The following is a 50,375-nucleotide window of genomic DNA, read 5'->3' on the forward strand; positions in this document are numbered from 1 at the left end:
GATGGCGGTATCCGCGATCATCAAAGCTCTGGACTGTCCTCCGCTCAAGCTGGTAACAGGAGTGGTTAAGTCAAACTTTTCTCCGGCCAGATTGTTGGCGGCCAGAATAATCTGATCGATGACAGTCTGAGGGTCTTCCACCAGACGGCTTACGGCATGCATTTTTAAAAAGTCCTCTACCGTAAGGTCCATAACGAAGTTCATGTTCTGGGAAAGCTGGGCTACCAGCCTGTTGTTGGAAGAGAAACGCCACTTGTTATCCGGCTTTTTGCCGTTGATTAAAATGCTGCGGCCTGTAGGCGTGTCGTTTTGTGCCGCCCATTCAATATCCGCCAGAAGGCGGCTTTTTCCGGAGCCTGTAGGACCTACGATGGAAATGATCTGGGAAGTTTCCACCGTAAGCTCTGAAAAGCCTTCTGAAACACCGGATTTATCGTGTCCGGCCAGTATGGTCAGGGACATGACCTGGTTGTCTTTTTCCAGGCCCAGAAATGCCTTCATCTGTTCAATATAGATGGGAAGATTTGCCAGAAGCTTGTCCTTTTCAATGGCCTGGTCTTCCACTTCTTCAAATGTAAAATGATCTAAATATTCTTCAAAGGTCTTATCCCCGTATCCTTCGATATCCAGCTTGTTCTGCTCAAAATAGGCTGAGGCAAAGGGGTATTCCTTAAGCAGTTGATCTAAAGTTAAATTCATCATGTCTTATCCGCCCCCAAATTAATTTTTTTAACATTTCCCATCTGGAATGCTTCACCGATTCTTGTTTCTCCAAGACAGTAGGAGCAAAGAGCAGAAGGCATTGGGAAGCGAAGCTGCATGCCCTGAACGGATTCGATGTTCTGGTTTTCATCGTAGAGAAGGCTTCCCAGCTCATAGGCACCCTGGCCTGTCAGGCCGTTTACGTGCATGGTGACGGCACGGGGATTGACGGAGCTTACGCAGGAAGCGAAAACCTCACGCTCTGCCTGGGAAACGATATCTCCCTTGGTAATGACGACAAAGTCAGCGGACTTTAACATAGGGCCGATTTTTTTCGGTGTATTGATGCCGGAAAGGTTGTCGATCACGCAGACTCCCTTGATTTCCCTTAAATAAGGAGAACATCGGTTGCAAAGTCCGGCAGATTCTGTGATGAGCAAATCCAGCTTTTCCTCGTTGCCCCAGTTTACCACCTCTTCAATGTTGGAAGCGAAGAAGTGGTCTGGACATAAGGCGCCGGAAAGGCCCTTTTTAACCGGTATTCCGGCTTTTTCATAAGCAATATCATCATCTGTATAAAGACAGTCAAATTTTACTACGCCTACCTTAATATTTCTGGTCCGGAAGGAGGCAATGGTTTTTAAGATGACAGAGGTCTTCCCGGAAGAGGGAGGGCCTGAAAATATAATTAAATTCATAAAGACTCCTTTTCTGCTGCCTTGTAAAACATCTGTTCTGTGGTTTTGATCAGTTCTCCGATATCATGGCTGTGAATATAATCCCAGCCAAGCCACATGAAGTTCTGTTCCGGCTTTAAGTGATTGTCTACCAGCGGATTGGTGGAAGGGAACTTTCCGTTAGAGGCCATGATGTCTCCGATTTCTTTAGAATAAAGGAAATCCACAAAAGGTTTCACCTTATCTTTGTTCCTGGCTTTTGCCAGAAGGAAAATCGGGCTTATGATAGCTCCATCCTTTGGCCATACCGGGCGCATAGGGCTTTTCTCATCTGCCATGCTGGCAAAGAAATAAGGAGAAATGGTAACAGTTGGAACGGTAGTTCCTTCTTTTTTAATATGGGATTTCACCATCTGAGCGGGATGTAAGTTGTGCAAAAGGGCTTTCCCCATTTTTTTAATGCCCTCTTCCCCATAATGACGGTAGATATGCAGTAAAAATGCATTGAACATATCGAGATCCTTCATGGGCATGCTGACACTGTTTTCAAATTCGGGCTTCATTAAATCTTCCCAGCTTTCAGGGAATGGGCGGTCTCCTAAAACATTGGTGTTTACCATAAAGACAGCCGCAACAACGCCGATGATGGAATACTGGTTTTTCGGATCCTTTAAGCAGATGGCGTCATTGTCAAAATCAGGATTGATCTTTTCTACACCGGAGATATCTTCAAATACGCCTTCTTCCCGGTAACGTCCCATCAGGTTTTTATCAAAGAATAAGTCAAAGCCTGCGGATAAATAGAGGTCAGATAAAGCATCCGCATTGCCGTCTGCGGCAATAACCCGCTCTTTTACATCGTCAAGGCCTAAGTTGGCGGATTTTAAATTGTAGTCCACCTTGTAATCCATGGAATCCTTCTGGGATTCCATCCAGGCTTCAAATTTTTCTAAAAGAGGAAGACGGATAGGGCAGGGAAGTACGCCTTCAATGCGGATATCCCCGCCGTCTTCCTTCTTCATAGGGGTGAGGCCGGAGGTAAAGCTTGGAAGATTCTGTTCGATGACTTCTTCCAGCTTCTCTATAAAAATTTCCTGATTCAGCTTTCTCATGGTTAAAGCCATTTCAAGGGTAATGCTCTTTCCAAGGGTGCTGCGCATGGCCGGGTCGTTTAAATTTTCAAAACCGTTTGAAACAAACAGTCCAATGGTCTCAGGGTATTTTTCGGTTATATCATAAATGGTATCGGAAGCTTTAAAATAGTTTGCCATTTTTTTCGTCCTTTCTCTGGTGATAACGTCAAAGTTATATGATATACTCATGATAGCATATGATTTCCTGTTTGTGCGTTGTAAATACAACAAACGGGAAAATTAAAAAAAGACAAAATGATATAATTTATCAGGAGGAAACAGATGACGCTGCAGCAATTAAGATATATCATACAGATCGCACAGACAGGTTCCTTTCACACGGCAGCACAGACCTTCTTCATCACCCAGCCCAGCCTTTCCAAAGCCGTTGCGGAGCTGGAAAAGGAAATGGGGATTTTAATATTTCACCGCACCAACAGAGGGGTGACCTTATCTGAGGAAGGGACAAAATTTTTGCCCTATGCCCGTCAGGTCGTTGAACAGGCAGAGCTTTTGGAACAGCAGTATAAGCAGAATACTCCGGTGCGCCGGGTCTTTGCCATTTCCGCGCAGCACTATGCCTTTGTGGTCAACGCTTTTGTGAGCCTGATACGGGAATACGGACAGGCCCAGTATGAATTTTCTCTGAGAGAGTCGCGGACCTTTGATATTATTGAGGATGTGCGCACAAGGCGCAGTGAGCTGGGAATCCTGTATATGAGCCAGTTTAACTGTGACGTGATAAGGCGCATTCTGCGTGAAAACAGCCTGCGTTTTGTCTCTCTTTTTACCGCACAGCCTCACGTCTTTGTCAGCAGCAAAAACCCTCTGGTGAAAAAGGAATGGGTCACCCTGGACGATCTGGCCGATTACCCCCGCCTTACCTATGAGCAGGGAATCAACAATTCCTTTTACTTTTCAGAGGAGCTGCACAGCGTGGAATTCAGTCCCAAAAGCATTGTGGTTTCCGACCGTGCCACCCTTTTTAATCTGCTGATCGGCATTGACGGATACACCATTTCTTCCGGCATCCTCAGCAGGGATTTAAACGGAACGGATATCGTGTCCATCCCTTTAAAAAGTGAGGAAACCATGGATATCGGCTATGTTTATAACGAAGGAAGCCAGTTAAGCCCTCTTGGAGAGCGTTATATTACGCTGCTGCGGGAGTACGTTGATTCTTATTATAAGGCATAGTTTTAAAGAATTCTGCTTTTTTTCAGTTTAAAATACCGGATAAAACCTGCTCCATCCGCCAATGCCCATCCGATGGGAATGCTCCACCAGATACTGCTGAGGCCAAATCCCAGCCACACGAGGGCATAGGAGAATACCACACGTATCCCCAGGGAAACCAGGGTCAGCACGGTTGATGTATAAAAGTGCCCCAGACCGCGGTAAAAGCCATAGTGCAAAAACAGATATCCAATCAGCACATAAAAAGCCCCTTCAATGCGCAGATACTGTACTCCGGTTTCTATGACAGCCGCATCGTCAGGAACGAACAGGGCGATGAGATCAGGGGCGAAAAAGCACACGGCTGCGGATATGAGTCCGCAGAAAATTGTGGCACAGAGAAGGGCAGAGCGGAAACCTTCTCTTATGCGCTCTGTTTTCTTTGCGCCCTTATTCTGGGCAATATAAGTGGCAAAGGCATTTCCAAAGTCCTGGGCAGGCATATAGGCAAAGGCATCAATTCTCACCCCTGCGGTAAACGATGCCATTGCCACGATTCCAAAGGAGTTGACCAGCCCCTGTACCAGCAGAATGCCGAAATTCATAATTGACTGCTGTAAGGAAGTCAACAGCGAGTACTTGGCGACCCTGATGAAGATTGACTTATGAAAGTGAAAGCCAATGTCCAGAAAATCCAGCTTTTTCAGAGCGAATAAACACAGCGGGACACCTGAAAACAATTGTGCGGCAAAGGTGGACCAGGCCGGCCCTTTTACGCCAAGGGGCGTATAAATCACCAGAATAAAGTCAAAGGCAACGTTAATCACAGATGCCAGAATGAGAAAAATCAAAGGAGTTTTGGAATCACCCGCTGCCCGCAAAACAGCAGAAGCGATATTATACAAAAACATAAAAGGAAGCCCGGCAAAAATAATGCGCAGATAGCTTTTCGAGAGCAAAAGGGCATCCTCCGGCACCTGAAACATGCGGACGAGAGGGTCTAAAAAGATCAAACAGACAGCGGAAATAAATACCGTCACGCTGAAAATAAAAATCACAGTGGTGGAAACAGCATCAGATAATTGCTTATATTTTTTTGCACCGAAAAATTCTGCAAACAGGATGCCGCTGCCCATGCACAAGCCGATCAATATGGCATTAATAAAGACCACCAGGGCAGAAGAGGAGCCTACGGCAGCCAGGGCTTCCTTTCCAAGAAAACGCCCCACCACTAAGGTGTCCGACATGCTGTATATCTGCTGAAACACGTTTCCTAAAAAAATCGGTAAGGAAAAAAGCAGTATTTTCTTTGTTGGATTTCCGGTTGTCATATCAATGTTTTTCAATTCTATCTCTCCCAGCCACTTCATTTTATAAATACATCGAATATTCACCATATCAGCAATGGGCTTATTTGTCAAATCCTTCTGTTTTATTGATTCTATATTTCAGTAAGGAGCCAAAGAGAAAAGTTGTGGTAGAATGATTCTGACTTATTTAGTATAATAAATGAAAGCATATTTTGAAGGTCAAAGACAGGAGGAGCCATGGCGAATGAAGTGAAGCGGTGTGACTGGGCTGCAAAAAATAAATTGGAACAGGAGTACCACGACAATGAATGGGGAATCCCCGTCCATGATGATAAGAAACTGTTTAAAATGCTGATACTGGAAGGACAGCAGGCAGGACTGAGCTGGTCAACGATTCTGGCGAAAATGGACACTCTCTGTGAGGCCTTTGACAATTTTGATCCGGCTGTTCTTGTGACCTATGATGATGCCAAAATAGAGGCTCTTTTGCATCATGACGGAATCATCAAAAACAGGAAGAAGGTAAACGCAGCGGTCCACAACGCAAAGATATATTTTAAAATCTGCGAAGAATACGGTTCTCTGGACAACTACGTATGGTCATTTGTCAATTATCAGCCTGTCATCAATTCATGGTCCCGGAGCGAGGAAATTCCGGCCAACACCCCGGTCTCAGATGCCATGAGCAAGGACTTAAAAAAGAAAGGCTTTAAATTTGTGGGCAGTACCACGGTTTATGCATTTATGCAGTCAGTTGGAATGGTCAATGATCATTTGACTGCCTGCGCCTTTTATAAACGCAGCTAATTATAAACGAGAAAGAGGTAATCATGGAAAGCAAGGAATCAAATCACAAGCGCCGTGTCCGCTATAAAGGAACTCACCCAAAAACATTTCAGGAAAAATATAAGGAACAGCAGCCGGAAAGGTACGGGGATACCATTGAAAAAGTGATTCAGAAGGGAAGCACGCCTGCGGGCATGCACATTTCCATCTGCGTCAATGAAATCCTGGAATTTCTTCAAATCAAACCCGGTCAAAAAGGGCTTGATGCAACCCTTGGCTACGGCGGCCACACCCAGGAAATGTTAAAGTGCCTGGAGTCAGAAGGCCATATGTATGCCCTTGATGTGGACCCCATTGAGATTGTCAAAACGAGGGAACGTTTAGCCCAGGCAGGCTACGGTCCTGAAATTTTAACCATCAGACAGCTTAATTTTGCCAACATCGATCAGGTGGCAGAAGAAGGGGGCCCCTTTGATTTTGTGCTGGCAGACTTAGGCGTTTCTTCCATGCAGATTGACAATCCGGACAGAGGATTTTCTTTTAAAACAGAAGGCCCCCTTGATCTGCGCTTAAATCCGGAAAAGGGGATTTCAGCAGCAGAGCGGATACGAACCATTTCCCAGGAGGAACTGCGGGGCATGCTTCTTGAAAATTCGGATGAGCCTTATGCGGAAGAAATTTCAAAACGGATTGTAAATGAGATAAAAAGGGGAAATGAGATCGATACCACAACGAAACTGCGGGAAGCGATCAGCAAGGCACTGGAAATTGTGCCGGAGAGTGACAGGAAAGAAGCTGTTAAAAAATCGTGTCAGAGAACCTTTCAGGCTTTGAGAATTGATGTAAATAACGAATACGAAGTGCTGTACAGTTTTCTTGAAAAGCTGCCGGGCATTCTCGCCGAAGGAGGCCGTGCGGCTATTTTGACCTTTCATTCCGGAGAGGACAGGCTTGTTAAAAAATCTTTTAAGGACTTAAAAAAGGCGGGAGTTTACAGCGAGATTTCTGAGGAAGTGATCCGTCCGTCAGCAGAAGAGTGCAACAGAAATCCCCGCGCCCGTTCCACTAAAATGAGGTGGGCTATAAAGGCTTAGATGAGATAAAAACAGATAAGGTCCAGTGTGATTTCCCGGACCTTATCTGTTTTATCTGCTTTGTCAGAACTTTTTAAACCTTGCCGGCTGGCAAACCATTTCCCTATTTCATATTTTTAAGCGTTGTTTTTCTATTGAACGGTTAAAACCAGATCCTGCTTTTCCATAGTGACCAACAGCCGGTAAACGTCGTGTTTCCAGGCTGTTTTTAACCGTTCATCTGTAATGGGAATCACTTCTTTTCTTATTTCTGACGCTCCTTCAACGGTAAAGCTTCCCAGATTCCCCACCTGTACGGAATTTCCGTTTAAAACCGGCTCGTCATAAAACATAAGAGATAATACCGGATTGGGAAGTTCCCCTTCATAATGGTCGCGTATCGTGATCTGTTTCCCCTTCTCCAGCACGGCACTGCGCTCATAAGAAAGAATCCTCTCATCAGGATACGCCGTCGCTAAATTCATGGAGATGCTGCAAACAGAGTCCCCAAGCCGGTAGGAGACTTCTTCCGCCCGGTACTCTGCCCCTGCCTCTTCCATAATTTCCGTCTCTCCATCAAAAAATGTGGGAAGGTTATGGTAACGTGACTGCATGGTCCAGATATCGTAGCGGTCAGGAGAAAAGGTCTTTTTTGTATACGTTTCCACGCCAATATCAATGAACATTGGCTTTCCATCCTTATAGATGGTAAAGCTCCCTGTATCATTGTGATTGTGGCTGTCATCGTTGTCCCCGGCCTTCACTGCCAGATAAAGATGCTCATCCCGCGCCATAAAGATTCCCACGCTTTCATACCAGAAATCCTTATGGGAAATTTGCGGATTTTTCTCAAATTCCATCATTTCCCCGTGAGCAAATACGGTTTGAAGCCGGTAAAATAAATTGTGCTCATCCTTTGTCAAAGGGTCTTCGCTGTTCTGGTAATCCGATGCGGCAAAGGCCATCAGCTCCCTGTTATGGGTCCGCCTGCCGAATAAGAATTCTCTGGCGTTGCACCGTCCGGCAACAGGAGAACAGTCGGCAAAATTCACATAATAAATGCCGTCCACATGGACATTTAAAATATAAGAAGCAATATTCTTGACTTTTTCTGTATCATAGACAGGAAGGAACGCATTGCCGGAAATTCCGTTTAAAACCTCCAGGCCGTTAAACAGGCACAGCCCGGCATGGCGGTAATACTGGGCTCCCTCGTCACAGCATCCGTCTTCCCCGTATTCGTTCAGAAAATAATCTATACTTTTGCATGCTTTTTCCACGATCTGCCGCTTTTTAGATTCGTCCAGCTCCCTGGTGAAAGCGGCTAAAAGCACGTTCTGGGTACACCAGACCGTCCAGTTGTTCATTTTGCTTCTTCCATCCCCCATCCACCAGAAATGCTGTTCCAGATAAGGGGTAAAAATCCGCTCTTCCAGATTTTTATTGATCATCCTGGAAAGAAAAGGGCTGACAGTTGAAAGCTCCTGCCTCAGTAAGTATTCCGCAACAGCCAGTACAGACGCTGTTTCCGCTGCAAACAGGTCAATGACAGGCCGGGTCACATCAGGCAGGATGAACTGGGGGGTATCACGGATATAGGCATTATGGGCGGGAAGCTGCCAGGCGTTTTCCTCGCAGATCATATAAAGTCCGTTTATAATATCATCAAGAAAACGTCCCTCATGCTCTGCACATTCAGCCAGAACGAGACCGTTCAGCGCCGTTCTTCTCAAAAACAGCTTGTCCTGAAAACGGCTCCTGTTTCCGGTTCTGGAAAAATCCATATAATCTGTGGCAGTGAGAGAGGGGTAATGAAAGTCCAGAAGTTCTTCTCCGTTTTTTATGAGCTGCTCTCTTAAGTCCGGGGGAAGGCTTTCCCAGGCATTCCGGTCAGAGGCAGGAGGATAAGGGGTAAAGGCAGTTAAGGGGTTTTTCAGGCTGTCTGCAAATTCAGTAATCATGGTGTGTGCTCCTTAATCATTTTTCTGAGGGCTGATGGTATTTTGCTGTATGAACTCCCTGGGGGAAAGTCCGGTGACCTTTTTAAATACTTTGCTGAAGTAAAAAGCGCTTTCAAAGCCAAGCTCGTCCGCTGCCTCATATATTTTCATATCCTCTTCTAAGAGCAGGGATTTCGCCTTGTTGATTTTTGCCTGGGCAATGTATTCGGAAAAGCCCAGACTGCTGTTCTTTTTAAAGAGAATGCTTAAGTAATTGGGGCTTAATCCAAAAACCCCGGCCACCTCGTTTAAGCTTAACTTCTCTGATACGTGATTGTCAATATATTTCTGCACATTGGTGATCACATGGGCCTTGTAGGTCTTTCTTTTCGACTTGAGCACCTGACAGAGCCCGTCCCGGAAAACGGTCATCCATTCCACAATCTGATCCACGCTGGAAAAACGGTAGATGGAGCGGTAGCCGTCACTGTAGGAAGAGAATATCTCCGTCATGTTTTCTTCCCCGTCAGGCAGAAGGGAGAGAGCTAAGTAAAGGAGATTGCAGGCCCCATCTGCTGCCTGGAGATAACGGGCCGGATGGGCCTCAAACAGCCCGATGATTTCCGTCAGGGCGTGAAACAGCACATCGGTGTCAAACTCGTTAAAGGCCTTGGTCATATCGTTTTTAAAAACAGAGATATTAAAGGAGTTGCGGATAGAAGCCGTATCACTATCGGTGAAAAACGCCACAGACTGCCCGTTTTCTGCCAGACTTTTGGCCTGGCGGGCTTCCTGATACGATTCGCTGATTTTTAACGGCTGGCTCACCGGCGTTCCCACTCCTGTAAAGACGGTCACATTAAAGTAATTGTGAACCATCTGGGCGGCATTGTGAAGTGCCTGTAAAACGGCTTCTTTACGATAATCTTCCTGGGAAGAAAGGTGGAAGATCACTGCAAAATGCTTCATATCGAGGGAAATCACATAGGCAGGAACATGCTTGCAGATGATTTCCCTTGCCATCTGCAAGGTGCTGTTATATAAATTCATGAGCTTTGTATAATCCATATCCTTGCGGTCTTCTTCCCTGATCTCACAAAGTGCGGTAAAATAGCATTGATCCGTAAAATCCAGTTTTAAATCCCTGGCTTGCAGTTCAAACTGTTCCTCGCTGTCAAAGAGATTATGCAAGAGCCGCATGAAAAATTTCTCATAATAGCTCTGTAAAAGAGGGCGTCCTGAATTTTTATACTCCATGGAAACCTGGAGGGTTTCCAGACGGGAAAGGGCTTTTTTAATGGTTTCTGACAGAGCTTCGGCGTTTAATTCCAGCTTGATCAAATAGTCCACCGCCTCATAGGACATGGCCTCCTTAATGAGCTGGAATTCCTCATAGCTGGTGAGAAATATGAAAACAGGGATGTTCCCATACGTTTCCCGGCAGGCCTTTGCCAGCTCCAGCCCGTTCATAATGGGCATCCGGATGTCCGTAATGACGATCTCAGGAGAATACTCTGCGATCATTTCCAGGGCATTTTTCCCGTTCATGGCGGCACCGCAGATTTCGATCCCGTAATCCGGCCAGTTTAACATGGATTTTATTCCGATCTGAACCAAAGGCTCATCATCTGCGATCAATAGTTTTATCATAAGTCCTCCTTTCCTGATGATGTATTTTCCAAATGAATCACATACGGTCTTAAAATGGTCATGGCGGTAAAATCCCCCGGCCGGCTTGTAATGGTGATACCGTACTCAGGGCCAAAATCGTGCTGAATCCGTTTGTTCACGTTATTGATTCCAACGTGGCGGAAAAATTCGGTCTTGTTCTGGGCATCCCCATCCTCAAGAAGAATCCTGTCTATGGTATCCTGGGACATGCCCACGCCGTTGTCCCTTACGGTTATTTTTAAGGCTTTTTGAGAAGAAACCGCGGCGGTTTCGGCTGTCACTGCAATGGTTCCGGCCATTCCCTTTGGCTCGATTCCGTGGAACAGGGCGTTTTCTATAATGGGCTGCAAGGTGAAGCGGTGAATTTCACAGTCATATAAATCCTCGGATTCAATGGAATATTCGATGGCAACGCCGCCCCCGTACCGGTACTGCTGGATCAGGAAATAATCCTTTACGAGAGCCAGCTCTTCCTTTAAGGATATCATGGAAGAAGTTCCTTTTGATATATTTTTTAAAAGTCTTGCAAGGGCGGTGATCATGTCTGCGATTCCGCCTGCATTCTGGATCGTTGCCATCCATTTGATGGAGTTTAAGGTATTATAGAGAAAATGGGGGTTGATCTGGCTTTGGAGAATCTGGTACTCCAAGTCCTTTTTCTGCTTTTCGTCATCCACCCGTTTTTCCATCAGGGTGACAATGTTTTCAGACATGTTGTTGATTCCACGGCCAACCTGTCCCAGCTCATGATCCCATTCCATAGACCGGTCCATGGAGAAATCCCCGGCAGAGATATCGTCGATTTTCCTGCTGAGCTTGCGGATGGGCTCCATAATAATCCTGTTTAAGAGAAAGACCAGCAAAACGCCGAGAGAGACGATGGCAAAGCAGATTCCCATGATCAGGAGCGTGTATAAATACTTCTGCTGGCTGAACTGCTGTTCCGAAAGGACTTGTGATAAGCTCCAGCCCTCCATCCCTTCCACCGGGCGTTCCACCAAAATCCGTTTCTCCCCGCCGTTCATGGTTATGGAAAGAACCTGGGTTCCTTTTGATAAAGCGTTGTTTTCAGCCAGCTTCTCCTCATTTGTATAGGGCTTTTGGACTTCCTGCCAGCCGCCTTTATGAAATTCATAAGTCTTTTCCCCCAGAGTGATGAAAAGCATGCTGTCCGAAGGAAGGGGATAGGCGGATAAGTAGTCCGTAAAAAGCCGGGAGGAGATTTCCACATACGTCCAGCCGATGATTTCTGAATCAAATTTATTGTAGGCCGGGCGCACAATTGGGATGTATGGTTCCCTGCTGGTTTTTGGAAGGGAATCTTTCACCAGGCCGATCCAGAGAAAATCATTGGCTTCATAAAGCCGGTTAAAAAAGCTTTCCTGGCTGATGGCTTTGGCTGAATAGGAGGGGGAATCGTTAGCTGCTGCGGAGACCTGGAGAAAATTATTTATATTATTGGAGGAAATGATGACCCTTGACATGTATTCATTGGATCGGTAGTATTCTTCTTTCAAACGGCTGTGAGTGGAAAGGGCCACAGGGCGTAAGCTGTCCCTGTCTTTGGAAATGGTGGGGAGCTTATCCTGGTTTTTAAAGGTTTCTAAATAATCCAGTATGGTGTCATTGGAAAAGCACCATTTACTGAAATAGATGATATCCTTCATATCCGCAGCAATGTTGTTGCTCACCACCTGGAGGCTGAATTCCGTGGACTGAATCTGGTTTTTTCTCAAAAAAGACTGGAATACCGAGAAGCAGACCGTTGTGGTCAAAACAGTGATGAGCAGGGTGATAGCCGCCGTAAGAAGCATGATTTTGCCCCGTATGGTCTTTGGGCTGAATGGTTTCCACATGGTTAAGTTCCCTTCTTAAAAGTAGTGTTTAAGGGGTGAATCAATACAAAGTTAGCGTATTTCCTGTCAAATGTCAATAAAAAAACAGCCGATTTTTCATTGAAATCATGTCAATTTGTATACAAAAGAGAAATTTGACCGCTTATCATAAAAAAATACATGTTTTCAAAAGGCAGGAAAAAATATGAACAATAAATGAACATTTTATCGAGATATATTCCATTCTTTACAATCCGGGTTTCCGCTATAATTCAGTTATGGTAAATGCCTGGGAAAACAAGACCGGTTTACTGGAAAACAAATTCAAATCAGGAGGGAATACAATGAAAAAAAGAACACTCAGCATTGCTCTGGCATGTGCACTGGCAGCAGCCAGCCTGGCCGGATGCGGCGGCGGTTCTGCGGAAACAACAGCAGCGAGCGCAGAAAGTTCAAAAGCGGAGACAACAGCAGAAACTACAGCAGCAACAGGGGGACAGACGACCTTAAGATGGTCTGTATGGGATATCAGCGCGACCACCTATTACCAGCCTCTGATCGATGCCTTTGAAGCGGCTAATCCCGATGTAAAAATAGAGATGGTGGATTTAGGCTCTACCGATTATCAGACGGTTCTGGCAACAGAGCTGACAGGAAGCGGGTCTGACTTTGATGTTGTCACCGTAAAAGACGTTCCCGGTTATATGACTCTCGTCAATAAGGGCGTGTTAGAGCCTCTGGACAGCTACATACAGTCCGCAGGAGTTGATTTAACCCAGTACAAGGGTCTTACAGACCAGATCACAGTTGACGGGAAATTATATGAGCTTCCCTTCCGCAATGACTTCTGGGTTATGTTCTACAACAAAGATATATTTGATGCAGCAGGCGTTGCATATCCGACCAATGACATGACCTTTGAGCAGTATGATGCCATGGCAAGAAGTCTGGCCGTTGACACTCCCGGACAGGAAGTTTTCGGTTCCCATTATCACACATGGAGATCAGCCGTACAGCTTTTCGGCGTTTTAGACGGCAAGCACACCATTTTAGACGGAACGTATGACTTCTTAAAACCTTACTATGAAATGGTTCTCAACCAGCAGGAGGATGGGGTGGCTCAGGATTATGCTACCTTAAAGACAAGCGGACTCCATTACTCCGCCGCATTTGCACAGGGTAACGTTGCCACCATGAACATGGGGACATGGTTTATCTCCACCTTAATGGAAAAAATCCGCACCGGAGAATACACCGATGTCAGCAACTGGGGAATTGCAAAATATCCTCACGCAGAAGGCGTTGAACCGGGCTCCACCCTTGCAACCATCACCGCTCTGGCAATTCCGTCCAACGCACCCAATAAGGACCTGGCATGGGAATTCATCAACTTTGTCAGCGGAAAAGACGGAGCAGAAATCCTTGCAAAAACAGGCACGATTCCGGCTGTTATGAACAGCACAGTAGCTGATCTCGTATCAAGCGCAGACGGATTCCCCAAGGAAGACGGAACCAGTGTGGAAGCTCTCAATACTTCCAATCTGTACTTAGAAATGCCGGTTAACGCAAAGAGCTCTGAAATCGAAATCATTTTAAATGAAGCACACGATGCAATTATGACAGGCGGCATGTCCGTAGACGACGGAATTGCTGAAATGAACGAAAAAGTGAGCGCCATTTTAGGCCAGTAAGCAGTAAAACGTATACAGAACAGAGGCGGGCAGCAAAAGGCCCGCCTCATTTAAAGAGAATTTGTAAAGGAAAGGGAGGATGACACATGGCGAAGACAATAACAGAAGCGCAAAAGCAGGAAAAGATCGCGGCATTAAGCAAAAAACGGGAAGCCCTGAGCCTTTTATTAAAAGGCGCCCAGAAAACCGGAAAGCGTGAAAGCCTCATTGCGAAAATCGAGACAATAGATGAAAAAATTAAAAAAATCCGGACAGGAGAGCGGTTCACCCGTCAGGAAAAGAGGGATATGATTGCATACTCCTTCATTATCCCTAACTTTTTAGGGTTTGCGCTCTTTACTCTTGGCCCCATTATTTTTGCCTTTGTCCTGGGACTGATGAAGTGGGATGGAAACAGCCCCATGGAATTTACCGGGCTTAAGAACTTTCTGGATATGCTTGGAAACTCCAGATTCCGTTCTTCTTTTGTAAATACCGTTGTCTACTGTATTGCAACAGTGCCATCTACCTTAGTCAGCGCACTGGGGTTGGCCGTAGTTTTAAACCAGAAAATAAAAGGGAGAAATTTCTTCCGTACCGTGAGCTTTTTCCCTTATGTGGCTTCTCTGGTGGCGGTGGCAGCCGTGTGGAACATGCTGTTCAGCCCTCAAAAAAGCGGTCCCGTTAACATGATCCTCTACCAACTGGGCGTCAATGCAAAAAGCCTGCCAAAGTGGGCGGCAGACCCCCATTGGGTCATGTTCACCATTGTGCTGTTCAGCGTATGGAAAAATATGGGCTATTACATGGTCATTTATCTGGCAGGGCTTCAGGGAATCAACGGGGAATTATACGAGGCCGCAAGCCTTGACGGCTGCAATTCCTGGCAGAAATTCCGCTATATCACATGGCCCCAGCTTCAGCCCACCACCTTCTTTGTGACCATTATACTGACCATCAACTGCTTTAAAGTTTACGATATCGTATACATGCTGGCAGGCGGCTCCAACGGCATTGTGAGCTCTCAGGCAATGGTTTTGGTCTACCATATTTACGAAGAGGCATTCCGCAACTGGAACTTAGGCTATGCCAGCGCGGTTGCCATGGTATTGTTCTTAATGGTGCTTCTCATCACCCTGGTTCAGTTTAACGGTGAGAAGAAGTATGCCAATTAAAAGAAGGAGGATAAGATTATGAAGATAAAAAGTACAAATTATAAAATCAACAAATGCCTCCTCTACGCGGTCCTGTTCCTCTTGACGGCCATGATGCTGGTGCCCTTTGCATGGATGGTGTCCGCCTCTTTAAAATTGGATAAAGACGTATTCGTGTTTCCCATTCAGTGGATACCGGAAAATCCCAGATGGCGGAATTATCTGGATATCTGGGTGAAAATCCCCCTGATGAAATTTGTGACCAATACGGTGAAGATCACTTTTATCGTCACATTTTTACAGCTTTTGACCAGCAGCTTTGCCGCCTATGCTTTTGCAAAGCTGAAATTCAAATATAGAAACACCTTATTTATGGCCTATATCGCAACCATTGCGGTTCCGTGGCAGGTATACATGGTTCCCCAGTTCATGATGATGAGAAATTTCGGGTTAAACGACTCCCATCTGGCTATTATTTTCCTTCAGGCATTTTCCGCATTCGGCGTTTTTATGATGCGCCAGTTCTACCAGGGCATTCCCGATGAGCTTTGCGAGGCAGCCAGAATCGACGGCATGACGGAGTACCAGATTTACTCCAGGATCATGCTTCCCTTGTCAAAACCGGCACTGTCCACCTTGATGATTTTCACCTTTGTAAACACCTGGAACGATTTTTTAGGCCCCTTGATTTATTTAAAGACAGAGGCAAAGAAAACCCTCCAGCTTGGACTGAAAATGTTCATCAGCCAGTACAGCTCGGAATACGGCCTGATCATGGCAGCCTCAGTCCTTTCCTTAATTCCGGTCCTCATCGTATTTTTATCCCTGCAAAAGTATTTTGTAGAGGGAGTGGCGGCAACAGGAGTAAAAGGATAAGAGAGGAGAGAAAGTTATGAATGAAAAAATAGAAGCACTTTTAAAGGGAAAACCGGAGCTTACCAAAGAGAGATGCCGGGAGGCCATGGATTTTGCCGTAAAGCAGGTAAAAGAAAACTTAAAGGAATTCACTGATGATTTTAAAAAGGCATACAGTGAAGACGGATTTTATAAGCCTACGCCTAATGTGAACTGGACAACCGGCTTCTGGACCGGGCAGATATGGCTGGCTTATGAATGGAGCGGCGATGAGCAGTTAAAAAAAGCAGGGCTGGTTCAGGCAAAAAGCTTTTTAGACCGGATTGAAAAGAAGGTGGAGGTTGACCATCACGATATGGGATTTCTCTATTCCCCTTCCTGCGTGGCAGCCTGTAAGCTGGTGGGGGATGAGACAGGAAGAGAAGCGGCCATTAAGGCGGCAGACCAGTTGATCACCCGTTTCCAGCCGTTAGGAGAATTTATTCAGGCATGGGGACCGATGAACCAGCCTGAAAATTACCGTTTTATCATTGACTGCCTTTTAAACCTCCCTTTATTATACTGGGCTGCTGAGGAAACAGGGGACAGGAAATACAGGGATATAGCGGAAAAACACATTCATACGGCGATTTCCAACGTCATAAGGGAAGATCACTCCACCTGGCACACTTTTTTCATGAACATGGAAACAGGCGCGCCGGATCATGGAGCAACCTGTCAGGGATACCGGGATGGTTCCGCCTGGTCCAGAGGTCAGGCATGGGGTATCTATGGATGTGCCATGGCATACCGATATACTAAGAGGCCGGAATATATTGAAGATTTTAAGAATGTGACCGGATATTTCCTGGAGCATCTTCCCTCAGACCTGGTTCCTTACTGGGATCTGGAATTTGGAGAAGGCTCTGCTGAACCGCGGGATTCCTCCTCCGCCTCCATTGCAGTCTGCGGGATGCTGGAAATGGCTAAATATTTAGACGAAGAAGATGCTGCCTGTTATACCTCCATAGCCGGAAAAATCATGGAATCCGTGGTGGAAAACTACTCGGTAAAGGACTTAAAGGGGTCCAACGGGCTGGTGCTTCACAGCACTTATTCCAAGAAATCCCCTTACAATACCTGTACTCCGGAAGGGGTGGATGAATGCAACATCTGGGGAGATTACTTTTATATGGAGGCATTGACAAGGTTTTCGGCAGACTGGAATCCGTACTGGTGATGATCGGAACAATTGGACTGGAAGAATTCAATCGAAATAATTCGAAAAGAGGCGAATACAGATGAAACTTGAAACAAAGCAGGACTTCCGGAAATGGATGTTCCAGGTATTAGAGCCTTTAAAGCCGTTGTACAGCCCAGGGTGTGCCAGGCTCCATCTGGGAGACAGCGGAGTCACCTATCCGGAGGTCAGCATTGAGATGGAAGCCTTTTCCCGCCCCCTATGGGCGTTAGTCCCTTTGTGGCTTGGCGGGGGAAAGGGCTTTGAAGAGATTTACTTAAAAGGTCTTGAAAATGGCACCGACCCGGCTCACCCGGAATACTGGGGCGGCTTTGGAGATTATGACCAAAGGTTTGTGGAAATGGCGGCCATTGCCAGCGGCCTGATTTTTACCCCGGAAAAGCTGTGGGAGCCGCTTTGTGAGGAAGGGAAAAAGAATCTGGCAAAATGGCTTTATGGCATTAACGAACACATCATTCCGGACTGCAACTGGCAGTTTTTTATGATTCTGGTGAACGTCGCTCTCAAAAAACTGGACTGCCGCTACAGCCAGGAGCGGTTATCCTCCGGTCTTGAGAAAATAGAAAGCTATTACATCGGAGAAGGCTGGTACAGGGATGGCGGCTCCAGCCAGAAAGATTATTACATTTCCTTTGCCCTTCATTACTACGGACTGCTGTATGCCGCTGCCATGGAGGATGAAGACCCGGAGCGGTGTCTGAATTTTAAGGAGAGGGCAAAGGTCTTTGCCAGGGACTTCATTTACTGGTTCGACGAAAACGGTTCCGCCCTTCCCTATGGAAGAAGCCTTTCCTACCGGTTTGGAGAAGCGGCGTTCTGGTCAGCCTACGTGTTTGCAGGGCTTGATGAGATTCCGGCAGGCGTTGTAAAGGGCATATTGTCCCGCCATTTAAACTGGTGGCTGGAGCAGAAGATATTTGACCGGGATGGTGTCCTGACCATCGGATACGCATACCCTAATCTGATCATGGCAGAGCGTTACAATGCCCCAGGCTCCCCTTACTGGGGGATGAAAACCCTTCTATGCCTGGGTCTTCCCGATGACCACCCGTTCTGGCAGGCAGAGGCAGAAGAGCTGCCAGGGCTGGAAACCGTGAAGATGTTAAAGCAGGCGGATATGATCATGCACCGCCATGGAAAAGATGTGATCGCTTATCCGGCGGGAGTGTGCGAACGGTACGGGCACGGTCATGTTCCGGAAAAATATTCAAAGTTCGCCTATTCCACCCGGTTTGGATTTTCCGTTGCCAAAAGCCAGATCGTGCTTCATGAAAATGCCCCTGATTCCGCTCTGGCCTTTGTCATTGACGGAGACGATTACGTGTTTGTGCGAAAATACAGTGATTCCTACGAAGTTCTTCCTGACAGAGTGGTCAGCAGATGGCATCCGTTTCCCGGAATTACGGTTACCTCTACAGTCATTCCCAGGGAGTACGGTCATTTGAGAATCCATGAGATTTACAGCCAGTATGACTGCACAGCATATGACTGCGGATTTTCCGTGAAGAAATTTACAGAGGGCTATGAACAGAAGGCGGAAGAAAATACCGCTTTTGTGTCCCATAAAGGTCAGACATGCAGGGTATCAGGGGAAGGTCCGGAGGCGGCGGGGCTGGTGATCGAAGCTGACCCCAACACCAATGTGCTTTATCCCAATGGCTCTATCCCGGCGGTTTCTTACCGGATTAAAAAAGGAGAAACAGTGAGGCTGGAGACAAAGGTGGAGAGTTTCATTTTCTGAGAAATGTTTCTAAAGGGCGGCTCGTTGATTTTAAAACTTTTTCGCTGTATAATAGGTTCATGAACCGGTGAGGAGGGCGAGAGAAGATGTGGATGAGTAAAAAGCAGAATTTAAAGGCTTCTTATTATAACAGCTTCTTCGCCCTCATTGTCATCCCCATTCTTTTGATTATTCTGCTGTCTATTTTCATCATCCGGACCATGATGGTGGATTCTGCAGTTTCCAATATCCGGCGCGCCCAGGATAACATCGCTTCTGCCCTTGGGGGAGAGGTAAAGGATGTGTCCCTGCGTTTATCCCATTTCGTATACGTCAATGACAATGAAGTCGTAAAAAATGCAGCCAAAACCAACACAAAGGATTTGGCTGAAAAATACCATTATACCAGAATTCTGACTGAGTCCTTTCACTATGCCATGGTTCCGGTCCAGGACATCCTTTCTGCCGTATTTTACATGAAGGACGGGGATCATACTTACATAAAAGACGACATCACCCTTGGAGAGGACCAGTTGAAATCTTCCTCCTGGTATCAGGCGGCTCTGGCAGAGCCGAATACGGTAAAAACCGGCTTTTATGACCGCAGTGTGACCAATTCCAGAAAAAATGCCTATACCCTGACCATTGCCGCGGGCCTGTCTCCCGGCATTGATGTGGACAGGGATGGGGTCATAGAGATGGCAGCTCTGTTCACCTCTTCCCAGACCGGACGCCTGATCAAGGATTATAATAAAGAACGGGTGCTGGGTACCACCATGATCGCTGACCAGTCAGGAAACGTGATTTTCGACCCGGAAAGCACAGTGTCCCTTTTACCCCGGAACATTTCCCTGGAACAGACAGAATTCCGGTATCAGGCAAACGGCAGACAGTACATGGGAGTGGTGACCAGGGAACCGGTGACCGGCTTAAAAATCATCAGTGTGGTGGCCTATGAAACCCTTACAAGGAGCTTTAACAGGACAGCGGCCGTCATCGTTGTGGTCACCCTCATCCTGTTTGCGCTGTTTTACCGGTTTTCCAGCTATTTCTTGACGAGCATCATCGACCCCATTCACCATACGGTAGAGGGCATGAAACGGGTAGAGGAAGGGGACCTTCTGGTCCATGTGGAGCCAAAAGGCCAGTCAGAACTGCGCCTGATGATTCATTCCTTTAACCGGATGACGAGACGGCTGAAACAACTGATACAGGAAAACGAAGTGCAGCAGCAGAAGAAGCACGAAGCGGAGATCAGGGCGCTCCAGTCCCAGATCAATCCTCATTTTCTGGTGAATTCCTTAAATTCCATCCGGTTCATTGCGCAGATGTCGAAGTATGAGTCCATCGCCCGCATGGCGGAGGCCCTGATTAAAATACTGTCCTGTTCTTTCCGAAGCAGCGGAGGGTTTTACTCTTTAAAAGAGGAGCTGGAGATTTTAGACGGCTATATCTATCTGATGAAAATCCGCTATTCCGATGGATTTGAAATAAAGTATGACATCGAAGAGGCATGTCTTTCCTGCCTTGTTCCCCGGCTTATCTTACAGCCGGTGGTGGAAAATTCCATTGTCCACGGTTTCAGCGGCCTTATGGATGAAATGGGAACCATCTGGCTGACGGCCCGCAAAGAGGGCGATTTTCTTTCTGTTGAAATCCGGGATAACGGAAAAGGCATGCCGGAAGAAGACATCCGCCGGATCATGAGCGGAGAAGAAAAAGAGGAAGGACAAAAGGATTATGTGAGCATTGGCATTACCAACGTGAAAACCAGGCTGGCCCTCAATTATGGAAAAGACTGCGGATTTGAGATGGAAAGCGGGGAGGGCCGGTTTACAAGAACCTCTATCCGCATTCCCGTAAGAAAGGAGCCGGAAAACCTATGAGAAATGTCCTGATTGTGGATGACGACACCATTGTCCGGATCACCCTCCGTTCTCTGATCAACTGGGAAGAAATGGGGTATCACATTGCTGCTGACGCTATCCACGGACAGCAGGCCCTGGAATACATAAGAAGCCATCCGGTGGACCTGGTCATCACCGATATGAAAATGCCGGTTATGGATGGAATCGGACTTTTGGAAGAATTAAACTGCCTGAAACGTATGCCTGCAGTTCTGGTTTTAAGCGGCTATGACGATTTCAAGCTGGTCCGGGATGCGTTCCGGCTGGGAGCCTGTGACTACATATTAAAGGCCGGATTAACGGAAGAGACCCTTATATCCATGTTAAAACGCGTGGATGAAGAGGTCTTTCAAAACCGCAGGCAGGAAACAAAAGAAGAGGAGAGGTCTGTCATAAAAATCCCCGCCTCCGTTATTCTTGCAGACATGGCCGTTGGAAAGCGGCCTCTTGAGGAGTCCTTTTTTCAGCAGGAATATCTGGTGATCCAGTTTGAAATAGAGGATTTCCATAAGGTTTCGGCCCGCTTTGGAGAGGATTTTGAAGAAGAACTGATAAAACCCATGCTGGAGCTGGCAGGACAGATTCCCAGAGTGGCTTCCCGCTGTATCCTTGGGGCAGCAGCGCCCTCCCGTTATGTGATGCTGTACCGCATCACCGATCCTCAGCAGTATAAGGAAAATTCGGTTTCCGCCTGCGGGCAGCTATGCAATGTGTGGAAGCATTTCATGAACCTGTCCGTTTCGGCGGGAATCAGCAGTCCCGGAAAGGGGGCTGGGGATTTCCTGAGCCGGTTTGAAGAGGCCGGGGAGAGGCTGCGGCTTAAATGCTTAAAAGGAAAGGGAAAGATCTGTGATCCCTGGGAAAAGGATGTGGTTTCCTTTGAACAGGTACGACAGGCCGGGCAGGAGTATGAAAGGCTTATAAAGGGGCTGATGGTGGGCGATGAACTGGCTGCGGGGCTGGAGAAAAAGCAGCTTTTTTCAGAGCTTTACCAAATGGAGCTAAAGGAGGCTAAAAAGGTCTGCCTCTGTATCGTTTGCAGCATAGCCTGGCAGCTTTCGGACAACCATGACGATATCAGCGCCCTGTTTGTGGAGGAAGTCAATTATTATGAGAAAATAAGCCGGCTGGAGGAAATGAGAAGTCTGGAGCTGTGGCTGAACAATTTCTTTCGCTGGATCATGGATTACAATGCCCATCAGACTGACCGGAGACAGGCGGATATGATGATCCGGGCAAAACGGTTCATTATGGACAATTACGCCAACCCGGAGCTGACCTTAAAAAGCGTGGCAGACTTTGTGGGCCTCAATGAAAAATATTTTACCACCAGATTTACAAAGGAAGAGGGGATGACCTTCAGCAACTATCTGACAGAAGTGCGCATCCGCAAAGCGAGGGAGCTGATGGAAACAACGGATTTAAAAATTTATGAAATCAGCCAGAGCGTTGGCTACAACAGCGTGGAGCATTTCACCAGAGTGTTTAAAAAGCAGTGCGGAATCAGCCCTGGCGGGTACAGGAAGTAAAGACCTGACAATACATCAAGTTTTCAAACCATATCTCATGGAGAAGACTGTTTTGAAATGATAAGATAATATCATCAAAACAAGGGAGGTATTACAAAGATGAGAAAACGAATGTTGGCTTTGGGACTTTGTGCGGCAATGGCAGTGGGGACATTGGCCGGCTGTTCTTCTTCGCAGGGGACATCAGCAACAACTGCAAAGGGTCAGGAAGAGGCGCCCTCAGAGACAGGAAAAACAGAGGCAAAAGAAGACCTGGAAGGCAGTCTCGTATTTGCCATCTGGGACAACAATCTGATGGATTATATTGATGAAAATGATATGGTTGGGAAATTCCAGGAGAAGTATCCCAATGCGGATATCGAAGTGGAAAAGATCAAGGACGACTCCGAATACTGGAACGCCATGAAGATGAGAACTTCCGCAAACCAGCTTCCTGACGTCATGTTCAACAAACCCTTTACCTTATCCAGATTTAAGGATTATCTTCTGGATTTATCCGGTCTGGAAGCTGCAAAAAACAATGAACTGGCCTCCGGATACGCCATGGATGGCAAGGTCCTGGGCGTTCCCATGACAGCCGGATACGAATACGTTTATTACTGGAAAGATATGTTTAAGGAAGCGGGCGTAGAGGTTCCCACCACCTGGGAAGAACTCGAAACAACAGCCCAGACCCTTCAGGATCACTACGGCAAAAATGATCCGGACTTTATGGCAATTGCCCTCGGCGCAAAAGATGAATGGCCGGATTATCCCTATATGGAATTTATGCCTGCACTTCAGGGCGGCAACGGCCAGAACTGGAACGACATGGCAAAGGCGGACGCTCCCTTTGCAGAGGGAACGGACATTAACAAAGCGTACAACAAGGTATATAACTTATTCAGCAAGGCTGTGTTCGGCAAAGACCCTCTGGGCATGGGAAATGATCAGGTAACGTCCTTATTTGCACAGAAAAAAGCTGCCATCATCGCGCTGGGAGACTGGGGCCTTCAGAATATCCAAAACGGCACCGACGATGTATCAGAGCTGGGCACCTTCTACCTTCCTGTAAGAGATTCCAAGGACGATCCATTCCGCGTCATCGTTCAGGGCGATTCCTTTATGGGAGTGACCACTCACAGCAAGAATCCGGAGCTGGCAAAGGCATTTGTGGAGTGGTTCTACAGTGAAGACTGGTATCCGGGATACATCAGCTACGTGACCAGCGCCTCCTCCATGAAGAACTTCCCCAAGGAAAAAGACCCGATTCTGGCCCAGGCAGATGAGCAGCAGCCGGATAAGGAACTGGTCATGTATGACGGCGGCGGAGACGACTTCCAGGCGATTCAGAATGAAATCGCATTTGATTACAAGAAGCTGGGCTCCCAGATGTTTACCGATGGATTCGATCTTAAGGCAGAACTGGATGGGCTCAATACAAAATGGGCAGAAGCCAGAACAAAGCTGGGAATTAAATAAACAGAGCAGGAAAGGGGACAGGGTGATGGAAACCCTGTCCCCTTTTCACCCAAGAACTTGAATCAGGAGGTATCTATGAATTCACTGGAAAAACAGAAAAAAAGGTTTATTATATGTTCCCTTGTCGTTCCCATGGCCCTGCTCATCGGGTTTGTGGTGCTTCCGGCCTTTGACTTAATCCGCATGAGCTTTACAAACTGGGATGGGTATTCCCAAGGCTACGATGCCATTGGCTTTGGCAATTATGCGGCCATGCTCCGCAATAAGGACTTATGGCTGTCTCTGCGCAACAATGCGGTGTACTTTTTCGGGCATCTGATCTTCATTCCCGTGGAGCTGCTGTTTGCTGTTTTGCTGACTTCAAGGCTTAAAGCGGCAAAATTCTACAAGACCATGGTTTTTATGCCCTATATCATCAACGGAGTGGCTATTTCCTATGCCTTTTCCTATTTCTTTTCTCCCATTAACGGGGCTTTTGATGAGATATTGACCCTGTTTCATTTGGAGGGACTTATCAGGAACTGGCTGTCAGACCCTAAGCTGGTCAACTTCGTTCTGACCTTCGTTTCCCTGTGGAGGTTTTCCGGGTATCATGTCATTCTCTTTATGGCAGCCCTTCAATCCCTTCCTGAGGATGTGCAGGAGGCAGCCAGAGTGGACGGCGCAGGGGCGTGGCAGATGTTCCGCTACATTCAGATTCCCTCTATTATGCTCATGGTGGACTTCGTCCTTTTTGATAACATCCGGGGGGCGCTTCAGGTATTTGATATCCCTTACGTCATGACCAGCGGAGGTCCGGGATACGCTTCTTCCACCTTTACCCTCTATACCATTGATACGGCTTTTAAATACAGCAACTTTGGCCTCGCTTCCACCATGGCGGTGGCGATTATGGTCATGATCGTTGTCATTTATCTGATACAAAACAAGATCATCCATGGAATCATTTTGAAGGGAGGGGGAAAATAAGATGAAACGGCGTACAATGGAACAGGGCATCAAACAGCTTCTCTGCATAGGTATGGTTCTGGTGGTTCTGGCCCCCATTCTTCTGACTCTGTTTGCGGGCCTTAAGACAAAGGCGGATATGGTGAACACCTCCCCCCTGCTTTTGCCGCCTATGGCGAGGGTCACCTTTCAGAACTTTGAAAAGGTGCTGGGAGATAAGTATTTGATAATCGGTTTTAAAAATACGGGAATCATACTGGCAGTCAGCATTCTGTTTAACGTATTGTTTGGGACCATAACCGCATTTATTCTGGAGCGTTTTGAATTTAAGCTTAAAAAGCTGATCATGGGGCTTTTCTTCCTGGGAATGCTGATTCCCAGCTTTGTGACGGAAATTGCCAGATTTAAGATCATCAACAGCATGGGGCTTTACAATACTTTGGGAGCGCCCATCGTGATTTATGTAGCGTCAGATTTAATGCAGCTTTATATTTACCGGCAGTTCATTTCGACTCTTCCGGTGTCTCTTGATGAGAGCGCTCTTTTGGACGGCTGTTCCTATTTCGGCCTGTTTACCAGGATTATTTTCCCTCTGCTGGCGCCTGCCACGGCTACGGTGGTGATCATCAAGGCCATCACCATTATCAATGACATGTACATCCCTTACCTGTATATGCCAAAGAACAGGCTGCGGACCCTGACCACCTTTTTGATGAATTACGCCAATGCCCAGCAGGGGTCCTGGCAGAAGCTGGCGGCAGGAATCATCATCATCATGCTGCCCACCATTTTGATCTATCTCTTCTTCCAGAAATACATTCTGGCGGGAATCGCAGCAGGAGCCGTAAAAGAATAAAAGATACAGGAAATCGTAAAAAATGTGATGGATTCTCTCACCGTGGTCACTTATAATGGATTCATGGTATTAATAGAAGGAGGTTTCTTTCAATGGAACAGAAAACCGCAAAACTGGAATGGCTGGAAGATCCTAAAGTCTTTGCAGTGAACCGCCTGCCAGCTCATTCCGATCACTGCTATTATGAAACAGAAGCAGAAGCTTTAAAGGGAATTATGGGACTGCGTCAATCCTTAAACGGAACCTGGAGATTTTCCTATGCAGAAAATCCTGGGGAGCGGAAGGAATATTTCTATGAAAAGGATTTTAACCCGGACGGCTTTGGCACCATAGAAGTCCCCGGACATATAGAACTTCAGGGATATGGCCAATGCCAGTACATCAATACCATGTATCCATGGGATGGCCTGTCTGATATCAGGCCCCCTCACATCGACTGGCAGAATAATCCGGTGGGAAGCTATATCAGGGAATTTGAAGCGGAGGAACCGCTGAAAGGAAAGCGGATATTCCTGTCCTTTCAGGGAGTGGAAACGGCTTTTTACGTCTGGCTTAACGGCCATTTCATAGGATATTCTGAGGATTCTTTTACACCCTCTGAATTTGAGATTACAGATGCTGTTTTGCCTGGGACCAACCGCCTTGCGGTGGAGGTTTATAAAAGAAGCAGTGCGAGCTGGATCGAGGATCAGGACTTTTTCCGGTTTTCCGGGATTTTCCGTGAGGTGTATTTATATGCAATTCCGGAGTGTCATGTGGAAGATATGTTCATCCACGGAGATGTGTCTGAGGATTACCGGGATGGCCTGTTTCGGGCTGTTTTGACCCTTTCCGAGGGAACAAAGGGGAGTATTTGCGCTGTCTTAAAGGATGGAACCGGAGAGATTTCCGCTTCCTGGGCTCCTGTTCCTGCAAATGGGGAAGTGGAATTTTCCTGCCGTATTTCCGATGCCCGTTTATGGAGCGGGGAAGACCCTTACCGGTATGAATTTACTGCCACTTTATATGATGAACAGGGAAATGTAAAAGAAGTCATTCCCCAGAAAATAGGCTTTCGCCGTTTTGAACGGAAAGACGGCCTGATGTGCTTAAATGGAAAGAGAGTGGTGTTCCGGGGAATCAACCGCCATGAATTCAATGTGAGAAGGGGCCGTTCCATTACGAAAGAGGATATGATTTGGGACATCCAATTCATGAAACGCCACAACATCAATGCGGTCAGAACCTGTCACTATCCCGATCAGAGCTTATGGTATGAACTCTGCGATGAATATGGAATTTACCTCATAGATGAGGCGAATTTAGAGAGCCACGGTTCCTGGCAGAAGATGGGAGCCAGTGAGCCTTCCTGGAATGTGCCTGGAAGCCTGCCTCAGTGGAAGGACTGCGTGGTGGACCGGGCGAAGTCCATGGCGGAACGTGATAAGAACCATCCCAGCATCCTGATCTGGTCCTGCGGAAATGAGTCGTATGCGGGAGAGAATATTCTGGCGATGTCGGAATATTTTAAGGAGAGGGACCCTTCCAGGCTGGTTCATTATGAAGGCGTGTTCTGGAACCGGGAATTTGACCGGATCAGCGACATGGAAAGCCGGATGTATGCCAAGCCTGCCGATGTGGAGGAATATTTAAAAAATAATCCTGAAAAGCCTTTTATCCTCTGTGAATACATGCATGCCATGGGAAATTCTCTTGGCGGCATGAAAAAGTACACAGACCTGGAAGACCGGTATCCGATGTATCAGGGCGGATTTATCTGGGATTATATCGACCAGTCTTTGATGAAAAAGGATGCTTACGGTGAAGAACGTATGACCTATGGCGGAGATTTCGGTGACAGGCCTACGGATTACAGCTTTTGTGGGAACGGGATTGTCTATGCAGACAGGACCATTTCTCCCAAGGCTCAGGAGGTCAAATATCTGTATCAGGATATCCGCCTGACTCCTGATTTCAGGGGAGTATCCATAGAAAACAGAAGATTATTTACCGATACTTCAGATTTGGAGTTTGTCTATTCGGTTTTAAAGGATGGGGAGCCGGTTTATCAAAAGAAATTTCATGCCTTGGTCAAGCCTCTGGAAACAGGGTATGAGGCCCTTTCCATTCCGGATTTTACAGAGCCGGGAGAGTATGCCCTCCAGGTTTCAGCTCTCTTGAAAAATGATACCCTGTGGGCTGAGGCCGGTTATGAGGCAGCCTTTGGCGAGGCGGTTAAGTCAGTGGAAGGGCGAACGGAAGAATGCATTGAAACGCCTCTAAAGATTGTTTACGGTGACGTGAACATTGGCGTCATGGGAGAGAGCTTTCAGGTGCTGTTTTCCAGACAGGAGGGCAGCATGGTTTCCCTCGTCTATGACGGAAAAGAGTGGCTGGGAAGGCCCCTTATGCCGGTGTACTGGAGGGCTGCGACGGATAATGACAAAGGAAATAAATTTTCAGTGAAAAGCGCCCTGTGGTTTGGGGCAGGCAGGTTCCCTTATTACAGCAATGAAAATTGTAAAGTGGAAGAGAAAGAGGGACGGGTAAAGGTGACCTATACCTATGAGCTTTCCACGATTCCCAAAGCAGTGACAGAGGTTTCCTATGAAGTGAGTGGAAATGGTTCCATTCAGGTGAAGGCCCTGTTTAAAGGGCAGAAAGGTCTGCCGGAGCTTCCGGCTTTTGGTATGAGGCTTATCACGCTGGAAGCGGCTAAAAAGTTCATCTGGTATGGACGGGGACCGGAGGAAAATTACTGTGACAGGAATGAGGGAGCCAGGCTGGGGATTTATGAGGATACGCCTGATAACAACTTATCCCGCTACCTGGTGCCTCAGGAGTGCGGAAACAGGACAGGTGTCCGCTGGCTTAAGGTATCGGATATGAAAGGCCATTCCATTGGTTTTCGGGCTTCCGGGCAGCCTTTTGATGCCTCTGTTCTTCCCTATACGGCGGAGGAATTGGAGTCAGCCACACACCGGGAAGAGCTTCCTGCCCCCAGGTATACGGTGGTGAATATTTTAGGTGCCATGCGAGGCGTAGGCGGGGATGACAGTTGGGGAGCACCGGTTTATCCGGAGTACTGTATAAGCGGAGAAAAAGAGATGGTAACGGAATTTATAATTGAAAGAATAGGATAAAGCCAGACAAAAGCCGGTAATATTTGACTTGACGCAGCCTTCATAAAATTTTAGAATAAATGTATGAGGACTTCTTAGCGCCCATTCCTTGTGGGTGGGGTGTTTGAGGAGGATATATTTATACTTTGGAGGTTTGCTATGAAAACGAATGAGATTGAAGTGCGGGCTGGCTTGGAACATATGGATTTTGAAAGAGTAAGGGAAATGCTGTCCTGCGCAGAGTGGAGCAAAGGGATAGGAATGGATGAAGTTAAGCAGGGAGCTTCCAATGCGGCTCTGGTTGTAGGGGCTTTTCATGAAAATGTTCAGGTTGGATATGCCAGGGCAATATCTGATAAGACCAGATTCGCCTATATTTCAGATGTGTATGTGGATGACCGTTTCCGGCACATGGGAATAGCCAGGAAGATGGTGGCTCATTTATTATCCCATGACTCTTTGAAGGATGTATATCAATGGGTGTTAAAGACCGAGGTGGAAGGAGTATATGAATCCATGGGATTTGTTCCTGTTTCAAAACCGGAAAAGTGGATGGAGATAAGGAAAGAACGGCCTGAACGCTGATGTTTGTGAACCAGAAATCCGATAATAGTTACAATTATGTCAGATTATGGAGATAAAGCTGGAATATATTGTAAAAAAACAGACTTTGTGCTATACTTGGCTTGTAATTAATCTGGGGTCAGAAAGAAAATAGGAGGTATTCACATGAAGTTTTTAAAATGTAATCGATGCGGAAATATTGTAGCAGTAGTGGAAGAAAAAGGCGGCACTATTACTTGCTGCGGTGAGACAATGGGTGAATTGGCAGCCAACACAACCGATGGAGCAACCGAAAAGCACGTTCCTGTTATTGAAATTGACGGACAGAATGTAAAGGTTACTGTAGGTTCTGTAGAGCACCCAATGCTTCCTGAGCACTATATCGCCTGGATTGCTTTAGAGACAAAGCAGGGCAATCAGAGAAAGGTACTGGAGCCGGGAAATAAGCCGGTTGCTGAATTCGTTCTTTGCGAAGACGATGAGGTAATTGCTGCATATGAATACTGCAATCTTCACGGATTATGGAAGGCAGAGAATTAAAGAAAAGAAGAGTGGGAAAACTCACAGGCCGTAAGGTCAATGTTATGAATTTAAGAGATCTGATAATCTTTTACGATTATCAGATCTTTTTTTATATTATATTAATCGGAAAATTATGATTATAGTTTTTTTGCATGGCAATATGCACAATATAGCTATTTTACTTTTCGTATGGAAGTAGTTATATTTTACATATTAAGCATAGGAGGTTCAAACAAGATGAAAGAAAGAACATTTAATGAAGCCGAGTTAGTAGAACTGGGCCGCAGGTTATTTGCGGCCGGTGGATTGGATGAAGAGAGTGCACGTGTAATTGCTGAAGATCTGGTAGCGGCTGATATGAGAGGGCTGTACAGTCATGGGGTATCCCGAATTCCAATGTATTTAAAACGAATTGATTCCAAATGTATTAACAAAAATCCCGATATAAAGGTAGAAAAGGTGGCAGCAGCGGCACTGCGTATTGACGGTGATGATGCGATGGGATTTTTAGTGGCTCATAAGGCGGTGGAAGAAGGTATAAAACTGGCAGCCGAAACTGGCATTGCTATAGTTGGCTGTCACCGGAGCACGCACTTTGGGATGTCGGCTTTATATGTAAAACAGGCTGTTGAAGCAGGGTATTGCTGTATGGTGTATACCAACTCCAGCCCGGCCCTTCCTGTATTCGGTGGCAAAACTACATTCCTGGGGGCAGCCCCGTTTGCTGCCGGTATGGTTGGAGGATATGAGAGTCCGGACTATATTCTGGATATGGCCATGACGAAGACTGCCAGGGGAAAAATCAGGGTAGCCATGATTAACAATGAACCAATACCAGAGGGGCTTGCATTAGACAGTGACGGCAATCCAACCACTGATGCGAAGAAAGCTTTTGAAGGTGTGTGTCTGCCGTTTGGTGATGCAAAAGGAGCAGGACTTGCAATGCTGATGGATATGATGGCCGGAATGTATACCGGCTCCAATTATGCGGGAGATGTAAGCAGTTTATATTACCGCTTCGATGAGCCCCAGAATCTTGGTCATATGATTTTTATCATGAAAGCCGATTTATTCATGCCAATGGAAGAATATAAAAAGAAAATGGATATTTATTATAAGAGACTTAAGGCTCTGCCCAGAGCAGCGGGGTGTGATGAAATTCTTATGCCTGGTGAGCCGGAAGATAGAAAAACGGAGAAATCCCGTAAAGAAGGAATACTGCTTTCAAAGAATATTCAGCAGAGTCTGTACGTTGAATGTATGCAGCGAAATGTGGAATGCTCCGATATTTTAGATACCGCGGATATCGATATCAGCAGCAATGCCGGGGCAGTCGTATTCGAGATGAAAGAATAAAACAGAAGTTGATCCAGCGGAGTATGGATTAACAAAATTGTAAAGGAGAAGGATATGGAAAGTTCAGGTAAAAAAGGGTTCTTGCATTATGAAATAAACGGAATACCGCTGTATTTGTACATATGTATGTCAATACCTGTAATCTTGGGGATGATAACCGGATCACTGGGAACGGACATGCTTTCAACGATGGCTATGCTTTTTGTGATAGGAATGTTTTTTACACAGGTAGGAAAGCGGCTTCCAATCTGGAATAAATGGATTGGCGGAGGCAGTATGATGGCTATTATGGCACCGTCTTTCATGGTTTATATGAAATGGCTTCCGGAAAAATATGTGGAATCAGCAACGGTTTTCTATGATGGTGTCAGTTTTCTGGAACTATATTTGGGATTGCTGATGGTAGGCGGACTGCTGGCAGTAGATCGTGATACGCTGCTTAAAACATTAAAGCGGTGCGGCCCAGTGTTCTTTGGAACAATAGTATTAGGCGGTGCGTTTGGTCTGTTGGGAGGGATTCTTGCTGGAATGGCTCCCGCCGATATTCTGTCTTATTATGTCCTGCCAAACCTGGGTGGAGGAAATGGCGCAGGCGCTGTTCCCATGAGTGAGATCTTTGAGAAGGTGACAGGAAATTCCAAGTCGGAATACTATGCTACTGCATTGGCGATTCTGACCATCGGAAGCACCATTGCTTTGATTATGGGAGTGTTTTTAAACCGTCTGGGGGATATTGTACCTTCCCTGACAGGGGATAAAACCCAGTTGCTTCGCAAAACATCGGCGGATGATAAAGTGGAACAGAAAGAAACAAAGAAAGTGGAGGTAACCAAAACAGATATTGCAGCGGGATTTGTGGTAGCCGGTTCCTTTTATGCATTGGCCTGCTTCTTCGGTGAATATTTGCTTCCTTCAATAGGAAAGATCATCATACATCCTTATGCATATTTAATCATATTTCTGACTTTGGCAAATATTTTTAAACTGATACCGGAGAATCTCGCTCAAGGCACTAAGGCATTATCAAAATTTGTGACTGGAAATATGGGGCCAATGTGTTTTGCAGGTATGGGAATCGCCATTACAGACTTCGGGGAATTTGTCGGAGCGATAACATTGGAAAATTTATTTGTTACCTTCATGATTATTGTAGGAATTACTGTTGGAGCAGCAGTATTGGGGTGGATGGTAGGATTTTACCCGATTGATTCAGCTATTATTGTTGGACTTTGCTGTGCAAACAGGGGAGGAAGTGCAGATGTGGTTCTCTTGGGTGCAACAGACAGAATGGAACTGATGCCATATGCACAGGTATTATCCAGATTGGGCGGAGCCATTGTTCTGGCCTTGTCAAGTACCATATTTGCCATTATGTTTTAAGATTTAATCAAAAAGAAACGTTAAACCGGTTCATTCACGGTTTAACGTTCTTTTACTAAGAAAATGATTGAAGGGCAAATGATATAAAATTAGCTACAAGAGGATAATGAAGAACTTTTTCATCATATGCCAGCCAGGATTTTCGGGTGAACTTTGAGTCGTCTTTAAATGTCAGAGGCAGAGTATATAAACCATCCATGGGATCAAAGTATTTGGCGTCGGAAAAAATACCATAACCTAATTTATGTTTTATCATTTGCAGACAAGCTTCCCCGCTGTTTACTTTGAGTTTGATGTTAGGTGGTACAGAAAAGTGTTCATCCCACCATTTGGAAGTGGCTTCAATAATTGTTTCCTCTTTTGCATACTCAATTCGGGCAAGGTTTGGCAGGTTCTCCAGGATGATCGGTTCATGAGAAATGATGACAATTTGATCCTCAGATAATAAATGCTTTTTCAACGGAGTACTTATGTTGCCGCGGGCAAAGCAGACATGCAGTTCTTGTTCTTCCAATGACTTTATGAGTTGACTGCTCAAATCGGTATAGAGTTCCAGCTTGACCTGAGGATAGGCTTCTGAGAATTTTTGTAATAGTGAAGGGACCACAAAATGCATAAAGGAGTTTGGTACACCGATCCTGAGCGTTCCCTGGGTGCCCTGGTCAGAATTTTCGATGTGGTTTTTGATTTCATCCAGGGTCTGAAGGATTTCACTGGCTTTTTGGGCCACATATTCTCCGTTAGGGGTAAAGACAACACCTTTGGTACTGCGAACCGTTAAAGCTGTATTCAGTTCCAGTTCTATTTGCTGAAGACGTCTGGTCAGTGATGGCTGGGTAATAAACATCAGGTTTGCGGTACGGGTTATATTTCTTGTTTTGTATAAAGTGGTGAGTATTTTCCAATCAAAATCTCTCATAATCCCTCCGGTGAATTTTGTAGAATTTATTGGTTTCGTGTTACTAGCATATAACTATTTTGACTTTCCGTCAATTAGAGAATAACAGATAATAAAAAGAGAGGTATCCTATGAAACTGTCTTATCCTGTTGCCGTACCTGATGCCGGCGTGAAGGTGATGGCATGGTGTGATGAATTTGAAACTGTTTTTTATCAATTAAAGAAAATGGGTTATGAAGGAATTGAACTTCTGGTCAGAGATCCGCAGACAGTGGATATCAGTCTGCTGGACAGGCTGTTAGAGGATAATGGGCTCGTTTTGTCAGCTATTGGAACGACTCCAATGCAAACGAAAGATGGGCTGTTTCTAATGCATCAGGAGGAGGCTGTCCGCCAAGAGGCGTTAAAACGGCTGTATCAACTGATTGAACTGGCGGCTCATTACCAAACCTCGGTTTTAGTTGGGAAATATCGCGGGATGACGGGAGAAGAATATTATGTCAGTCTGCCTTATTTAAAGGAAGTATTAGAAGGAGCCTGTAACACTGCATTGTCTTATGGTGTAGATTTATACTTAGAGCCGCAAAGTTCAGGCAATATTAATAATTTAAATACAGTGGCGCAGACACTTGAATGGACCCGGCTTTGTGGATGCAGTAACTTAAAAATATTGGCTGATGTTTACCATATGTCAATAACGGAGCCGGATACAGGCCATTCAATTAAATCCATGGGCAATGCTTTGGGTATGGTGCATATGTCGGACAGCGACCGTCTGATTCCGGGTTGTGGGCAGCTTGAACTTGATAAAGTTATGAAAGAGTTAAGAGATATTAATTTTCGGGGATTTGTATCAATGGAGATCAAGCAACAGCCAGACAGCAAAACGGCAGCGCAGAAATCTGCAGAATATTTACTTAAATGTATTGGAGAAAAAAGATGAAGAGAATTGCTTTAATCAGTATTACCATAAATTCAGTTAAACCAATGACCGATTATTTATTATCAAAACCGGATATTGCAGTTATTAATTATCTGGATGGTTATCTGAGTGAAAAAATAGAAAAAGAGGGCGGCATTACCGATGAAACAATGGGGCGAATGCTGCATCTGCTGGCAGCAGCATGCCGGGATGGAGCGGATGGCGTCATATTGACCTGTACCGTATTCTCTCCTTATGCCGACATGTTTCAAAAATTATTTTCCGTTCCTGTAATTGGAGCGGATACGGCAATGTTTGATCAAGTGGGGAAAATTGGGGGAAGTACAGCGCTGTTGTGTACGTTTGAGTCTACTTTAACACCATCCAAAAGACAATTATCTGAACAGTACTTAAAATATAACAAGAAAGAACAGATTGAAATTGTCTGGTTAAAGGAAGCTTACGAAGCAATACAGCAGCAGAATTTAAAGAAACATAATGACCTGATTATAAAGCAGGTTCAACAGATGGATGGCAGCTATGATAATATTGTGCTGGCTCAGATTTCTATGGCTGGAGCAGCTAATGGGCTGATGCTTAATAAATCCAGGCTGTTTACCAGTCCTCAGGCGGCTTATGAACAGTTGCTGGAACTGATGAAATAGGAGGAGAGAAACATGAACAATACCGTAAAATTAGGATGCATTGCTGATGATTTTACCGGTGCAAGTGATGCCGCCTCTTTTTTGGTGAAGGGCGGCATACGGGTGTTGTTAGTGAGTGAAATCCCGGATATTGATATTGACCTCGATGGATTTGATGCAGTTGTAATTGCATTGAAAACCAGGACAATGGAAAGATCACGAGCAGTTAAAGATACACTTGCTGCGGTTTCCTGGCTGAAAGGAAAGGGGGTGCAGCAGTTATATTTTAAATATTGCTCTACTTTTGACTCCACCCCAAAAGGAAACATTGGCCCTGCAGCGGATGCGATATTAGAATACTGTGATACACCGTATACCATTTTATGTCCAGCATTGCCGGTCAATAAAAGGACAGTCCTGGATGGCAGGCTGTATGTTAATGGTGTTTTACTTCATGAAAGTCCAATGAAAAATCATCCGCTGACACCAATGTGGGCGGCAGATATTGCTGAGCTTATGGAACCCCAGAGCCAATACCCCTGTATGAAACTTTCTATTGATATGTTACATAAACCGGTGGCAGAAATTCATAAGGTGATCAGTGATTTTGGAGAAGGGAAAGAGCATTTTTATGTAATTCCCGATTTTGTATGTTCAGAGGATGCTGTAAGAATCGTGGAAGTATTTGGGGGATTGCCATTTTTAACCGGAGGCTCTGGCATTATGGAAGCGTTAGGACAAATGTATGCTGGAATGGGGAAATTTGATGATTTCACAGAGGCTGGAACAGATGGGAAGGGATTGATTTTGTCTGGCAGTTGTTCGACAGCGACACTTTCGCAAGTCCGTTACTTCATTAATAATGGTGGGAAAGCCATAAAAATGGAGCCAATGAAATTGTTGGAGAAGCGTCAGAGTGTTGATGATTTGTGGCATGAAGTTGAGGCGGCAGAAGATGAGGCAATATTGATTTATAGTTCAGATGAAGCTGATGAAGTGAAAAGTGTCCAAAAAGCGGGGCGTGAGCAGATAGCAGAATTACTGGAACAGACAACCGCTGAGTTGGCTTATAGGGCTATACAGGCGGGGTATACCAGAATTGTCGTAGCAGGAGGTGAAACCTCTGGTGCAGTTACCAAGAGGCTGGGCTTTTCTGCTTATCAAATATCTGAGAGCGTAGCACCGGGTGTACCGGTTATGATACCGTTAGATAATCCGGAAATCAGACTGGTTCTTAAGTCCGGTAATTTTGGTCAGGAAGATTTTTTTGAACGAGCCATTAAAATGACAGGAAGGTGAATGGAATGGATCAAAATTTAGATACTAAAATAGCTGAAGCAATCTGGATAGGTAAGAGTTTGTTTGACAGGGGGAAAACATCCGGATCATCAGCTAATTTGAGTTTTCGGCATGATAATTATATTTATATAACTGGCAGCAATACCTGTTTTGGCAATCTGGATTCAACAAGTTTTGGCATTGTGGATATGGAAGGTAACTACGTAAGTGGCATTGCTCCCAGCAAGGAACTTCCCCTGCACTTCATGTTATATAAAAGAAGTGATAAAGTTCAGGCAGTAATCCATACACACAGCTTTTACAGTATCCTGTGGTCCTGCTTAGAACATGAGTGCGAGGAGGATTGTATTCCAGCTTATACCCCTTATCTGAAAATGAAATTGGGCACAGTAGGTCTGATTCCCTATGCCAAGCCGGGGAGCGAGGAATTATTTGACTCTTTTGCAGCGCGCATGGATAAAAGCAATGGATATTTGCTGAGAAATCATGGACCGGTAGTGGCGGATAAGGATTTAATGTCAGCATTTTATTGTTTGGAAGAACTGGAGGAAAGTGCTCGTGTGGCATGGGAATTGACTGGTAAGGCAGATGTTACGAGAATAATAAAGGGATAAGCCAAGAAGTATTTCCCGGCATTATTGAGTTAAAAAGCAAATCTAAGAAGCAAAGCTATTGTCTTTCCCTGTTCTTGACTTCTGCCGGAATTTGTTCTAGTATTAAACAGAAATGCAACCTTAAGACAGGAGAATATCGTGAGATGAACAAAAAAGAAGCCAATGAAATAAAGAAACTTTTTACTCCGGCTGGCTGTGCCATCACCCGGATCTGCGGCTGTTATGTGGATGCGGAAAAGAATAAAAGAACAGAGCTGAAAGAAGCGTTTTTATCTCTTCCGGAGGAAGAGGCATTTAAATATTTTACCATTTTCAGAAACGGGCTGTCAGGAACCATCGGAAAGAACCTGATCAATATGGAATTCCCTTTACATACAGAGGCAGAAGGAGGGACCCAGGAGTTTCTTTTAAAGCTTCGGGACAGCCAGTTAAAGGACGACGCCCTGATTGAAGAATTTTACGACAAGGTGATCGCAGGCTATGATTACGGTGAAAATTATTATATTATCCTGAACCATTGTGCATACGACATTCCTGCCAAATCCACTGACGGCATAGAGATGTTTGACGCCTCTGATTTTGTCTATGAATTCATCCAGTGCACCATTTGTCCTGTCAAGCTGTCAAAGGCCGGTCTTTGCTACAATTCAGAGACGAATGCCATTGAAAACCGCAGCAGGGACTGGCTGGTGGAAGCCCCGGACACCGGATTTTTATTCCCGGCCTTTACGGACCGGAACACAGACATCCACAGCCTTTTGTTCTATTCTAAGAATCCGGAGCAGATGCCGGAGAGCCTGATTGATGAACTGTTAGGCTGCGTTATCCCCATGTCTGCCAAAAGCCAGAAGGAGATATTTCAGGCCATTGTGGAAGAGACTTTGGGAGAAAACTGCGACTTTGAAACAGTCAAGAATCTTCATGAGAATTTGAATGAGATATTGGAAGAGACAAAAGATGAACCGGCTCCCTTTACTCTGGATCAGTATCAGATGAAAAAGCTTCTGGAGAATAACGGAGCCAGCCAGGAAAAGCTGGAGGAATTTGACCAGCGCTTTGGAGATGGGGAAGATGGACAAAAGCCTGCTTTTATCGCTGCCAATGTGGTCAATACCAAAAGCTTTGAGATTAAAACCCCTGATGTGAGCATAAAGGTGTCACCGGATAAGACTCATCTGGTGGAAAACCGGATGATTGACGGGCGTCCATGTATTGTAATCGGCATCAGTGAACATGTGGAAATCAACGGCATCACTGTAAGGCCTATTGGAGCAGAAAAAATGATGGAGCCGGAAGAGTAAAAAACTGCGGATTTTAAAGTGTAAACTGGAAACAAGATGCAGGCTGGAACAAAGATGCAGACCAGAACAAAGATACAGGCTCGAACAGAAAGGAAATGACAGTGGCAGACAGAACATTTGGCTGGATACAGGAGGCCTATACTCTGGGAAATTTAAAAAATGTGGTATCCGTATTCGTACCGGATTCAGAAATCAACCGGACCCTGCGCCTGGATAAAATCCCCAGGCTCATATCGGAGAAGGATGGGCGAGAGGAATTCATACGGGAATTGAGCGGAACGGAAATTGTCATTCCATATATCCATTTAAAGGGAAAGGGGAGGCCTGCAGGCCATACCAGAAGCAGCGCTCCCTGTTCCGGGATCATCCAGGCCGTTCTGCCGGGGCAGAGGAAGGAATACCAGAGCGACTGGCCTGCTGATTCTTTCTTAAGGTGGGCGGTCAGCATCGGTTTTCTGGATTATGACCGGGATAAGGATGTCTGTTTTCTGTCTCCCTTAGGCTTTCAGTACGCCCAGGCTCTGCCGGAAAGCGAAGAGGAGAAGGAAGTATTAAAAACTGCCCTTCTTTCCTATCCTCCGGTGTGCCGGGTGCTGTCTCTTTTGGGCGAAGAAGGCCATCTGACCAAGTTTGAGATGGGAGCCAGGCTGGGATTCATCGGAGAGGCCGGCTTCACCTCCATTCCCCAGCCCATGATCCTTCAGGGGTTAGAGGAAGCAAAAACCAGGGAGGATAAGGCAAAACTTCTCCAGGATACGGAAGGAACCAGCGACAAATACGTCCGTACCATATGCAGTTGGCTCATACAGATGGGCTGGGTCAATAAGGTAGAGAAAGAAGTGACAGCCCGCATTGGAAGCAGGAATTATACCGGAATTATCCCTCAGTCCTATCAGCTGACTTTAAAAGGCAGGACCATTTTAAAGCATGTCAGAGGAATTTCCCGGTTTCCCCGGCTTCCCAAACGGGTCATGTGGGATATGCTGGCGACCAAGGCAGGAGACCGGGACTATCTGCGCAGCCGGAGAGCCCGCATCCTAAAATATCTGGAGGGAACCTGCCGTTCTGCGGAGAAGGTGAAGGAGTACTTAAAAGAGGCGGGCATGGAGGAAGAGGCAGAAACCATTCTCGATGACATCCGAAGCTTTGAACACATCGGCCTCAACGTGAAAAAGAGCGGGGATACCTACGGAATTATGGATGAAATAACAGGACTTGAGCTGCCTTGCGCAGACAAGGGAACAATTCCTGTAAAATCAGAGGTATCCATATGCAAGGATTACTTAAGAACTCATCTCACCCATGTAGACCATAAGTATCTGGTGCTTCTGGACTTAGGCTATGACGGCAATTCAGACCGGGACTACGAAATACAGACAGCCCAGCTTTTAACGGCAGAACTGGATTTTCAGGGAGCCAGGCTGGGGGATACGAGAAAGCCGGATGTCTGCGTCTATTATGGAAAGGACGGGCTGATTATTGACAATAAAGCTTATGGAAAGGGGTATTCCCTTCCCATCAAGCAGGCCGATGAGATGTACCGCTACATAGAAGAAAACAAAGAGCGCAATGAAATGCTCAATCCAAACAAGTGGTGGGAGATATTTGACGTATCAGTGACCCGTTATCACTTTGCCTTTATCTCCGGGGCATTTACAGGAGGATTTAAGGACAGGCTGAACAATATTTCCATGCGTTCCGGAATCTGCGGATCAGTCATCAACTCCATGAACCTTCTCTTAATGGCAGAGGAACTGAAATCCGGGCGTCTGGGCTATGAGGAATGCTTTGCCCTGTTTGACTGCAATGATGAGATCACATTCCGCAACTCTGCTCCGATTCCATGGTAATCCGGCAAAACAGCCGTAAAATAAATGATTCGTGAATTCAATTTTTGAGCTTATTCAAAACTCCGGCAATGGTTGTTTTGAATGAGCTCTTTTTTTAATCTCCATCTTAATGCAATCTTCATGTTGTGGATTTTATCCAAACACCCCCTTAATTCCAAAGGATATATACTTAGACCAACAACTCCTCATCCTGTTCTGCTTTACAAAAGGCAGCCCGGTCCCCTCAGAGTGAAGGAGTTGCAAGAGGATACCTGATGGTAGGAGACTGTATTAAAGGAGAGAATGGATAACAGCGATGGATACCAACTTACATGAAATACAAAACATACAAAAGCTCGGCATTTCTGAGGTCTACAGTGCATTGGAAACAGGAGCCGGGGGTTTATCAGCAGCCGAAGCTGAGACACGGCTGAAACAATTCGGAAAAAACATTTTGAAAGAAAAAAAAGGAAGGCCCTTTATTTGGAAATTTCTTTCTAATTTCACCCATCTGATGGCAGTCCTTTTGTGGGGTGCAGGACTTGTGGCATTGATGGCAAAGATTCCTGAGCTGGCGATTGCCATCTGGATGGTCAATGTCATCAACGGAACGTTCAGCTTCTGGCAGGAATTCCGCGCCGGAAAAGCAACAGAAGCATTAAAAAAACTGCTGCCCGATTATGTCCGCGTGCTGCGGGATGGGCAGGAACAGCGGCTTCTTGCAGAAGAACTGATTCCCGGCGATGTGATGCTGCTGTCTGAAGGTGACCGGATTTCAGCAGATGCCCGTCTTGTGGAAGACAATGACTTACGGGTCAATCAATCCACCCTGACGGGAGAATCAAATCCCATTTATAAAAGCAGCGATGAGGTGCTTCGTGATGACCTCTCCCGGTCTGAACAGCCCAATATGGTGTTTGCGGGAACCACTGTTTCATCAGGAACGGGCCGGGCAGTGGTTTATGCCACAGGAATGGAAACAGAGTTCGGAAAGATCGCCAGTCTGACTCAAAGCCTTAAGGATGAGCCCAGCCCCTTGCAAAGGGAGATGGGGAAGCTGACCAAAAGAGTTTCTGTCATTTCTGTCAGCATTGGAGTGATTTTCTTTGTTCTGGCTATTTTCCTGGCGAAAACAGAGCCGGTAGCTGCCTTTATTTTTGCCCTGGGAATGATTGTTGCATTTATTCCGGAAGGGCTTTTGCCCACAGTTACCCTGTCACTGGCTATGGGCGTTCAGCGTATGGCTAAGAGAAATGCGCTGATCAAACGATTATCTGCCGTAGAAACACTGGGCTGTACCACGGTCATCTGTACCGACAAGACCGGTACACTGACCCAGAATGAAATGACGGTCAGCAGCCTCTGGATGGACGGAAGGCATATGGAAGTCACAGGCGTAGGGTATGATGCTTCAAAAGGAAAAATCCTGGAAAATGGTCAGCCGGTGCCTCAAAGCAATAAAGAACTTTCAGAACTGCTCACTGGCGCAGGCTTGTGCTGCAATGCACGTCTGCTGGACCCCAACGAGGAGTCCCCCCGTTTTACGGTCCTTGGAGACCCGACAGAGGCAGCCCTGCTTGTGCTGGCCCAGAAAAACGGGCTGAATTTAGATGAAATAAGCGCCCGGATTCCACGGCTTCGCGAGCTGCCTTTTGACTCAGAGCGAAAGCGTATGAGCACCATCCACCAGACCTCAGGAAGAAACCGCCTTGTCTATGTGAAAGGTGCGCCTAAAGAGGTGCTGGAGCTCTGTACACGCAGAAACCATGGAGGAGAAATCCTTCCCATGAGTGAACAGGTACGGGAAGAGATCATGTCTGTCAATGACGGATACGCAAGAAACGGCCTGCGGGTTCTGGCTGTGGCAATGCGAACTCTGACCCCAGAAACAGCCCTTTCTGCCAGCCTTGGCGCATGGACACCGGAACTGATTGAACAGGATTTAACCTTTTTAGGCCTTATCGCCATGGTTGACCCGCCCCGTCCCGAAGTATCAGAGGCGGTGAAGAAATGCCACCATGCCGGAATCAGAATCATCATGATAACCGGTGACTACGGCCTGACGGCAGAAAGCATCGCGCGCCGGATCGGCATTGTAACAGGAGATCATCCCCGTATTATTACAGGAATCGAACTGGAAAAAATGAGCCAGGAGGACTTGGAAAAGTCTCTGGAAGATGAAGTTCTTTTTGCCCGTGTAGCTCCCCATCAAAAGCTCCAGGTGGTCAGCGCTCTTCAGGATATGGAGGAGATCGTGGCTGTTACGGGAGATGGGGTCAATGATTCCCCTGCATTAAAAAAGGCGGATATCGGTGTTGCCATGGGTATTTCAGGTACAGATGTGGCAAAGGAAGCTGCCGACATGATCCTGACAGATGATAATTTTGCCTCTATTGTCAATGCGATTGAGGAAGGAAGAGCCGTTTATAACAATATCCGGAAGTTCGTATTATATATTTTCAACAGCAATATGGCAGCAGCAGTGCCTATGGTGCTGTACCTGTTTTCAAGGGGAGCCATTCCTCTGCCTCTCACCATTATGCAGGTTCTGGCTATTGACCTTGGAACAGACATGGTTCCTGCCATGGGACTGGGAGCAGAGGTTCCCGAAGCCGGCATTATGAATGTGCCGCCCCGCTCCAGGAAGGAATCCCTGTTAAACCGTTCTTTGATTCTGCGGGCATTCTGCTGGTATGGGCTCATTGAGGCAGGATTTGGAACAGCGGCTTACTTTTTCCTAAACTACTTACATGGCTGGCCCCAGGTGTCACTCGCTTCAACGGGAACCGTGTATCAGATGGCCACTGCCATGACCTTTGCAGCCATCGTGCTCGCCCAGGTCGGAGCAGTCTTCGCCTGCCGTACAGACCGGATTTCAGTCTTTAAGATCGGACTGCTGAGCAACAAGCTGATCCTGGTGGGAATCGGAGTTGAATTCGCTCTTTTGGCCCTGCTGGTTTACCTGCCTATTCCATTTTTACACGATTTGTTCAATACCGCTCCCTTAAGATGGAGGGAATGGGCGTTCTTAATAGGAATTCCTCCGGTGATGCTGCTTTTGGATGAACTGCGCAAAGGGTTCTTAAGAAGCAGGGACCGGCAAAAAACAGGCATAAAACATGAATTAAAAGGAGATGGTGTGTGATGAAAATAATTATTGTCGGATGCGGGCGAAATGGCTCCGGTCTCGCCCAGGCGCTGAGTAAAAGCGGTCATTCAATAACAGTCATTGATTCGGATGCAGATGCGTTCCAGCACTTAGGGACTGATTTTAAAGGAACCGTCATAGAGGGTGTGGGCTTTGACCGGGAGGTGCTGTTGAAAGCGGAAATTGAGCGGACCGATGCTCTGGCCGCTTTTACCTCCAGCGATGAATCCAATGCGGTCATAGCCCGGATCGCACGGGAAATCTACCATGTGCCCAATGTTGTGGCAAGGCTTTATGACCGGAAAAAGGCAGAAATTTACAAGAGGCTGGGGGTGCAGACCTTATCCTCAACCACATGGGGCATCAAGAGGGCGGCAGATATTCTCTGCTATTCCCCTCTCAATGCGGTTTTCAGCTTTGGAAACGGAGATGCAGAGCTGGTGAAGATAGAAATCCCGTCCCTGATGGCCGGGCGCAAGGTCGATGATCTGACGGTGCTGGGAGATATTCACGTAGTTGCCATTGAACGGGGCAATAAGACAATTCTCCCCACAGCAGGAACCATTTTTAAACGCAAAGATATGCTCTATATTGCCGCAATGACGGAATCCAGCGGACAACTGAAAAAAATGCTGGGCTTAAGCGGCGGAAGGGGGATGTGAACATGAAAGTGATTATTGCAGGAGGAGGCCAGGTCGGTTCATATCTGGCGTCACTTCTTATAGAGCGGGGCCATGAGGTACAGGTGATAGAAGCCAGGGAAGGGCGAATTGATGTGTTAAAAAGAAGCCTTCCCGAAGATACTATTATATATGGAGACGGAACATCCCCTGAAGTGCTGGAATCGGCGGGAATTCATCATACGGATGTTGTGGCCGCGGTTACAGGCTCTGATGAGACCAACCTTGTGATTGGGACCCTGGCCCGTTTGGAATATGGCGTCCGCCGTGTCATAGGGCGCGTGAACAATCCTAAAAATGCATGGCTCTTTACCCCTATGATGGGCGTGGATGCTGCCCTGAACCAGGCTGATTTAATGGCGCGGCTGGTAGCGGAAGAGATGTCCATGGGGGATATGATGACCCTGCTCAAGCTCCACGGAGGCAAGTATTCTCTGGTGGAGCACATGGTGGAACAGGGCTCCTCAGTGGCGGGAAAAGCGCTGCGTGACATCAAGCTGCCTTTGGAATGTGTGCTGGTTGCGGTAATCCGCGATTCCCAGCTTTTAATTCCGCGGGGAGATTCGGTTTTGATGGCAGGAGATAAGGTCATCGCCATCACCCATATGAGCCAGCTTCAAAACCTGGAGGATATTCTGGGGGCAGGAGTATAGCATAAGCGGGCGGCTGGCCGGAAACGGGAAATCGGATAATCCTTGACTTTTGTATTGTTTCGTGCTTAATTTAATCTTAAAATGCAGTTTTATCCAGGAGGTGCTTTTATGGCTGTCCGAGAAACGGATTCCGACCGGCTGTTAAAACAGCTTTCCCCTGTTCCCGAAGAAAAGAGTCAGGGAAAGCTCAGAATTTATTTTGGCTATGCAGCCGGTGTGGGGAAAACCTACGCAATGCTCAGTGATGCCCATGAGGCACAAAATGACGGAGTTGATGTAGCAGTGGGGTATATTGAACCCCACATCCGCCCGGAAACAGCAGCGCTTTTAGATGGAATGGAATTATTAGCTCCTCTGGAAACAGAGCATAACGGAGCTGTTTTATATGAATTTGATCTGGACCGGGCTATCAGGAGAAAGCCCCAGCTTATTTTGGTTGATGAGCTGGCACACACCAATGTTCCGGGCCGCCGCCATAAAAAGCGGTATCAGGAGGTAGAAGAACTCCTGCGTGCCGGAATCGATGTTTATACAACCGTTAATGTCCAGCATATTGAAAGCTTAAATGATGTGGTTGCCTCCATCACGGGAATTTCTGTTCAGGAGCGGATTCCTGACAGTGTGTTTGATGGGGCCGACCAGATCGAGCTGGTGGATATTGAGCCCGACGATCTGATGGAGCGACTCCATAAGGGCAAGATTTACAGCGAGGAACAGAATCAAAGGGCGCTTATGGATTTCTTTACAAAAGAAAAACTGGATGCCCTTCGGGAAATCACGCTGCGCCGGACAGCAGATCAGGTCAACAGGGTGGCAGTGCAAAATCAGGAGTCCTCCCAGGGCGGCGGCAATTATGTCAATGAGCACATTTTGGTCTGCCTGTCCTCGGCCCCCTCCAATGGGAGAGTCATCCGCGCGGCAGCGAGAATGGCCGATGCCTTTCATGGAACATTTACAGGCCTTTTTGTGGAAACGCCGGAGACAAAGGAGTTAACCGGTAAAAATATGGATATGCTGCGGGAAAACATCAGGCTGGCTGAACAACTGGGTGCACAGATTGCGACGGTGTACGGGGAGGATATTCCGGGCCAGATTGCAGGGTATGCCACTGCAAGCCGGGTTTCAAAAATCGTCATGGGGCGTTCAAACCATGGAAAAAGGCTGTTTTATAAGACTAATTTCGTGGACTTACTCACCACTCTGGCGCCCAACCTTGACATCTATATCATTCCTGATACCCAGCCGTCGGCCCGCACCGCTGTGCCTAAATTTATAAAGCCGCCGGAGCTGTCACTGGCTGATGCGGTGAAATCCGTGGGCATATTGTTTCTCGTCACCTTAATCGGCTTATGGTTTGATTCCCTGGGCTTTAGTGAATCGAATATTATTACCGTATATATTTTGGGCGTACTGTTAAATGCCATGGTCACAAGGGGGAAATTATGCAGTGCGTTGTCCTCCTTAATTGGCGTGCTGGTGTTTAATTACTTCTTTACAGAACCGCATTTTTCCCTGAAAGCTTATAATTCAGGCTATCCTGTCACTTTTTTGATCATGCTGTCAGCTTCCTTCATCACCAGCACGCTGACAAAGCAGGTGAAAGAACAGGCTTACCGGTCTGCTGAAAAGGCTTACCGTACAGAAGTTTTGCTGGAAACCAGCCGGAAGCTGCAGCAGGCAGAAAACCAAAGGGAGATTTTAAATGAGACGGCCCATCAGATGATCAAGCTGCTGGACAGAACGGTCATATTTTACTCCACAGATGAGAACACCCTGTCTCAGCCCCTCATTTTCCCAAAGGAAGGAGCGGGTGATGACCTGAAAAAATATGCTGGTCCAGAGGAGAGGGAAGCAGCCCGGTGGGTCTATAAAAACAACAAACGTGCCGGAGCCGGAACCAATACGTTTTCGGAGGCAAAGTGCATGTACCTTGCGGTGCGGGGAACCGGTACTGTGCTCGCTGTTGCGGGAATTGTGATGGAAGGGGAGCCGGCCCTGGAGACATTTGAAAAGAGCCTGATGATCGCCATGCTGGGAGACTGCGCCCTGGCGCTTGAGAAAGAACAGCTCAGTGAGAAACAGAAGCAGATTTCCATGCAGATGCATCAGGAACAGCTTCGGGCCAATCTGCTTCGGGCCATTTCCCATGATCTGCGGACTCCCCTTACCAGCATTTCCGGAAATGCCGGAATCCTTATGGGAAATTCGGCAGTGCTCAGTGAAAAGCAGAAAAGAGAGCTTTATACGGATATTTATGACGATTCCATGTGGCTGATCAATCTGGTGGAAAATCTCCTGTCCATTACCCGGATTGAAGATGGGAAAATAAACCTGAATCTGCAGTCGGAACTGCTGGAAGAGGTCATTGCAGAAGCGTTGCTTCACGTCAGCAGGGAAAGCGAAAAACACCGTATCGAAACCGTATTAAAGGATGATCTCCTCATGGCAAAAATGGATTTGAGGCTCATCATCCAGGTGATCATTAACATTGTGGATAATGCCATCAAATATACTCCTCCAGGTTCAAGCATTACGATCTTGGCAAAGCGTGATAAACAATCCGTTTTGGTGGAGATCGCAGATGACGGTCCGGGAATAGGAGAGGAAGCCAAGGCGAGGCTGTTTGACATGTTTTATACGGCAGACAACGTCCGGGGAGACGGGCGCCGCGGTCTGGGGCTGGGACTTTTTTTATGCAAATCGATTATCCACGCCCATGGGGGAACCATATATGTAAAAGATAATATTCCGAAGGGGACAGTATTTTGCTTTACCCTGCAGGCAGAGGAGGTGAATGTTGGTGAATAAACCACTGATTTTAGTCGTAGAGGACGATAAGGCAGTCCGGAAATTAATTACCACCACCCTGGAAACACAGGGATTCCAATATCATACGGCACAAACCGGAGAAGCGTCGATTCTGGAGGCAGTCTCTAACCAGCCGGATATTATCATTCTGGATTTGGGGCTGCCGGATATGGATGGCATCGACATCATCAAAAAAGTGCGCACATGGTCTAATGTTCCCATTATTGTGGTCAGTGCCCGCAGTGAGGACCGGGATAAAATTGACGCTCTTGATGCCGGTGCGGATGATTATCTGACAAAACCTTTCAGCGTTGAGGAGCTTCTGGCAAGGCTTCGTGTGAGCCTGCGCCGAATCCGCTATGACAGCGACAAGCTGCTTAAGGACTCCACTGTTTTTACAAACGGCAGCCTTAAAATTGACTATGCCGCAGGCTGTACCTGGCTCAATGGGGAAGAGGTTCACTTAACTCCCATTGAGTATAAGCTGCTGTGCCTCCTGGCCAAGAATGTGGGAAAGGTTCTCACTCATAATTATATTCTGCATGAGATTTGGGGCAGCTACACCAACGATATTCCTGCGCTGCGGGTCTTCATGGCAACGCTGCGCAAAAAAATTGAGGAAGATTCCTCCCAGCCTAAATATATCCAGACCCATATCGGCGTTGGGTACCGCATGCTGCGGGTTCCAGAGGACGGGAAATCCATTTAACCGTGTTTACACGGAAAAAAGCAGTTGAAACGGAGCGTTTATGCGCCTTTTCAACTGCTTTTCTTTTTAAGGTGCAGTGACCAGATCATCTAAAGATTTAAACTGATATCCCATTTCCTCCCATTTAGTCAGGAGCTCATCAAGGACCTGGGCATTGGTGCGGGAGGTGCTGTGAAGAAGTACAATAGCGCCGGGGTGGATTCTTCCGATCAGCTTTTTAAAGGCATCTTCCTTGGAAGGCTGTTTATCCACGTACCAGTCCACATAAGCCAGGCTCCAGAAAAATGTTTTATATCCCATATCCTTTGCCATCTGCAAATTGGTCTCACTGTATTTTCCCTGAGGAGGGCGGTAGTATTTCTTCATAGGCTTTCCGGTTGTCTGTTCGAACAGCGTCTCTAAATCCTTCAGTTCCTTTTCAAAGGCCTCCTTTGAAGAAATCTTGGACATATCGGGATGGTGGAAGGTGTGATTGCCTACGGTATGGCCTTCGTCAACCATTCGCTTGACCAGTTCCGGGGATGTTTCTATGTAATTTCCTACCACGAAAAAGGCTGCGGTTGCGTTGTGCTTTTTCAGTGCGTCCAGAATGGGTGCAGTGTTTCCGTTTTCATATCCTGCATCAAAGGTCAGATAGAGGATTTTTTCGGGAGTTTTTGCAGCATAGAAGGCGTCAAACTGCCGTAAATAGTCCATGGTCGCATTGGCTACCGGCGGCTGTCCTTCCTGCTGGAAGCTCAATCCCCAGCTTCCTTCTGAGGCCGTTTCCACGGTCTTGTAATGCCCGGTTATCATCGCAGTGAGATGCCCGGCCAGAAAGGCGCAGAGAAAAAGAAGAAATACTTTAATTGCGTATTTTCCTCCATCAGGGGAGACAGAAAAGTTTCTGATTTTTTCTGCAAACTTGAATTTTTGCAAAAATTTCATGTTTTTGACTCCGTTATATCGTTTGTTTCAAGATATGAGTCCTGTGTCTGTCCCTATTCAAAAAGGTTATGATTCCCTGATAGTAGTTCCTGCCTGCCCTTCCAGACTGGCTTTCGCCTGCTCTAAAGATGTAATAATAGCCTTCCGGTTTCTGCCGTAGAGGAGAAAATCGGCAGCAGCTTCGATTTTCGGAAGCATGGAAGCGAACTCAAACTGTCCGGTTTCTATATAAGCCCTGGCTTCCTCTAAATTCATGGAACTGATGGGCTGTTCCTCCGGTGTGCCAAAGTTTAAGGTGACACTGTCAACGCTGGTGAGGATCATCAGGACATCAGCGTCAATTTCCTTCGCCAAAAGCCCGGCAGCCCGGTCCTTTTCAATGATTGCGCTGGCTCCTTTTAAGTTATATCCCTGTTCCATAACGGGAATACCGCCCCCGCCGCAGGCAATGACGATCTGGTCTGCATCCATAACAGCCTTTATAACGTCAATTTCCACAATAGCCACCGGCTTTGGAGAAGCCACCACCCGCTGAAACCCTTTCCCAGGAATTTCCTCTACATAATTACCCTTTTCTTCCTCTTCCCTGGCATCTTCCTCTGACATAAGGCGGCCCACCGGCTTCATGGGAGTGTAGAAAGCCTCATCGTAAGGATTTACCATCATCTGCGTCAAAATCGTAGCCACCGGCTTATAAATTCCGCGCTTCATAAGCTCGGCCCGGATGCCGTTTTGAAGATCATAACCGATATAGCCCTGGCTCATGGCAGAGCAGACAGACATGGGAGCAGAAGTATAACCGTCGTGAAGTTTTCCAAACTCATTCATAGCCGTATGAATCATACCCACCTGAGGAGCATTACTGTGGGTAACGGCCACCTGCCAGCCGGATTCAATAAAATCGGCGATCACCTTAGCCGTTTCAGCCACCCTTTTTTTCTGTTCCGGAAGATTAGTCCCCAAAGCCCGATGCCCCAACGCCAAAACAATCCGCTTTTTCGCCATATCAGTCACCTCTCATTTTCGTAGATTTGTGAGTAAAAGTATAAGAATATTATATAATTGGGAGGTAAAAATAGCAATAGAATTTGAAACAGGGAAAGAATAAGAAAAAATTTAGAAAAATTTAGATGGATTTAAGGAAATTTAAGTAGATATATGAGAGGGGGGAGGGTATAATGTTCATACAAGCAATGAGCAGTGCGAACCGGAAAGTGGAAGCTTTTTTTTTCGTTGTGCTCGCACATAAGAAAAAAAAAGCTTCCACTTTCCGGTTCATAGGGCGAATGCCCGTGAGCCCGCAAATCCGTAGGATTTGCGGGCTGCACTGCGGACTAACGGATCACCCCCCCAAAAAAAAAACAAAAAGAAAGAAG

The 50,375-nt window shown here is 46.5% G+C and carries 40 protein-coding genes; 30 read left to right on the forward strand and 10 right to left on the reverse strand.

Annotated elements, in window-relative coordinates:
* The 3 genes from QM657_RS18145 to QM657_RS18155 form a co-directional block, all read right to left on the reverse strand.
* The coding region (locus QM657_RS18145; protein WP_415068110.1) for an ATP-binding cassette domain-containing protein at positions 1-702 on the reverse strand (702 nt) is incomplete at its 3' end.
* Positions 699-1,400 carry a GTP-binding protein gene (locus tag QM657_RS18150; protein ID WP_415068111.1) on the reverse strand — a complete coding sequence of 234 codons (702 nt, stop codon included), beginning with the start codon at positions 1,398-1,400 and terminating at the stop codon, positions 699-701. The genes QM657_RS18145 and QM657_RS18150, both read right to left, overlap by 4 nt.
* Positions 1,397-2,650, reverse strand: coding sequence for an ABC transporter substrate-binding protein (locus tag QM657_RS18155; RefSeq protein ID WP_415068112.1), 1,254 nt, complete (start codon positions 2,648-2,650; stop codon positions 1,397-1,399). The genes QM657_RS18150 and QM657_RS18155 overlap by 4 nt, the downstream gene beginning before the upstream one ends.
* 144 nt (positions 2,651-2,794) lie before the next feature.
* Here QM657_RS18155 and QM657_RS18160 point away from each other — a divergent pair, with 144 nt between their 5' ends.
* Positions 2,795-3,709: a LysR family transcriptional regulator gene (locus QM657_RS18160; RefSeq protein ID WP_415068113.1), complete on the forward strand. Its 915-nt coding sequence runs from the start codon at positions 2,795-2,797 to the stop codon at positions 3,707-3,709.
* A 2-nt stretch (positions 3,710-3,711) separates the two neighbouring features.
* Here QM657_RS18160 and QM657_RS18165 read toward each other — a convergent pair whose 3' ends face one another.
* Complete coding sequence (locus QM657_RS18165) at positions 3,712-5,034, reverse strand: MATE family efflux transporter (protein WP_415068114.1); 1,323 nt, start codon at positions 5,032-5,034, stop codon at positions 3,712-3,714.
* A 201-nt stretch (positions 5,035-5,235) separates the two neighbouring features.
* Between QM657_RS18165 and QM657_RS18170 the strand changes: the two genes are divergently transcribed.
* Positions 5,236-5,805, forward strand: a complete 570-nt coding sequence (locus QM657_RS18170; protein WP_415068115.1) for a DNA-3-methyladenine glycosylase I — start codon at positions 5,236-5,238, stop codon at positions 5,803-5,805.
* A 23-nt stretch (positions 5,806-5,828) separates the two neighbouring features.
* Entirely contained in the window at positions 5,829-6,878 is a 1,050-nt protein-coding gene (gene rsmH / locus QM657_RS18175; RefSeq protein WP_415068116.1) for a 16S rRNA (cytosine(1402)-N(4))-methyltransferase RsmH, read from the forward strand.
* 131 nt (positions 6,879-7,009) lie between these two features.
* On the opposite strand, the gene QM657_RS18180 is transcribed toward rsmH, so the two are convergent.
* From QM657_RS18180 to QM657_RS18190, 3 genes are read right to left on the reverse strand one after another with little or no spacing between them, the layout of a single operon-like run.
* Entirely contained in the window at positions 7,010-8,818 is a 1,809-nt protein-coding gene (locus tag QM657_RS18180; RefSeq protein WP_415068117.1) for a heparinase II/III family protein, read from the reverse strand.
* A 12-nt stretch (positions 8,819-8,830) separates the two neighbouring features.
* Positions 8,831-10,447: a response regulator gene (locus QM657_RS18185; RefSeq protein WP_415068118.1), complete on the reverse strand. Its 1,617-nt coding sequence runs from the start codon at positions 10,445-10,447 to the stop codon at positions 8,831-8,833.
* A complete protein-coding gene (locus QM657_RS18190) occupies positions 10,444-12,324 on the reverse strand; it encodes a sensor histidine kinase (RefSeq protein ID WP_415068119.1) in 1,881 nt (626 codons plus the stop codon). Before QM657_RS18190 ends, QM657_RS18185 begins: the two co-directional genes overlap by 4 nt.
* A 323-nt stretch (positions 12,325-12,647) precedes the next feature.
* Between QM657_RS18190 and QM657_RS18195 the strand changes: the two genes are divergently transcribed.
* The 15 genes from QM657_RS18195 to QM657_RS18265 all read left to right on the forward strand — a co-directional run bounded on the left by QM657_RS18195 (position 12,648) and on the right by QM657_RS18265 (position 32,566).
* Positions 12,648-13,994: an ABC transporter substrate-binding protein gene (locus QM657_RS18195; protein WP_415068120.1), complete on the forward strand. Its 1,347-nt coding sequence runs from the start codon at positions 12,648-12,650 to the stop codon at positions 13,992-13,994.
* Positions 13,995-14,080: 86 nt separating this feature from the next.
* Positions 14,081-15,148 carry a carbohydrate ABC transporter permease gene (locus QM657_RS18200; RefSeq protein ID WP_415068121.1) on the forward strand — a complete coding sequence of 356 codons (1,068 nt, stop codon included), beginning with the start codon at positions 14,081-14,083 and terminating at the stop codon, positions 15,146-15,148.
* A gap of 18 nt (positions 15,149-15,166) precedes the next feature.
* On the forward strand, positions 15,167-16,003 hold the full coding sequence (locus QM657_RS18205) for a carbohydrate ABC transporter permease (RefSeq protein ID WP_415068122.1): 837 nt from the start codon (positions 15,167-15,169) through the stop codon (positions 16,001-16,003).
* Between the two features lie 16 nt (positions 16,004-16,019).
* The gene (locus QM657_RS18210) at positions 16,020-17,201 is read left to right on the forward strand and encodes a glycoside hydrolase family 88 protein (protein ID WP_415068123.1); all 1,182 of its coding nucleotides are present in this window, start codon (positions 16,020-16,022) and stop codon (positions 17,199-17,201) included.
* Positions 17,202-17,262: 61 nt separating this feature from the next.
* A complete protein-coding gene (locus QM657_RS18215; protein WP_415068124.1) occupies positions 17,263-18,963 on the forward strand; it encodes a DUF2264 domain-containing protein in 1,701 nt (566 codons plus the stop codon).
* A gap of 86 nt (positions 18,964-19,049) precedes the next feature.
* Positions 19,050-20,828, forward strand: coding sequence for a sensor histidine kinase (locus tag QM657_RS18220; protein ID WP_415068125.1), 1,779 nt, complete (start codon positions 19,050-19,052; stop codon positions 20,826-20,828).
* Positions 20,825-22,378, forward strand: a complete 1,554-nt coding sequence (locus QM657_RS18225) for a response regulator transcription factor (protein ID WP_415068126.1) — start codon at positions 20,825-20,827, stop codon at positions 22,376-22,378. The genes QM657_RS18220 and QM657_RS18225 overlap by 4 nt, the downstream gene beginning before the upstream one ends.
* A 99-nt stretch (positions 22,379-22,477) precedes the next feature.
* Positions 22,478-23,839: an ABC transporter substrate-binding protein gene (locus QM657_RS18230; RefSeq protein WP_415068127.1), complete on the forward strand. Its 1,362-nt coding sequence runs from the start codon at positions 22,478-22,480 to the stop codon at positions 23,837-23,839.
* Positions 23,840-23,914: 75 nt separating this feature from the next.
* On the forward strand, positions 23,915-24,808 hold the full coding sequence (locus tag QM657_RS18235; protein WP_415068128.1) for a carbohydrate ABC transporter permease: 894 nt from the start codon (positions 23,915-23,917) through the stop codon (positions 24,806-24,808).
* Position 24,809: 1 nt separating this feature from the next.
* Positions 24,810-25,643: a carbohydrate ABC transporter permease gene (locus QM657_RS18240; RefSeq protein WP_415068129.1), complete on the forward strand. Its 834-nt coding sequence runs from the start codon at positions 24,810-24,812 to the stop codon at positions 25,641-25,643.
* Positions 25,644-25,735: 92 nt separating this feature from the next.
* A complete protein-coding gene (locus tag QM657_RS18245) occupies positions 25,736-28,765 on the forward strand; it encodes a glycoside hydrolase family 2 TIM barrel-domain containing protein (protein ID WP_415068130.1) in 3,030 nt (1,009 codons plus the stop codon).
* Positions 28,766-28,903: 138 nt separating this feature from the next.
* Positions 28,904-29,329, forward strand: a complete 426-nt coding sequence (locus tag QM657_RS18250; RefSeq protein WP_415068131.1) for a GNAT family N-acetyltransferase — start codon at positions 28,904-28,906, stop codon at positions 29,327-29,329.
* A 144-nt stretch (positions 29,330-29,473) separates the two neighbouring features.
* Positions 29,474-29,848, forward strand: coding sequence for a desulfoferrodoxin family protein (locus QM657_RS18255; protein ID WP_415068132.1), 375 nt, complete (start codon positions 29,474-29,476; stop codon positions 29,846-29,848).
* A gap of 219 nt (positions 29,849-30,067) precedes the next feature.
* Positions 30,068-31,186, forward strand: coding sequence for an Ldh family oxidoreductase (locus QM657_RS18260; protein ID WP_415068133.1), 1,119 nt, complete (start codon positions 30,068-30,070; stop codon positions 31,184-31,186).
* Between the two features lie 54 nt (positions 31,187-31,240).
* On the forward strand, positions 31,241-32,566 hold the full coding sequence (locus QM657_RS18265; RefSeq protein ID WP_415068134.1) for a 2-hydroxycarboxylate transporter family protein: 1,326 nt from the start codon (positions 31,241-31,243) through the stop codon (positions 32,564-32,566).
* 55 nt (positions 32,567-32,621) lie between these two features.
* On the opposite strand, the gene QM657_RS18270 is transcribed toward QM657_RS18265, so the two are convergent.
* A complete protein-coding gene (locus tag QM657_RS18270) occupies positions 32,622-33,485 on the reverse strand; it encodes a LysR family transcriptional regulator (protein WP_415068136.1) in 864 nt (287 codons plus the stop codon).
* A 110-nt stretch (positions 33,486-33,595) separates the two neighbouring features.
* Here QM657_RS18270 and QM657_RS18275 point away from each other — a divergent pair, with 110 nt between their 5' ends.
* From QM657_RS18275 to QM657_RS18325, 11 genes are all read left to right on the forward strand, one after another.
* Positions 33,596-34,408, forward strand: coding sequence for a sugar phosphate isomerase/epimerase family protein (locus tag QM657_RS18275; protein WP_415068137.1), 813 nt, complete (start codon positions 33,596-33,598; stop codon positions 34,406-34,408).
* Positions 34,405-35,052, forward strand: a complete 648-nt coding sequence (locus QM657_RS18280; RefSeq protein WP_415068138.1) for an aspartate/glutamate racemase family protein — start codon at positions 34,405-34,407, stop codon at positions 35,050-35,052. The genes QM657_RS18275 and QM657_RS18280 overlap by 4 nt, the downstream gene beginning before the upstream one ends.
* 12 nt (positions 35,053-35,064) lie before the next feature.
* Positions 35,065-36,330, forward strand: coding sequence for a 3-oxo-tetronate kinase (gene otnK / locus QM657_RS18285; RefSeq protein ID WP_415068139.1), 1,266 nt, complete (start codon positions 35,065-35,067; stop codon positions 36,328-36,330).
* 5 nt (positions 36,331-36,335) lie between these two features.
* Complete coding sequence (locus QM657_RS18290; protein ID WP_415068140.1) at positions 36,336-36,944, forward strand: class II aldolase/adducin family protein; 609 nt, start codon at positions 36,336-36,338, stop codon at positions 36,942-36,944.
* A 143-nt stretch (positions 36,945-37,087) separates the two neighbouring features.
* Positions 37,088-38,245: a DUF4317 domain-containing protein gene (locus QM657_RS18295; RefSeq protein WP_415068141.1), complete on the forward strand. Its 1,158-nt coding sequence runs from the start codon at positions 37,088-37,090 to the stop codon at positions 38,243-38,245.
* A gap of 101 nt (positions 38,246-38,346) precedes the next feature.
* Entirely contained in the window at positions 38,347-40,095 is a 1,749-nt protein-coding gene (locus QM657_RS18300) for a restriction endonuclease FokI C-terminal domain-containing protein (RefSeq protein WP_415068142.1), read from the forward strand.
* A gap of 295 nt (positions 40,096-40,390) precedes the next feature.
* On the forward strand, positions 40,391-43,219 hold the full coding sequence (locus QM657_RS18305; protein ID WP_415068143.1) for a cation-translocating P-type ATPase: 2,829 nt from the start codon (positions 40,391-40,393) through the stop codon (positions 43,217-43,219).
* On the forward strand, positions 43,219-43,884 hold the full coding sequence (locus QM657_RS18310) for a potassium channel family protein (protein WP_415068144.1): 666 nt from the start codon (positions 43,219-43,221) through the stop codon (positions 43,882-43,884). Before QM657_RS18305 ends, QM657_RS18310 begins: the two co-directional genes overlap by 1 nt.
* Before the next feature lie 2 nt (positions 43,885-43,886).
* Positions 43,887-44,555 (forward strand): potassium channel family protein, encoded by a 669-nt coding sequence (locus QM657_RS18315; RefSeq protein WP_415068145.1) that lies wholly within the window; start codon positions 43,887-43,889, stop codon positions 44,553-44,555.
* 108 nt (positions 44,556-44,663) lie between these two features.
* A complete protein-coding gene (locus QM657_RS18320; RefSeq protein WP_415068146.1) occupies positions 44,664-47,363 on the forward strand; it encodes a DUF4118 domain-containing protein in 2,700 nt (899 codons plus the stop codon).
* Positions 47,356-48,072, forward strand: a complete 717-nt coding sequence (locus tag QM657_RS18325) for a response regulator (RefSeq protein WP_415068147.1) — start codon at positions 47,356-47,358, stop codon at positions 48,070-48,072. Before QM657_RS18320 ends, QM657_RS18325 begins: the two co-directional genes overlap by 8 nt.
* 66 nt (positions 48,073-48,138) lie before the next feature.
* On the opposite strand, the gene pdaA is transcribed toward QM657_RS18325, so the two are convergent.
* Together pdaA and arcC are read right to left on the reverse strand one after the other, a co-directional pair.
* The gene (gene pdaA, locus QM657_RS18330) at positions 48,139-48,999 is read right to left on the reverse strand and encodes a delta-lactam-biosynthetic de-N-acetylase (RefSeq protein WP_415068148.1); all 861 of its coding nucleotides are present in this window, start codon (positions 48,997-48,999) and stop codon (positions 48,139-48,141) included.
* 66 nt (positions 49,000-49,065) lie between these two features.
* Complete coding sequence (gene arcC, locus QM657_RS18335; RefSeq protein ID WP_415068149.1) at positions 49,066-50,004, reverse strand: carbamate kinase; 939 nt, start codon at positions 50,002-50,004, stop codon at positions 49,066-49,068.
* Positions 50,005-50,177: 173 nt separating this feature from the next.
* On the opposite strand from arcC, the gene QM657_RS18340 reads away from it, so the two are divergent.
* The coding region (locus QM657_RS18340; RefSeq protein ID WP_415068150.1) for a hypothetical protein at positions 50,178-50,375 on the forward strand (198 nt) is incomplete at its 3' end.

It is taken from the genome of Lacrimispora sp., from assembly GCF_047605665.1.
Classification (GTDB): Bacteria; Bacillota; Clostridia; order Lachnospirales; family Lachnospiraceae; genus Lacrimispora.

Coding starts and splice junctions, on each gene's coding strand:
- QM657_RS18310 (WP_415068144.1), top strand. CDS start 43,219: ATGAAAATAATTATTGTCGGATGCGGGCGAAATGGCTCCGGTCTCGCC.
- rsmH (WP_415068116.1), top strand. CDS start 5,829: ATGGAAAGCAAGGAATCAAATCACAAGCGCCGTGTCCGCTATAAAGGA.
- QM657_RS18230 (WP_415068127.1), top strand. CDS start 22,478: ATGAGAAAACGAATGTTGGCTTTGGGACTTTGTGCGGCAATGGCAGTG.
- QM657_RS18265 (WP_415068134.1), top strand. CDS start 31,241: ATGGAAAGTTCAGGTAAAAAAGGGTTCTTGCATTATGAAATAAACGGA.
- QM657_RS18170 (WP_415068115.1), top strand. CDS start 5,236: ATGGCGAATGAAGTGAAGCGGTGTGACTGGGCTGCAAAAAATAAATTG.
- QM657_RS18215 (WP_415068124.1), top strand. CDS start 17,263: ATGAAACTTGAAACAAAGCAGGACTTCCGGAAATGGATGTTCCAGGTA.
- QM657_RS18290 (WP_415068140.1), top strand. CDS start 36,336: ATGGATCAAAATTTAGATACTAAAATAGCTGAAGCAATCTGGATAGGT.
- QM657_RS18185 (WP_415068118.1), bottom strand. CDS start 10,447: ATGATAAAACTATTGATCGCAGATGATGAGCCTTTGGTTCAGATCGGA.
- QM657_RS18250 (WP_415068131.1), top strand. CDS start 28,904: ATGAAAACGAATGAGATTGAAGTGCGGGCTGGCTTGGAACATATGGAT.
- otnK (WP_415068139.1), top strand. CDS start 35,065: ATGAACAATACCGTAAAATTAGGATGCATTGCTGATGATTTTACCGGT.
- pdaA (WP_415068148.1), bottom strand. CDS start 48,999: ATGAAATTTTTGCAAAAATTCAAGTTTGCAGAAAAAATCAGAAACTTT.
- QM657_RS18320 (WP_415068146.1), top strand. CDS start 44,664: ATGGCTGTCCGAGAAACGGATTCCGACCGGCTGTTAAAACAGCTTTCC.
- QM657_RS18245 (WP_415068130.1), top strand. CDS start 25,736: ATGGAACAGAAAACCGCAAAACTGGAATGGCTGGAAGATCCTAAAGTC.
- QM657_RS18270 (WP_415068136.1), bottom strand. CDS start 33,485: ATGAGAGATTTTGATTGGAAAATACTCACCACTTTATACAAAACAAGA.
- QM657_RS18295 (WP_415068141.1), top strand. CDS start 37,088: ATGAACAAAAAAGAAGCCAATGAAATAAAGAAACTTTTTACTCCGGCT.
- QM657_RS18205 (WP_415068122.1), top strand. CDS start 15,167: ATGAAGATAAAAAGTACAAATTATAAAATCAACAAATGCCTCCTCTAC.
- QM657_RS18235 (WP_415068128.1), top strand. CDS start 23,915: ATGAATTCACTGGAAAAACAGAAAAAAAGGTTTATTATATGTTCCCTT.
- QM657_RS18255 (WP_415068132.1), top strand. CDS start 29,474: ATGAAGTTTTTAAAATGTAATCGATGCGGAAATATTGTAGCAGTAGTG.
- QM657_RS18225 (WP_415068126.1), top strand. CDS start 20,825: ATGAGAAATGTCCTGATTGTGGATGACGACACCATTGTCCGGATCACC.
- QM657_RS18280 (WP_415068138.1), top strand. CDS start 34,405: ATGAAGAGAATTGCTTTAATCAGTATTACCATAAATTCAGTTAAACCA.
- QM657_RS18210 (WP_415068123.1), top strand. CDS start 16,020: ATGAATGAAAAAATAGAAGCACTTTTAAAGGGAAAACCGGAGCTTACC.
- QM657_RS18190 (WP_415068119.1), bottom strand. CDS start 12,324: ATGTGGAAACCATTCAGCCCAAAGACCATACGGGGCAAAATCATGCTT.
- QM657_RS18150 (WP_415068111.1), bottom strand. CDS start 1,400: ATGAATTTAATTATATTTTCAGGCCCTCCCTCTTCCGGGAAGACCTCT.
- QM657_RS18275 (WP_415068137.1), top strand. CDS start 33,596: ATGAAACTGTCTTATCCTGTTGCCGTACCTGATGCCGGCGTGAAGGTG.
- QM657_RS18195 (WP_415068120.1), top strand. CDS start 12,648: ATGAAAAAAAGAACACTCAGCATTGCTCTGGCATGTGCACTGGCAGCA.
- QM657_RS18155 (WP_415068112.1), bottom strand. CDS start 2,650: ATGGCAAACTATTTTAAAGCTTCCGATACCATTTATGATATAACCGAA.
- QM657_RS18305 (WP_415068143.1), top strand. CDS start 40,391: ATGGATACCAACTTACATGAAATACAAAACATACAAAAGCTCGGCATT.
- QM657_RS18220 (WP_415068125.1), top strand. CDS start 19,050: ATGTGGATGAGTAAAAAGCAGAATTTAAAGGCTTCTTATTATAACAGC.
- QM657_RS18180 (WP_415068117.1), bottom strand. CDS start 8,818: ATGATTACTGAATTTGCAGACAGCCTGAAAAACCCCTTAACTGCCTTT.
- QM657_RS18240 (WP_415068129.1), top strand. CDS start 24,810: ATGAAACGGCGTACAATGGAACAGGGCATCAAACAGCTTCTCTGCATA.
- QM657_RS18260 (WP_415068133.1), top strand. CDS start 30,068: ATGAAAGAAAGAACATTTAATGAAGCCGAGTTAGTAGAACTGGGCCGC.
- QM657_RS18200 (WP_415068121.1), top strand. CDS start 14,081: ATGGCGAAGACAATAACAGAAGCGCAAAAGCAGGAAAAGATCGCGGCA.
- arcC (WP_415068149.1), bottom strand. CDS start 50,004: ATGGCGAAAAAGCGGATTGTTTTGGCGTTGGGGCATCGGGCTTTGGGG.
- QM657_RS18315 (WP_415068145.1), top strand. CDS start 43,887: ATGAAAGTGATTATTGCAGGAGGAGGCCAGGTCGGTTCATATCTGGCG.
- QM657_RS18160 (WP_415068113.1), top strand. CDS start 2,795: ATGACGCTGCAGCAATTAAGATATATCATACAGATCGCACAGACAGGT.